The organism is Flavobacterium sp. W22_SRS_FP1 (assembly GCF_052113685.1).
Taxonomy (GTDB): Bacteria; Bacteroidota; Bacteroidia; order Flavobacteriales; family Flavobacteriaceae; genus Flavobacterium.
Window position 1 is genome coordinate 1 of sequence record NZ_JBGQOE010000027.1, and the last position, 44270, is coordinate 44270.

Genomic DNA, 44270 nt, shown 5'->3' on the forward strand with positions numbered 1-44270 from the left:
ATCTCCTGGAGATATTTACATTTTAGTTACCCTATTTGGGATCAAAACCCAATAGGGTAACCTATAGGGTAACTAAAATATGCGTTTTTATGTGGTTTTTGACGATAGTCAGAAAAAGAAAAAACCCTGTAAACACTGATGTTTAAAGGGTTTTTGAAGTTTTATGTTTCTTTTGAAACATGCTTTCCGCGGAGAAAGAGGGATTCGAACCCCCGGACCTGTAACAGTCAACAGTTTTCAAGACTGCCGCATTCGACCGCTCTGCCATTTCTCCAGTCGCACAATCATTTGCTGATTGCGAGTGCAAATATAAGTACCTTTTTCGGTTTACAAAAACAATTTTGATAAAAAGTTTGGCTATTTTTTAGTACTCTTTTTAATTGTTTCATTTCCTTCGCTTTAGAGGTAATTTATTTTTTGTAAACAAATATAAATGTACCTAGTACGTTACGTATTCTGTGATTTCTAGGCCGTATCCTATCATTCCAACACGTTTTCCTTGTTCAGTATTAGATACTAATCGAATCTTAGAAATATCTATATCATGAAGAATTTGGGCGCCTATTCCAAAGTCCTTGCTGTCTATCTTAATTTTTGGTGCTTTTATTTCTCCTGCTGCCTGTAATATTTTTAGTTCAGCTAGACGATTCAATAAGTTTACCGACAACATGTCTTGATTAATAAAGATTATAGCGCCTTTTCCTTGTGTGTTAATTACCTTAAACATATCGTCCAATTGTTTATCTGCATTATTGGTCAAAGTTCCTAATAAATCATTATTTACTTGTGAAGAATGGATTCTCGTTAAAACGGAATCGCCTAAATTCCAAGTACCCTTGGTTAAAGCAATATGAATCTGTTTGTTGGTAGTTTGTTCATAGGCTCTAAGACGGAAAGTCCCAAAACGAGTTTCTATGTCGTAATCTTCTTTTTTGACAATCAGACTGTCATGTTGCATTCTGTAAGCAACAAGAGCTTCTATAGAAACCAATTTCAAATCGAATTTCTTAGCTACTTTTGCCAACTGAGGCAAACGCGCCATGGTACCGTCTTCATTCATTATTTCTACAATGACACCTGCGGATTTAAAACCTGCCAATCGAGCAAAGTCGATCGCTGCTTCTGTATGACCTGTTCTTCTTAGGACTCCCCCTTGTTTAGCAATCAATGGGAAAACATGTCCAGGTCTTGCTAAATCATGTGGTTTAGTATCTGAATTCACCAAAGATAAAACTGTTTTAGCTCTGTCCGCAGCAGAAATTCCAGTGGTTACGCCATTACCTCTTAAGTCAACGGAAACAGTAAAAGCAGTTTCCATAGGGTCTGTATTGTTGGTTACCATTACGTGTAGTCCCAATTCTTTACAACGGCTTTCAGTCAATGGGGCACAAATTAATCCGCGTCCATGAGTAGCCATAAAGTTGATCATTTCGGGTGTTACTTTCTCGGCTGCCGCCAAAAAATCTCCTTCATTTTCACGGTCCTCGTCGTCGACAACAATGATAATTTTCCCTTGTCGAATGTCTTCTATTGCTTCTTCAATAGTGTTAAGTTGTATTTTATTTGCGACCATGCTAATTGTTTATTTTTTGGATGGAAATAATTTTTTGAATAATTTTTTGATTGGAGCTAAAATAGCGTCCATATTTATTAATCCGATGTCATTTGTTGCTCTGTAAGTCAGCAGAATGGCTAATGGAGATAAAATAAAAGAAGACATCCATGAACCCATAAAAGGAGATAAACCGTTTTCTTGAGCTATTTTTTTTCCAAAAGTGTTTATAAAATGATACGAAATAAATATTAGAACGGCAAAAATAATGGGTAATCCAAGGCCGCCTTTCCGTATAATGGCGCCTAGAGGAGCGCCTATAAAAAACATCATAAAACAAGCGAATGCGATTACGAACTTATCGTAGAATGCCAGCAAATGATTGTTGATGTTTTTCTGTTTGTTATCTAGATTGACTTTTGTTGCGTCAATAGAATAGCCTGTACTGGTAACATTACTGCTTGCTATTTTTAAGATTTCTGATTTTTGTTCATTGGTGTACAATGATAATATGTTTGAAGGAAGCTTTTTTTGAGCTTTTTTAAGTTGTTTGTTGGCATAAACATTGTTTTGTGGTATTCCGGTCCTTAAATTTATGTTTTCAGAAAATGAAATGATTTCTGTTTTGAAATTTTTATCTAATGAATCAAGAGTATATTTCAATTCATTTACGGTCAACATAGTGTTAGTGTTATCAATATTCTGATCGTCAATATCTACCTTGTTTAGTTGAGATAAGTCAATATTGATGGTGTATTTTTTGAACGCACTTTTTGCAAATGGCAATTTATTGCGGTCTTCATATTTCTTGGGAACGAGGTCTTCATAATAATTACCATCATTTAACACTAATTGCAGAATGCTTGATTCTTCACTGCTAATCAGTTCCCCGTCTTTAGCTTTGATTACGGTCTTGCTTCCGTCACCAATGTTAGACTTTTTATGAATGGTAATACCCGTTAAGATATTGCCGTTAGCGCCCGATTTTTTATTGACTTTTATGTTGTAAAGTCCCACATCGCTAAACTGGCCTTCTGTTATGGCCATCGCTGGTTTGACCTGGGCAATGTTTTTCCTAAAGTTTATAAACTTATATTCCGCAAAGGGGATTACATTATTGGCAAAAAAGAAAGCCACTATGCTTAGTAACAGTATAAATACAGTAAGACCCCTCATGGCTCTTTGTAAAGAGATTCCAGAAGACTTCATGGCCGCAAACTCATAGTTTTCGGCTAGATTCCCGAAAGTCATTATTGATGCTAACAAAATGGATAGCGGTAATACCAAGGGGATTATTCGAGGCATCGAAAATAGTAAAAACTTGATTATTAGTGACATGTCCAAGTCTTTACCGGCTAGTTCGGCTATAAACAGCCAGACAGTCTGAAGTATGAATATAAAAAACAAGATTACAAATACCGTAGTAAATGTAATCAGGAATGTTTTTAATAAGTATTTGTCGAGAATTTTCACCTAATAATTTAATCTAATTTATTGATGTAGTAATTTGGATATTTACTCTCGGTAAAGGTAAATTGATTTTTTGACAAAGGCTGATTGGTTTTAAAAGAATTAACTGTTAAAGTAGTTTTTGTTCCTTTTTTTCCCATTTCTATTAAGTTGTAGATGTGCTTGGTTTGCACGTCTATACCCAAAAGAATTTCTTTCCTTTGATCTTTGGCATTGGTTGGAATCAATTTGATGTATTGTATTTTTCTTCCTCTTACGTCTTGCAGAATATCCATTGAATATCTGTATCCGCTATTAAAAAATGTTAACATTTTTGAGGGTGTAATTGTGTTGTCGTCTTTTTCGTTTAAACTTGATATTGATATTTCTTCATCTTCCGGCACAATGGTATAGGTTTTCTTGCCATCAAAAATTTTTGTGATCCCCATAAAATTCAAGACATATTGGTCGTCTTTCATAGTAACATTTCCTTTACTGTCTTGATTGATGTTTTCCTTTGCGTTATTCAAAGAGTATTTAAAATCGATTACTATATTGTTATAGCTTCTTACTTTTGAAGTTACCTGATCTAAAAGTGCTTTTGCCTTTTTATCTTGTGCCTGTGTCGAAAAGCTAAAAAGAAGAATAAAGCTAATTAGAATTAATTTTTTCATGTTATAAATTGTTTTGTTCATTTTTAAAAAATTGATCAAGAGAACTCATGTCTTGGATGTTTACCCCACGTGCTTTGCTTCCTTCAAAAGGTCCTACAATTCCGGCTGCTTCAAGTTGGTCAATTAGGCGACCAGCTCTGTTGTAACCTAATTTTAGTTTTCTTTGTAACAATGATGCTGAACCTTGTTGTGCGTTAACTATTACCTCGGCTGCTTCTCTAAACAAAGTATCTCTTTCGGATATATCTGTATCAAGAGTAGTGCCACTTTCTTCTCCCACAAACTCGGGAAGCACGTAAGCAGTTTCATATGCTTTTTGAGAACCGATGAAATCAGTAATTTTTTCAACTTCTGGAGTATCTATAAAAGCACATTGTACACGCACTACATCATTACCATTAGTATATAGCATATCGCCGCGTCCTATTAATTGGTCGGCGCCTGCGGTATCCAAAATAGTTCGAGAATCAATTTTTGAGGTTACCCTAAAGGCTATTCTAGCAGGGAAGTTGGCTTTGATTAAACCCGTAATGACATTTACTGAAGGTCTTTGTGTCGCAATTATCAAATGTATTCCTATGGCACGGGCCAATTGGGCTAAGCGCGCAATGGGAACTTCCACCTCTTTACCAGCGGTCATAATCAAATCTGCAAACTCATCAACCACTAATACTATATAAGGCAAGAACCGGTGCCCATTGTCCGGATTCAGTTTTCGAGCCTTAAACTTGTCGTTGTATTCTTTTATGTTTCGCACCATCGCATCTTTTAACAACGAGTAACGGTTGTCCATTTCTACGCATAACGAATTCAAGGTATTTACTACCTTGGCATTATCAGTAAGAATCGCATCCTCTGTATCAGGAAGTTTGGCTAAATAATGTCTTTCAATTTTATTGAAAAGTGTCAGTTCTACCTTTTTAGGATCAACCAGAACAAATTTAACCTCTGCAGGGTGTTTCTTGTAAAGTAAAGAAGTTAAAACCGCGTTTAGACCAACAGATTTCCCCTGACCGGTAGCTCCAGCCATCAACAAATGGGGCATTTTAGCTAAATCGACAACAAAGGTTTCATTCGAAATTGTTTTTCCCAAAGCGATCGGCAATTCCATTTCAGCTTCTTGAAACTTGGCTGATCCGATAACACTTTTCATAGAAACCATAGAAGGGTTTTTATTGGGAACTTCTATTCCGATTGTTCCTTTCCCTGGAATAGGGGCGATGATACGGATTCCTAATGCAGAAAGCGAAAGTGCTATATCATCCTCAAGATTCTTGATTTTAGAAATGCGTATTCCCGCTTCAGGGACAATTTCATATAAGGTTACCGATGGTCCAACGGTCGCTTTTATTTGGGCAATTTCAATTTTATAGTTGCGAAGGGTATCAACAATCCTATTTTTGTTTTCTTCGAGTTCTTCTTGGTTGATAGTAATTCCGCCGGTAGAATAGTCTTTCAGTAAATCAATTGTGGGGTATTTGTAATTGGATAAATCCAAAGTAGGATCAAATAGTCCAAAATCAGCAACGAGTCTTGATGCTAAATTTTCTTCAATAATCTCTTCTTCTGGCGCAGTTTCAATCACAAAATTATCGTCAGCATTAGAGTTATTATCCTCAGCAGCAACTTCCATAGCTGTTGGCTTGGGGTTTGGAGTCAAGTTGATTTCGGATGATTTTGAGATGGTGGGCTTCAGTGATTCCCTGTCTACTTCAAATTGAGAAGATTTTGGTTTTAAAGGACTATCTTCAAGCTCCTTTTCTTCGCTTATCGCGAATTCCTCTAAATTGTAGGAAGCTGCGCTTTTTACGCTTCTATTTGAATTCAAATCTGATTTGATTTCATTTTTGGTATTTTCGAAAAAAGATTGGATTCTTTCTGGAGATAGTTTTATTTTAAACATTACATAAACAATAAGTCCAAAAAACAGTACTAATAAAGTTCCGGTTTTTCCGATATAATCCTGCAAGAACAAATTTAGTTCATAACCTACAGTACCACCTAATTCAGGTAATGAGGTAGCAAAAAATCCGAATAAAACAGATATGATTATTAAAGCGAATAAATCCCAGAACCAGATGCCTTTTAGTTTTTTTGAAGAAATGCCCAGAATCATAAACATTCCCGTCAGGAAAAACAATCGCACGAAAAGGAAAGAAGCCAGTCCAAAGCCTTTGTAAACTATTATGTCCGCCAGAAAGGCCCCAAACTTACCTAACCAGTTTTGAACGGTTTCGGTTCTATCGGTCAATTCGGCTACGGCACTTTGATCTGCTTGTCCGTGAATGTAAAAGGATATAAATGCAACCAATAAAGCGACGGAAAATAAGATAAGTAGACTCCCCAAAACAATTTTATGCTGTTTTGTTATTTCCCAAGATGTTCCTACTTTAGTTTTAGAATTTGTTTTCTTGTCTAAAGGTTCCTTTTTTGTTGTTTTCGCCATTCTTGATTGTGCTAATTACCTATGAAAATTTTGGAATGTAAATGATTAAGCCTATAATTACTGCAGTTATAGCGGCGAAAAGAACTGCTCCGGCGGCAATATCTTTTATAAAGCCAATTTTTTCATCGTAATTGGGATGAATAAAATCGGCTATTTTTTCTACAGCGGTGTTCAGTCCTTCAATGCTCATTACTAATCCGATAGCCATCGTTTGAAAAAGCCACTCGGTTTTAGTAATTCCAAAATAAAAACCAGCAATGGTCAACAAAATTCCAATTGAAAATTGCACCATAATACTGTGTTCAGTAGTGATTAATTTTACAGCTCCTTTAAAAGCAAAGGATACACTTTTTAATCTCCCCGTAAAAAAAGCATTGTCTTTTTGAAATCCCATTAATTTGTTGTTATAATGCAGCTAATGCAGCTTCATAATTTGGTTCATCTGCAATTTCTGGCACCTGTTCTACGTAGGTAATTATTCCATTTGCATCTGCTACAATAAGGACTCTTGAATGTAATCCGGCTAAGGGACCATCAACGATTTCCAAACCATTTTTTTTTCCAAAGTCTCCTTCTTGAAAATCAGATAGGTTAACTACGTTTTCAAGTCCTTCAGCGCCGCAAAAGCGTTTTTGTGCAAAAGGTAAATCTCTTGAAATGCATAATACTGCAGTGTTATCCAAATTCCCCGCACTTTCATTAAATTTTCTGACTGATGCGGCACAAGTTCCAGTGTCAACACTTGGAAATATATTTAAGATCAATTTCTTACCCGAAAAATTGCTTAATGACGCAACGGAAAGGTCGTTTTGTATTAATTTGAAGTCCGCTAGTTGCGAGCCTACTTTTGGTAATTCACCTGAAGTGTTTATTGGATTTCCGCCTAATGTTATTGAAGCCATTTTTTTTTGTTTTTTGTTAAGGTTCAAAAGTATGAAAATTATTTAAGATTCACTCCTGAAAGTTCTGTATAAGTTGGATACTTTAGAACCGGCCTCGAACCGTTGCAAACCAATTCTTTTTTAATGAATCTGCTTTAGACGCAAAAAAAAAACGCAGCTATTTCTAAGTGCGTTTATTCTAGAACTGTAATAAAATTTAGTTTTTACTTGTCGATGGAACCCAAAACACGTTTCATAAAACTATTTAAAGCTTCCTTTTTATCCGTTCCGTTTTTGACCATTTTATGTACCTCCAATGCACCATACATATTTGAGATCAATTCTCCGATAACATCTAATTCTTCATCTTTTAAAGAAGGAATTTCAGTCATCGCTTCCAGAACATCTATTGTTTCAATGATGTAATCCTGGTCGTTTTCTTCTATGAATTGCGTTAAGTGTTTAATTACCGGTAATTTCATATTTTTTACTTTAAAGTTTTAAAAGTTTAAGGTTTTTAACTGCTTGAGAATTCTGCTTTTAGTTTAAAATTAAAATTGTTGGTAAAGCCAGTCTACTTTAAACTTTAAATAAGAAAAATTAAATAATTTCATTCACTAATTCAACTAGCACTTCTTGCTTATTTGTTTGCGTCTCATTTACCAACTTTCCATTCACGAAAGTGGCAAAAGTAGGAAGGTTACTCACATTAGCTAGTTTTCTCGATTCAGGAGAGTTTTCAGCATCAATAAGTACAAAAGCAATTGCTTCGTTCTCTGAAGCTAATCTTTTAAATTTTGGTTTCATTATTCTACAATTCCCGCACCAAGATGCTGAAAATTGAACAACGACCTTATCATTCTGTGATATTAAATCGCCTAAAGTATCTTCGGTTAAATCTATTAACATTTGTTTTTATTTTTTTGGTTGCAATGGTTCAGAGGAACAAAATTGCAAAGGTTTTTAAAAAGAGTCAAAGAGATAAAGTTGCAAAGGCATTGGTAAAAAAGACTAATCGTTAAAAGCCAAGCCTTTCTATCTACAGACCTCTGCAACTTTGACCTCATAAGAAATTAGTTTAAGCTCAAGTACTCAGCGGTACTTTGTCTGTCGGCACTCATTGCTTCTTTTCCAGCTTCCCAATTAGCAGGACAAACTTCTCCTTTTTCTTGAATATGAGTATAAGCATCCACCATACGCAAGTATTCGTTGACGTTACGGCCTAATGGCATATCGTTAACACTTTCGTGGAAAATTTTTCCAGTTTCGTCAATCAAATAAGTGGCTCTAAAAGTAACGTTAGATCCTTCAATTATAATTGAATCTGTTTCTTCGCTATATTCAGTTGAATCAATATCAAGAATTCCTAAGATGTTCGATAAGTTTCTATTGGTGTCAGCAAGGATAGGGTAAGTAACGCCTTCGATTCCACCATTGTTTTTTGCAGTATTTAACCAAGCAAAGTGAACTTCATTCGTGTCACAAGAAGCACCAATTACTATGGTATTTCTTTTTTCAAATTCTGGTAAGGCCGCTTGAAAAGCATGAAGTTCTGTAGGACAAACAAAAGTAAAGTCTTTTGGATACCAAAACAAAAGAACCTTTTTGTTGTTTTTTGTAGCTTCTTCAAAAATGTTAATCTTCATGTTATCTCCCATTTCAGAGATAGCATCAACCGCAATACTTGGGAACTTTTTTCCTACTAATGACATAATTTATATATTTAATATTGATTTTTTGAAGCTGCAAAACTAATAGATAATGCAAATGTTATTGAAGCCAATATTATTGTATATTTTTATATGATTATAGGTTTTGATTATTATTAAAAACCCTACAATCATAACTATTTTTAAGTCATGGTTTTAGGGTTTATTTTAGATCGCTAATGTCTTTTATGTACTATTTTTTATCTGCTAATTGTCTTATTTTAATGTTGAACGCCGCGAAGATTAACGTCATAAACGGACTCATAAGATTAAAAAAAGCGTAAGGTAAATAATCAAGTGTTGAAACTCCTAACGTGCCCGACTGATAGGCGCCACAAGTGTTCCATGGAATCAATACTGAGGTTACTGTTCCAGCATCTTCTAATGTTCTACTTAAATTTTCTGGAGCAAGGCCTTTGTCTTCGTAGGCTTTTGCAAACATCTTACCTGGAACTACAATGGCTAAGTATTGATCTGAAGCGGTAATGTTTAAGGCCAGACAACTTCCCACTGTTGAAGCAAACAATCCAAAGGTAGTATGTGCCATCTTTAGAAGAGTCTGACTTATTCTGGATAAAGCGCCAATTGCATCCATAATTCCACCAAAAACCATCGCGCATATAATCAGCCAAATTGTTCCTAACATTTTTTGCATTCCGCCAGATGTGAATAGATCGGCGAGCGTTTTATTGTTGGTCGGTATCGCCACTTTGCCAGTAATTGCATCCATGACTCCTTTGTAACCTGATTCAAATGTCATTTGGTCGACACCAGCAATTTGATTGATGATATGGGGTTGAAAGAGGATCGCAAAAATAGCGGCTAATAATGTACCGATTAAAAGTGCAATTAAGGGTTCCGTTTTTTTAATGATTAAACCTATTACGATTACTGGCACCAGGAATAACCAGGGCGAAATCGTGAATGAAGCTTCAATATCAGATAAAAGACTAGCAATATCAACATTTCCATTTATTTCAACGGACAACCCTAAAAATATGAAGATAATCAAAGTGAAAAGGTAAGTTGGTATCGTCGTTAGGGTCATGTATCTGATGTGTGTAAACAAATCGGTACCGGCCATAGCAGGTGCAAGATTGGTTGTGTCCGACATTGGAGATAATTTATCTCCAAAATAGGCTCCAGAAATAACTGCTCCGGCTACCATTCCTAGATCAAAACCTAATGCTCCTCCAACACCTATTAAGGCTATCCCGACGGTGGCACTCGTTGTCCAAGAACTCCCTGTGGCGATAGAAATTATCGAACAGATAATCAAAGTGGCTGGTAAAAATATGGCTGGACTTAAAATCTGTAATCCGTAATATATCATCGAAGGAATTATTCCGCTCACTAACCAAGTTCCAGCTAAGGCGCCAACCATAAGTAATATAAGGATTGCACCAACTGTTGATTTTATGTTGTCAGCTACTTCTTCCATCATTTTTTCAAAGCTAACTTTATTGAAAAATCCCACGATAGCTGCAACGGACGCACCCAACAAAAGTACAAATTGGTTACTCCCACTCAAAGCTTCATCTCCATAAACTGCCACGTTGTAACCTAACATGGCTATAAGTGCCACGACGGGAATCAAAGCTTCCGTTATCGATAATTCTTTGTTTCTCTTTATATTGGTATCCATGCTATATCGTTTGAGTTTGCAATATAGATAAAAAACTGGGTAAAAGCCTAAAGTGATTTTTAGAGACAAATTATTTTGGAGCTCTATTTTGAGAAGAAAAACTGCTTTACAAAGCCAACTTTTGCAAGCTTATGAATTGATATTGAGATGGTTTTAATTTGGGGTTTTATTATTTTTACTACCATAAAATAAATATTAAACAGCAATAGTTGAAAGTATTTATTTTTAATACTTCTAAATTCCTTTGATATGTACCGGTAAAGTTCCCTTACAGAGAGAATTACTTAGTAATTGTATTGCAGCATTTTCTTGAAATTCAATAAAATCCTGATAGATTTGAACAATTCCGTCAGCTAACTCTAAATTAGGTATGATCTGTAATGCATATGGGGTTCCAAAAACATAAAGCACACATTTTTTTGATTTTAGTAAACGGTCTAATATTTCTAAAACTTCGGGCGCTAGTTCAAAATTATTCGTAGGTTTTGCTTTTGGAACGTACAAAGCAATTAATACGGTATCAAATAGCCTAAGATTTTGTTCCATATTAGTTACGGTTTGTTCCGCTATTTCGTCAACTGAAAATAATGTTGCGTTTAGTTCTGGGATCAGAGAATTAAAAAAGGGATTGTCGACACCTTTGTGAAGGCTCAGTAAGGCTAACTTTTCGTTTTTAGAAGCTTCAAGAATCAGGGAGGTACTGCCGTTGTCTTTTATTTTAGTGATGCTACTTCGTGCTATTTTGCGATTCAGAAGGGATGCTGTTTCAAAATCCAGTTTTACGATCTCATCCTGTTGGCCTTCGAGAATTCCTACTTTCTGTTTGCACTTCATCAAACGGGAATAACTGGCTTCAATGCGCTGTGGAGTGGCGTTTTTTAAAATTTCCTGAATGCCTTCGCGCACATTTTCCGCAAAGCACAACACGTCATTTCCAGCATTGAAAGCTTCCCACTCCAACTCTCCTCTTTTGTCGTAAAGTTTGGAAACGCTATGCATATTCAGCGCATCTGAAATCACCAATCCGTTATATCCCAATCGCTTTCGCAAAAGCTCTTCAATAATGGATTTCGATAAGCTGGCGGAGGTATCTTTTCCTTCATTTAAAGCGGGAACAGCAAGATGTCCAATCATAATGGAGTCGACATTGTTTTCAATTCCTTTGATGAAGGGATATAATTCGTTTTCTAATAGTTGTTCTAGGTTTTCCTCTAAAACGGGCAAACCCAAATGGGAGTCCACATTAGTATTCCCGTGACCAGGAAAATGTTTTAAGCAGCCCAAAACTCCCACATCACTCATTCCTCTTAAATATTCGAGGGCAAAACGGGCTACTTTTTCCTTGTTTTCACCAAAAGAACGATATCCGATAACGGGATTATTTGGATTGTTGTTGATGTCCGCCAGTGGTGCCAAATTATAATTAATCCCTGCCGATTTTAGGTCTAAGCCTATTTGTTTTCCTAGTTCATAAACCAAATGGGATTCACTCTCTGGCAGAGCCCCTAGGGTGATGGCATATGGATATTGGGGTGTTTTTTCGACACGCATTGCCAATCCCCACTCGGCATCAATACTCATCAACAAAGGAATAGAGGCACAGCTTTGGTAACGTACAATCAGTCCTTTCAGACGCTGATAACTGTCATCGTTGAAAACAATTTTTTTTTTGGTTTCGTAATTCGTCGCGGCGCTGGCTCTGCTGTGAAAAAAAGTGAGCCCGCCTATGTTATGTCGCCTGATCAATTCTTCTGTCGCCTGAATGTTTTCTTCAGTGTCTTTTATAAAAACGGCTGGAAAAAAGAATTGCCCTATTTTTTGTTCTAATGTCATAAGTTTTATTTTTACCCGTGTAAGAAAAACTAGTAACTTTTCATGAAACTTACATGTTAATCAGTCTTTTTACCGAAAGCAGCTGGGTATATTAAGAAACGAGATAGTATCAATCCAGGAATTGTCGCTAGGAAAACCCAGATAAAGAAGTTTACATACCCTAAGTATTCTTGAATAAAGCCACTTAACATTCCTGGTAGCATCATCCCTAAAGCCATAAAACCGGTTGCAATGGAGTAGTGGGAGGTTTTTGATTCGCCTTCGGCCACGTAAATTAAATACATCATGAATGCTGCGAAACCAAAACCATAACCAAATTGTTCTGCAATTACGGTAATATATATAAAGTAAATGGAAACAGGATGAAAATGGGCTAGCAATATAAACCCAATTATAGGTAAATGCATCGTTAAAATCATGGGTAACATCCATTTACCAAGCCCATCACGAGAAATAGCAATGCCGCCAATGATTCCTCCAATTGTCAATGAAATTAGACCAACAGTCCCATAAACTATTCCGATTTGCTGGGTAGTTAAACCCATACCACCGAGTCCTTTTTCATCAAGAAGAAAGGGGGTTAGCATTTTTAGTAATTGTGATTCCCCCAATCTAAATAATAAGATGAATGCTAAAACAATTCCAATTTGCTTTTTTTGGAAAAAACTGGAAAAAACTGCTCCAAAATTTACTTTTGGTGTTATTGCTGTATCGGTGTTTTTTGCTTCAACTTTTGGAGTAGAAAAATAGTTGTAAAGTGTAATTATTGACATAATTAAACCCACAATAATCATGGTGTAAGACCAAGCTTTCTGTTTGTCTCCATATTCCTGCTCTAGAAAGCCAGCAATAAATACGATTAATCCATTTCCAGTAAGCATGGAAAGTCGGTAGAATGTGCTCCGTATTCCCAGAAAAAAAGATTGTTGTTCTTTCTCCAAAGCCAACATATAAAAACCGTCACTCGCAACATCATTGGATGCTGATGCAAAAGCGGCAATCCAAAAGACAGCCAAACTTATAACGAAAAAATTATTCATCGGAAGGGTCAAACCGACCAATAAAAAAGCAATTGAAATAACTAATTGCATGGCTAAAAACCACTTTCTTTTTGTTGAATAGAGATCAATAAAAGGACTCCACAATGGTTTTATGACCCAAGGAAGATACAATAAACTGGTGTAAATACCAATGTCCTCATTATTGATTCCTAGGCTTTTGTACATTATTACCGAAACTGAAATAATAATAGCGTAAGGTAGTCCGGAGGCAAAGTTTAAAAATGGTATCCAATACCAGGGTCTATTGTCTGTTTTCATTATTTAGAGAACTTTTGATTGTTTTAGTTTCAGTTGGTGTTTCTAATAAAGCAGCTGCACTTTCATTGCCGTAGAAATCAATAAATGAAAGGGCGTAGTTTGTGTTTTTGTCTGAATTGTTTTTTTTGATAGCTATAGATATGCTGTCTTTTTTTTCCTTGAAAGCGATCTTGTCCATAATTTGACTTGGGTCGTTCACGTTGATTTTTTCGGAGTTCTTAGCGGCATAAACCAAAACGTAACGTATTTTGCTTTTCAGTGGATAGTTAACGGTATAGGTTGTAGAATCATTGTTATCAGTGACTTTGCAAACGGTAGGTACATCCATTACTATTTTCCTAGAATTTGGAACCACATAGGGAAGTGCCGGGTATTTGTATTGATTATCCATAAGCAATTGAGTAACAGCTTTGTTTCTGTTAATGAATGATTTGGCACTAAAAAAGGCATTTCCACCGATATTTTTGTAGGAGCGGGTTATGTCGATCTGGGTTGGTATTTCAGAAGGAATGTTCCATCTTTTGTCGGAATCGGTATTGATTTTATAACTGCCGTTTCCGATGTAGACTGCCGTATTTATTGAATTTTCAGCCCACCATTTTAATAGCTTTGTGTACGAAGCAGTGCGATGATCCATACTCCAGTACAATTGCGGCAGAATATAGTCAACCCAACTATTTTCCATCCATGCCATCGGATCGGCAAATAAATCATCGTAATTTGTTTGCCCAGAATTGGTATCTGAGCCTTTTGGATCAACTGATTTGTTACGCCAAACTCCAAAAGGGCTTATTCCAAATTGAACCCACGGCTTAATTTTTTTTATGGAATAGGAACAGTATTTGACGAAGTTATTGACGTTGTAACGTCTCCAATCAGCTAAACTCATACCAGCACCATATTTCTTGAAGGATTCGGAATCGTTAAACTCTTCTCCCTTTACCTTATAAGGATAAAAATAATCATCAAAATGAATGGCATCAATATCATAATTTTTCACCACCTCGTCAACAACAACAATCAAATGGGTCTGTACGTCAGGTAAAGCAGGGTTATAGTAGTATTTTCCACCATATTTAATCATCCATTCTGGGTGTTCGTAGAAATCGTGCGTTGGACTTAAAACGGCCGTGTTCAAATCCATGGTCGCACGATAAGGGTTTAACCAAGCATGGAATTCAAAACCTCTAGCATGAGTTTCTGTAATCATCCATTCTAATGGATCATAATAAGGGCTTGGCGCCTGACCTTCTTTTCCAGTTAAATACTTAGACCAAGGAGCTAATTTAGAAGGATAGAACGCATCACCTACACTCCTGATTTGGACAATCACGGCATTATAGTTTAGTTTTTTGTAAGTATCTAAAATTTCAATAAAATCTGCTTTTTGCTTTTCAATAAGATCAGTACCCGTTTTTGGCCAGTCAATATTCACAACCGTGGCTATCCAGACTGCTCTGAATTCACTTTTTGGATGCGTAGGGCTTTCTTGCGATGTCACCTGCGAAAACGACAATAGAAAAATTGAAATCAGCAGTACTATGGAGTTGTTTCGGTTCATTATTGATACGTTTTTATAGAGTTCAAAAATAGTTTTTTTAGCGAAGTTTAAAAGACAAAACAGTATTAAAATTCTTCTACGCTTTATAATTAAAATTTCTTTGCAAAATATTTCTAGAAAAGTTTTGACTAAAATTCAAAGGCGATAAAAAGCCTCTGCTCTTTTCGTGATACTTTCTTGCTTCAATTATTAAATAGTGATGTACTATATAATTATATTTGTCAAATTATACTGTAAGCCAGTTTTTCTAAATACACTCAATAATATTTTATTGCCCATGCCCAACTCTGATCAATTAAAGCAGTTATCCGAATCATTAGAAGGAACACTTTTATACGATGATCTTCATAAAACGCTCTATGCTACCGATGCTTCTGCATATCGGATAATGCCCGTCGCTGTGGCTTTGCCTAAAACGAATGAAGATATAGTCAAGTTGATCCGTTTTGCTGAAAAGCATAAAATTTCGCTGACCCCAAGAACAGCAGGGACTTCCTTGGCGGGGCAAACTGTGGGGGATGGCATCATAGTCGATGTGTCTAAACATTTTACAAATATTGTCTCATTCGATAGCGAAAAAAAAACAATAACGGTTCAGCCTGGTGTAATACGGGATGAATTGAATTTGTATTTAAAACCGTATAGTTTGTTTTTTGGTCCCAATACTTCCACCTCGAGCCGCTGCATGATAGGAGGAATGGTAGGAAATAATTCATCTGGAACTACTTCAATACGTTACGGGGTAACCCGTGATAAAATTGTCGAGATTAAAGCCGTTTTGAGTGATGGCACTCAACTGGTTTTTGGGGAATTGACTTCGGCTGAATTTATTGAAAAGACAAAAGGGAACAGCCTTGAAAACAGCATTTATAGAAAGTTATTCGAAGAACTGTCCGTCTCTGTGACACAGGAAGAAATTAAAAAGGAATTCCCTAAACCCGAAATCCATCGAAGAAATACAGGTTATGCAGTTGATATTTTATTAAAATCGGATTTGTTTTCAGGAAATGAACCTACAATAAATGTGGGGAAATTACTTTGCGGAAGTGAAGGTACTCTAGCTTTTACGACTGAAGTTACTCTGAAGGTGGATGATTTACCGCCCACAAATAATGTGATGGTAGTAGCCCATTTTCATAGTATCCAAGAAAGTTTGGAAGCGGTAGTGACCGCAATGAAACATCATTTGTACACTTGTGAAATGATGGATGATACCATTTTGAATTGTACAAAAACCAACAGAGAACAAGCTAAAAACCGATTCTTTATTCAAGGAGACCCGAAGGCTGTGATTATGATGGAAGTCGCGTCATACCTGAGCATGGAAGATGCCGAGCAGCAAGCGAATGCTTTGATAGCAGATCTTGAAAACAATAACTTTGGGTACGCATTACCTAAAATTTATGGTGCTGATATCGATAAAATAAACGAATTGCGCAAAGCGGGTCTTGGTCTTTTAGGAAGTATTGTTGGCGATGATAAAGCAGCCGATTCGATTGAAGATACGGCGGTTGAACTGAGTGATTTGCCGAATTATATTGCCGACTTTTCTGCCATGATGAAAAAACACGGTCAGGATGCTATTTATTATGCGCATGCAGGAGCAGGAGAAATCCATCTGCGTCCTATATTAAACTTAAAAACAAAAGATGGACTGTATCAGTTTAGAGCGATCGCAACAGAAGTAGCTATTTTAGTCAAAAAATATAGAGGTTCATTGAGCGGGGAACATGGGGACGGAATCGTTCGAGGGGAGTTTTTGCCGTTTATGATTGGCGATAAAAACTACGAGTTGTTAAAACGCATCAAATTGGCTTTCGACCCTAATTCGGTTTTGAATATAGGGAAAATTGTCAATGCCTTAAAAATGGATGAAAACCTGCGTTTTGAAGCTGGAAGAATTGAGCCAGAGATCAAAACCATTCAGGATTTTTCGGATAGTTTGGGAATTTTACGTGCAGCCGAAAAATGCAACGGTTCCGGTGATTGTAGAAAACCAACTTCGGCCGGTGGTACAATGTGTCCTAGTTACAAAGCCACTCGAAACGAGAAAGATACTACTCGAGCTCGCGCCAATGCGCTAAGAGAATATTTGACCCACTCTGAAAAAGAGAATAAATTCAACCACAAAGAACTCTATGAAGTTTTTGAATTGTGCATTAGTTGTAAAGCCTGCGCAAGTGAATGTCCCAGCAATGTAGATGTGGCATCATTAAAATCAGAGTTTTTATACCAATATCAAAAAGCAAATGGTTTTTCGATCCGAAATAAAATCTTTGCTCATAATGCCAAACTGAATAAACTGGGAAGTATAGTTCCAGAAATTACAAATTTTATTGTAAACCAATCTTTTGTCAAGAAAGCAATGGGTATAGCTTCAAAACGAGAAGTCCCTTTATTAGCTGCCAAGTCATTTAGAAAATGGTATGAAGCGAATAAGCCCCAATCTGAAAAACGAGGCTTCCCCAATGGAAAAGTATATTTGTTTTGTGACGAGTTTACAAATTATTATGATGTTCAGGTGGGGATCGATGCTTTCGAATTGTTGACAAAATTGGGTTATGAAGTTTTAGTTGTTGATCATGAAGAAAGTGGAAGGGCCTATATTTCTAAGGGTTTTCTTGAAGAAGCTAAGGCTATTGCTAATAAAAACGTTTCGATTTTTGCTGCTATTGTATCTGGCGATATTCCATTGATTGGAATAGAGCCCTCAGCAATCTTGACTTTTAGGGATGAATACATTAGGTTGGCGGATGATAAAGAAAGTGCCGAAGAATTGGCCAAAAATGTCTTTACGGTTGAAGAATTTTTCAAAAATGAAATTGCCAGGAACAAGATCCATTCGGGACAATTTTCGAATGCCGAAATGCAAATAAAAATCCACGGACATTGTCATCAAAAATCATTGAGTTCTGTTGAGGCGACCTTTGCGATGCTAAATCTACCTACAAATAATAAAGTGACTATCTATAATTCGGGTTGTTGCGGAATGGCAGGCTCTTTTGGTTATGAAACGGAACATTACGAAATCAGTATGCAAATGGGCGAGGATACTCTATTTCCAAAAATTAGGACAACAGATGAAGCTGCATTTATCGCAGCAGCAGGGACAAGCTGTCGCCATCAAATTTTTGATGGTACAAGCAGAAAAGCACAACATCCAGTAACTATTTTGAGAAAGTGTTTGAAATAGGGAGTTTGAAAGCCTAAGTTCAATATTAATACTATTTTTTTTGGGTGGAATTTTAATTATGATTTTTTACTACATAACTAGTTTTTCAGTTTCTTTGGGTCCAATTTCGAGAGGATCAATCTCTGTTTTTTGAACTATAGATTTTCATTGATTCTTATGTTTTTTTATGTGTTTAAACTTGTTTAATGCGTGATTAGTTTTAGTACTAGCTATTCCGCGCTATTCACGCTAGTCCAATTTCAATATTTAATTTTTAAATAACTTAAAGTCAATGATTTGACTTTAAAAGGTAAATTAATAAAAATTCAGCAGCTCATATCTATAAATTAAAATTCTTTTATACATTTGATTTTGATAATTGGACGCCTTTTGCACCTAACGGTGTCAGCGGAGTTTTAAAGGGCGTATCAGCTGTGTTCTTTGCTTATATTGGTTTTGATGCCATTTCGACCACCGCTGAGGAATGCGAGAACCCACAAATAGATTTACCAAGGGGAATGATATGGGCCATTATCATTTGTACCGTTTTGTACATTATCATAGCTTTGGTTCTTACAGGAATGGTTAATTATTCTGATTTGAATGTGGGCGATCCATTACTTTATGTATTTGAAAAATTAGACTTAAAAATCATGTCAGCTATAATTGGTGTTAGCGCCGTAATCGCTATGGCCAGTGTTTTATTAGTTTTCCAAATGGGACAACCACGGATCTGGATGAGTATGAGTCGCGACGGTTTGTTGCCGAAAAAGTTCTCAAGAGTGCATCCAAAATACAAAACACCCTCCTACGCTACGGTTGTTACTGGTTTTGTCGTTGCAATTCCCGCATTATTTTTGAACCTAACCATGGTAACTGATTTATGCAGTATAGGCACTTTATTTGCTTTCGTATTAGTTTGTGCAGGAGTATTAGTATTGCAAAACAAGAAGGATATTCCCAGAGGGAAATTCAAAACCCCTTATGTAAACTCAAAATACGTTATTCCGTTCATGTTGGCCGCAGGTTTGTTTTATGCTTTCAATTATAACAATAAAGGATCAATGGATTTTATTACTAATGCGACTCAAATAAATAATGCGACAGATATTATTACTTCCTTAAATAAGGAAGAATCAAAAAAAGCATTCGATTATTTAGTTGGCATTGATGCGAAAAACAAGACAAAAGAGACTCCTGATTTAGAGAATTTATTGGGCCAATACCAGAAGGATGATGCAAAATACGCATCGGTTGTAGCTGGATTACCAATTGATAACAGTCTTAAATACGAAAGTGGTTTAGGCCTTTTCAAACACAAAATACCCATGTGGATTTTTCTGATCTCGTTGATTGCATTGACTATTTGGTCATTTCGCGACAACCTTTCCTTAATTCCGTTGTTGGGACTGGTGAGTTGTTTGTATATGATGGCGGAACTCAGTGTTTGGAACTGGATTTATTTTACTGCTTGGTTGCTAATCGGACTTACGATTTACTTTGGCTTCAGCCGAAAAAACAGTAAGTTGAGTCATCTATAGACTTCCACAAGTTATATAATTTTTTAAAACCGTTTTGATTCAATTCAAAACGGTTTTTTATTTTATCGAATATAAGAAAAATAGGATATTGAAGTAAGTTGTCTATATTTGATGCAATAGTTGTTTGCAATTATTTAGCGAAAATTTAGAAACAAATAATATCTTAATTCAAAATGAATATTTCAACAATAAAGGAACTTGAAGGCTGGATGGCTGAAAACTGTTTGAAAAACAAAATTACGCCAGGGAATAGATATGAAACTGACGACGGAATTGGTTTAGAGAAATATGGAGACTTGTATATTTGGTATTATAGCGAACGTGGTGAAAAAGAAAATCTAAACTATTTCGACACAGAAAAAGAGGCAGCTGAATTTGTTTATGAATATGTAAAAAAGGACAAATATGCAAATAGTCATTTAGTAGCAAGTCTTAATAGCCAAAATTTGAAGAACGAATTAATAACGGAACTTAAAAATAGAAATATAAAATATTGGAATGATGAGATAAGTTATTCACCCAATGAAAAAATCATGCAGGTTTTTGTTTATCGTTGTGACATAAAAAAAGTAATAGATTTAAAAGGCAAATATACAATTGAGGAATAATTAGTACGACAAGTGCTTTTTTCCAAATTATTGTTTTTAGTAAATTTTAGAGTGATTTTTGGCCCCGAATCTATGAGCAAGACGATTTAAATAAGCGCTTTATCGGATATATTGGTTTGTCGTAAAAACAATTGTGAATGGCATCAAGTAGATGGTGATTATTTTTTTCTGTTGTTAACAAAAAATCCGCTCAAGATTACTCTCAAACGGATTTTAACCACATTAAAAACTAAAAAAAAAGTTATAGAATTGAAAGCTCTTGCATGCAAGCTTTCATCATTTCGTATGTTCTCTTGATATCGTTATCCAGTCCTATTGAAAAACGAATTAAACCATCCGTTAATCCCATTTCGGCTTGTTCTTCTGCAGGAATTTCACTAGAAGTAGAAGTTCCCGGGGCACTAAACAAAGTCTTGTAAAATCCTAAACTTACTGCCAAGTATCCCAAATTACGGGACTGCATCAGCTCCATTAGTGCATTGGCTTTTGCCAAAGAACCCACATCTACCGTCATCATTCCGCCAAAACCATATTCTGGGTTGACCATAGAGGCAAACAATTCGTGGCTTGGGTGGCTTGCTAATCCTGGATAAACTGTTTTTAAACCATCTTTCTCGAAATGCTCTGCAAGATAAGCGGCATTATGACTGTGTTGTTTTATTCTTAGATGTAAAGTACGTAGGTTTTTCATCACACTAGCAGAGCGCATACTATCCATCGTCGGTCCTAGTAACATACTAGCGCCACTGTTGACATCCTTCAATTGATTGATGAATTCTTGCGAAGCGCAAGTCACACCACCTACGGTATCGCTGCTTCCATTGATGTATTTGGTCAAACTATGAATCACAATATCCGCTCCAAATTTTACCGGAGAAACAGACAAAGGAGAGAAGGTATTGTCAACGACCAATGTCAAATTGTGTTTTTTCGCAATGCGGGATAATCCAGCTATATCTGCCACTTCCAGTAATGGGTTGCTCACCGTTTCACAATACAAAACTTTAGTGTCAGCAGTAATAGCAGCTTCTACAATTTCCAGTTTAGTGATGTCCACAAAAGCTGTTTTTATGCCAAATCGTGGCGCAAAGTTCTTCAGGAACGCATAAGTCCCACCATATATCGTTCTACTGGAAACAATATGATCCCCAGCGCCGCACAATTGCAATAATGTAGGAGTGATGGCTCCCATTCCTGATGCCGATACGTTGGCGGTTTCTGTTCCTTCCATCGCCGCCAAGGCTTTGTCTAAATACAAATTACTAGGCGAGGAGTGACGGGAGTATAAATAGCAGCCTTCTATGTTGCCTTCAAAAGTATCAAACATGGTCTTTGCCGATAAAAAGGTGTACGTCGAAGAATCAGAAATCGATGGATTTACTCCACCAAATTCGCCAAAATACTGTAAGTCCTGAATGTTGTCTGCGGGATTGAAATTGTTCATTTTTATATCTTTAAATTGGTTTAGAAGCTATTTCCAGCTATCCACTTTATCTTTATTTTTTTAAAGAAAAAAAATAAAGGATATCGCTGCTATCTGGGCTAGGAGATTTGAATAATCAAGAAACCTACTTCAAAATAACTTGTTTTTAGATTAATTATCAACCATATATCTATAATATAGATTTATTAACTATTAATGTTTAATTTTACAAGCATATTTTCTGTTTTATTTTAAATAATAGGTTTTTCATAGATTATTTTTCAATTTACAAATACGTTAGCTAAATGACATTAGATCCCACCGATAAAAAACTACTCTTATTATTGCAAACTGATAGTAAAAGAACCACTAAGGAATTGTCCTTAAAGCTCAATCTTTCTGTAACTGCAGTCTATGAGCGAATCAAAAAACTAGAACGTGAAAAGATTATAGATAAGTATGTGATTCTACTAAATAAATCAAAAGTAGATAAGGGATTTGTCGTTTTTTGTCACTTGAAACTTATTCAGCACTCTCAGGAATTTTTGACTAAGTTTGAAACAGAAGTAGTCAAACTTTCGGAAGTATTAGAATGTTTTCACGTAAGTGGCGATTATGATTATATTCTAAAGGTAGTCGTGAAGGACATGCAGGCATACAGAGAGTTTCTAGTTAGTAAATTAACGACCTTGCAACACATAGGAAGTACACAAAGCACCTTTATGATAAGCGAAGTAAAAAACACGACGGTTCTTGCCGTTTAGTTTACTTGTTAGCGTTGTGGTTTTAATAATACCTGAATTTGAAATCAATTAATTTACTTTCATCTTTATAGGATGTATTGGAGCTTGTTTTAATAATTAGCGGTAATTAAATTCCATTTGTGATCAACTACTATATTTAGAAGGACATAGTAATTGTCCATTCTGTTTTTCATTCTTCGAGAAATGACACAAAAAAAAGCCAAAAAATAAGTATTAATTAACGAATATTCACCGAATTCGCATTTTAAATTATTATTTTTGCAAGAGAAAATTTTTGTTTGTGTTTTTTAAAAAAATTGCAAGCAACAAACTATAAACACATAAAAAAAAATATATTATGAGTTCATTTGACGTAGTCATTATTGGATCAGGACCAGGAGGATATGTAGCAGCGATTCGTTGTGCACAATTGGGTTTCAAAACAGCAATTATCGAAAAATATCCAGCGCTAGGCGGAACCTGCCTTAATGTAGGATGTATTCCTTCAAAAGCATTGTTGGCATCTTCACACAATTACGCTGATATAGCTCATTTTGCAGATCATGGAATTGAAGTTTCAGGTGAAGTAAAAATCAACTTAGAAAAAATGATTGCTCGTAAACAAGCAATCGTAGATCAAACTTCAGGTGGTGTAAAATATTTGATGGACAAAAATAAAATTACGGTTCTAGAAGGTTTAGGCTCTTTTGTCGATGCGACTCATGTTGCTGTTGCAAAAGCAGATGGAACTTCTGAAACTGTAGAAGCAAAAAACATTATCATTGCTACAGGTTCTAAACCATCATCTTTGCCTTTTATCAAAATTGATAAAGAAAGAATAATTACTTCTACCGAGGCATTAAAATTAAAAGAAGTACCTAAACATCTTGTCATCATTGGTGGTGGTGTAATTGGAATTGAGTTAGGACAAGTGTATTTACGTCTTGGTGCTCAAGTTTCTGTTGTAGAATATATGGACAGAATCATTCCAGGAATGGATGCTTCCTTGTCTAAAGAATTGACAAAAGTTTTAAAGAAACAAGGAATGAAGTTCTACGTTTCTCATAAAGTGCAATCTGTTGAAAGAAATGGTGATGCAGTTACCGTTCAAGCAGAAAATGCAAAAGGAGAAACCATAACGCTAGAAGGGGATTATTCTCTAGTTTCAGTAGGTCGTCGTCCTTATACCGATGGATTGAATGCAGACAAAGCAGGTGTAAAAATTTCAGATAGAGGACAGGTTGAAGTAAATGATCATTTACAAACTAATGTTTCTAACATTTACGCCATTGGTGATGTAGTTCGTGGAGCAATGTTAGCGCACAAAGCAGAAGAAGAAGGAAGCATGGTAGCCGAAATCATAGCAGGACAAAAACCACATATTAATTACAACCTGATTCCAGGTGTTGTTTATACTTGGCCAGAAGTGGCTGCTGTAGGGCAAACAGAAGAGCAATTAAAAGCTTCTGGTATTGAATATAAAGTAGGAAGTTTTCCTTTCAAAGCATTAGGTCGCGCTAGAGCAAGTGGAGATTTAGATGGTTTTGTTAAAATACTTGCTGATAAAAAAACAGATGAGGTTCTTGGAGTTCATATGATTGGAGCTAGAACAGCTGATTTAATTGCAGAAGCTGTTGTGGCAATGGAATACAAATCATCTGCAGAAGATATTGCTAGAATGTCTCATGCACATCCTACTTTCGCAGAAGCAATAAAAGAAGCTGCATTAGCAGCAACTGAAAACAGAGCGCTACACGTGTAATACAAGTGTAAAAATTATATCAAAAAGAAACCCGCTCAATTAGCGGGTTTCTTTTTGATATAATTTTTGAATCTTACTTAATTAACTTTAAATAATCCTTTATAATTTTCCCAGTGGGCAAATATTAAAAAGATGTTGCCTAGGAATACAAAAATCGCTAAAGGCAAGTTATCTGGTGTCAAAAAATAGTTGATTAATAGAATGTTTAAGGTTACGGGAAATATAACTAGGTTCGCTAAAGTGGTGAATTTTCCAGTAACAAAGGACAATCCGCATAGGAATTCTACTGATTTTGCCAAGGGAAATAAATAAGTGGAGGCTACTAATCCAAGTTGAAAGGCTTTGAATTCTCCTGTAGAAGCGGGTTCTGGGGAAAGATTAAAAAAGTATTTAGAAGAAGTATAAAGAAACAATAGGCCAAGTATAGTCCGGACAATAATGGTTGCGATTTTCATAGTATTTAGGTTTTATCGGTTACAATTTTGTAAAATGCTGCCACTCTTTCATTCCTAATATGTTATTCCCCATTAGTGACCGTCTTAATCATCAAAATTGTGTTTTTGATTCAATTAGCGTAAGCGTTTTATAGTCACCTTGTTACTGTAAATTTACGAAAAAAATCGGCTGATTATTACTATAATCATATATTAAAGGTTTTTTTTTGTCGTAATTTTGAATTTTAAAAAGTATATATCTTTGAGAGCATCAATTCACAAGCAGATTTCAGACCCAAAATTGTTGAAAAATCAACTTTTAAATTGGTCACAACAGTTCCGTGAAGTTGTTTTCATGGATAGTAATAAGTACCCCCAACGGTATTCTAATTATGATTGTTTGCTTGCTGTAGATGCTTTTACTTCATTAAAAACAGATTCTCATAATGCTTTTGAAAGTCTAAAACAATACCAGCAAACAGCAAAAGATTGGGTTTTTGGTTACTTATCCTATGATCTTAAAAACGATATTGAGCCATTGCAATCTAGTAATTTTGATGGTTTGGAATTTCCAGATTTATTTTTCTTTCAGCCTAAAAAAATATTTTTATTGAAAGACAACCAACTTGAAATGCATTATCTTAGTCTTTGTGATGATGAGTTTGAAATAGACTACAATGAAATTGTAAAAACTCAAAAATCTAAATATCAAGTAGTTGATAAAATAAAGATTCGTCAGCGAATTCCAGAAAACAGTTATATTCAAAAAGTGTCAAAAATGCTTAGCCATATACACTTGGGTGATTTATATGAGGCGAATTTTTGCATGGAATTTTATGCCGAAAACACGAGTATAGATCCATTGGAAAAATTTCAAAAACTAAACGAAATTTCGCAACCTCCATTTGCGGTTTTTTTTAAAAACAACAAGCATTTTTTGCTTTCCGCATCTCCAGAACGCTATTTGAAAAAGGAAAGAGATTTACTTATTTCACAACCGATAAAAGGAACTGCGAAAAGATTTTTGGATCCTTTTGAGGATGAAAAATCGAAAGTTCAATTGATTTCAGACCCAAAAGAACGTGCAGAAAACATTATGATTACTGATTTAGTACGCAATGATTTATCCCATACGGCACAAAAAAGTTCCGTCCAGGTCACGGAATTATGCGGCATTTATTCATTTATGCAAGTGCATCAGATGATTTCGACGGTTACCTCAAAACTAGATCCTCAATACAGTGTTATTGATGCTTTAAGGACAACTTTCCCGATGGGAAGCATGACTGGTGCACCCAAAATTTCAGCGATGAAAATCATTGATCAACTGGAAGAGAGTAAACGTGGTTTATACAGTGGAGCGGTTGGATACTTTACCCCAAACGGAGATTTCGATTTCAATGTTGTTATTCGTAGTATTTTGTACAATCAAGAAAAAAACTACGTATCGTTTTCAGTGGGTAGCGCCATAACATCATTATCCTCTCCTGAAAAAGAATATGAAGAATGTTTGCTTAAAGCAAAAGCAATGAGAGAAGTTTTAGAATAAGTTAAATTCATAAATCTGTTTCAGATTTTAATCTTTATTTTTGAAGAATGTTAGATAGATTAAAAAATCATATTGCTCATAACTTCCCTTTTCTACAAAATAAAAAGCTGTTACTGGCCAGCAGTGGTGGTTTAGACAGTATGGTTATGGCTCATTTATTTCATAAATTGGAATATGAAGTTGCCCTTGTTCATTGTAATTTTCAGTTGAGAGGTATGGAAAGCTTTGGCGATCAAAACTTTGTCCAAGAGTACGCCGAAGCAAATGAAATTCCAATTTTTGTAACGCAGTTCGATACACAGGCTTTTGCCAAAGATTACAAGCTCTCTACCCAAGTGGCAGCACGAGATTTACGTTACAATTGGTTTTACGAACTTTTAGAGACTGAAAATTATGACTATATTCTAACTGGCCATCATGCCGATGATAATATAGAAACTTTTCTGATAAATTTAAGTCGGGGGACAGGACTGGAAGGCTTAGTTGGGATTCCCGGACAGAATGATAAAATTATCCGACCGCTGTTGCCTTTTTCGCGCCAAGAAATTGCTAAGTATGCACATGAGAATGAGATTCTGTGGAGGGAAGACAGCAGCAATGCATCCGATAAATATTTGAGAAATAAAATCCGTCATGATTTGGTTCCTTTATTTAAAGAGCTCAATCCACAATTCATTGCATCTTTTCAAAAAACACAATCTTTTCTACAAGAATCACAGCAAATGGTCGAAGATGCTTCTATTATGGTCTATCAGCAAGTGGCAAAGCAGGAGGAGGATGAAATACATTTCGATTTAAACCAATTGAAAAAATTACCCAATTATAGATCGTATTTGTATCAATGGTTGCATGAATTTGGCTTTTTGGCTTGGGAAGATGTATATGATTCAGTAGATGCACAATCCGGGAAGCAGGTTTTTTCGACCAACTTTCGATTATTGAAAGACAGAGATTCCCTAATCTTATATCCAATAACTACTGAAATTGAGGTACAGGAGTATTTTATTGAAGAGGATACTAAGAAAGTTAATATTCCCTTAAATCTTACGTTTTGTAAAGTGTCTGACATTTCAGTTGGTTCAAATACCGCTATATTTGTCGATCAAAACAAGCTAGAATTTCCTTTGGTTTTGCGACGCTGGGGACAAGGTGACTGTTTTCAACCTTTTGGTATGGAAGGTAAATCTAAAAAAGTAAGTAAGCTTTTTAAAGATGAAAAATTATCATTGATCGAAAAAGAAAGCGTTTGGATTTTATGGTCTGGCAAAACAATAGTTTGGGTTGTAGGACTCAGACAAGATGAACGATTTAGAATAAGCGATACCACACAAAACATAATAAAAATACAATTGGAATAATGAGAAAAATTATTTTTTTAGTACTTGCATTCTTGGCATTCGCCAATGTAAATTCTCAAATATTGGATCCCGTAAAATGGACCACTAAAATCGAAAAGAAATCAGAGAACACGTATATTCTTACATTTGCCGGAGTTATTGAAAAAGATTGGCATCTGTATTCGCAATTTACTCCTGATGGGGGTCCACTAGCTCTGGAAGTTATTTTTAAAAATCAAAAAGGCAATTTTGATCTTGTTGGCAAGGCCAAAGAGAGCAAAACAACAACAGCCTACAATGATATTTTTGAAGTAGATGAAACTTATTTTCAGAATAACGCGCAAATTCAGCAGATCGTGCATGTTAGAAGCTCGAATACGACAAAAATTGTAGCTGAATTGAATTATCAGGTTTGCAAAGACGTTTGCATAAATTTAGAGAAAAAGTTTACTTTTTCAATTCCTCAAACTGCTGTTGGTATTACCGCAACAACGATAGACAAACCTATAGTAGTAGAAGGAGATTCAATAAAAGCTGATTCTCTGATTCCAAGTCTTGGAGCTAGTAATCATATAGAAGCTTCCTCTGAAATTGGAGTAGTGACAGCACCAAAAGTAGATTCTAAAAGAGGATTGTGGTCCATCTTTTTTATAGCTTTCCTCTCGGGTTTTGCAGCGCTTCTTACGCCTTGTGTGTTTCCCATGATTCCTATGACGGTAAGTTTTTTTACTAAACGAAGTAAAAGCAGAGCTAAGGGTATTAGAAATGCAATTATATACGGAATTTCAATTATTGTGATTTATGTCGTTCTTGGATTTGTCGTTACCTGGGTTTTTGGTGCCGATGCTTTGAATGCGTTATCTACTAATGTTTGGTTTAATATACTTTTCTTCGTTTTATTAGTGGTTTTTGCGGCGTCATTTCTGGGAGCCTTTGAAATTATGTTGCCTAATTCTTGGGCAAATAAAGTTGACAATCAAGCGGATCGAGGTGGTATTATTGGAATATTATTTATGGCTTTAGCACTAGCGATAGTTTCCTTTTCTTGTACGGGCCCGATAGTAGGTACCTTACTAGTAGAAGCAGCTTCAAAGGGTGGAGTAGCCCCTATAATAGGAATGTTTGGTTTTTCATTGGCTTTGGCCTTACCATTTATGCTATTTGCTATGTTTCCAGGGTGGCTTAATTCTTTGCCAAAATCTGGTGGATGGTTGAATACAGTTAAAGTGGTACTAGGTTTCCTTGAATTGGCCTTGGCATTCAAATTTTTATCGAATGCTGATTTAGTATTGCAATTGCATTTATTGGAACGCGAGGTTTTCTTGGCAATCTGGATTGCTATTTTTGGGACATTAGCCTTTTATTTATTCGGTAAGATCACTTTGCCTCATGATAGTCCATTAACACATATTTCAGTAGGAAGATTATTATTTGGACTACTGGTTTTGACCTTTACTATTTATTTAATCCCAGGACTTTGGGGAGCGCCTTTAAAATTAATTAATGCTTTTCCACCTTCTGTTGAGTATAGCGAAAGTCCTTTTGGAGTTGGTAGTTCTCGAGGGAATGCATCGACAACAGTTTTACCAGACGGTGCTAAAAGTGGACCTCATGGAATTGTGGTTTTTGAAGACTATGATAAAGGCTTGGCTTATGCCAAATCAGTAAATAAACCCATCATGCTAGATTTTACTGGTTACGCTTGTGTGAATTGTAGAAAAATGGAGAATAATGTGTGGTCTGACCCCAAGATATTGCCAATTTTAAACAATGAAGTAGTTCTTATTTCTTTGTATGTGGATGATAAACGGGATTTACCTAAAGACCAACAATTTATTTCTAAAACAACGGGGTCAGAGATTGAAACGATGGGCGATAAGTGGACTGACTTTATGATATCTAAATATAAAACAAATACACAGCCTCTATATGTTTTAACAGATGTAGATGGAAATAGTTTAAATATAGCTACTCCAACTGTAAGTTATGTTTCTCTTGAAGAATATCAAACTTGGTTAAAAACGGGTATTTCTAACTTCAAAAAATAGTAAAAAGAAAATCCCATTTGCATTGGCAAATGGGATTTTTTTTTTTGAGCTCGTAGGTAGAGAATTAATTGAAATCTACAAGAACTCCCCGTGCTGAGAGATGTCCAAACCTAATATTTCTCTGTCTTCACTTACTCTAAGTGGAGTAATCTTATTCACGATAAAGAAAAGGAAATAAGACATTGAAAATGCAAAAATAGACACCATTACCAGAGCGGTCAATTGATTAAGGAAAAGAGTGGTTTCACCAAAAATAAGACCTTGATCTGTAACAGCAGAGTTTACTGCTTTAGAGGCAAATACACCGGTCAATAACATACCGGTCATACCACCGACACCGTGACAAGCGAAAACATCCAAAGCATCATCAATTTTACCTTTATGGAATATGCGAACTACGAAGTTACTTACTATACTACTAAATACCCCTATAAAAATCGCACTAGGAATACTTACAAATCCAGCAGCAGGAGTTATAGCCACGAGACCAACTACAGTCCCAATACAGGCGCCCATTGCAGAGACTTTATGTCCTAATATTTTATCGAAGAATACCCATGCCATACCTGCCGCTGCTGCTGCAACAGTAGTTGTACCTAAAGCTTGAACTGCTATCCCACTTGCACCAAGAGCAGAACCCGAATTAAAACCAAACCATCCAAACCATAATAATCCAGTTCCTAATAGTACATATGTGATGCGAGCGGGGTTTGATTTTTGACCATTTCTTTTTCCTAAAAACATAGCTCCTGCCAAAGCTGCCCAGCCTGCACTCATGTGAACTACAGTTCCACCAGCAAAATCGAGAACTCCCATCTTAAAGAAAAGTCCTTCAGGATGCCAAGTCATGTGGCATAAAGGGGCATAAACGAAAATTATAAATAATACCATGAACAACAGATAGGCCCAAAAACGGATTCTTTCGGCAAAGGCACCCGTAATCAATGCAGGAGTAATTATCGCAAATTTTGCTTGAAATAATGCAAACAGCATAAACGGAATAGTTGGCGCTAAACTCCAAGCCGTATTAGTGCCGACCCCTTGAAACAACAAATAGGGTCTGGGATCACCAATTAAACCGCCGATAGATGGACCAAATGACAACCCGAAACCAATTAAAACCCATAAGACGGTAACAATTATCATGGCCATAAAACTCTGAAGCATAGTACTAATTACATTCTTTTTACCTACCATACCACCGTAGAAAAAACCTAGACCGGGTGTCATTATTAATACTAATGCGGTAGCAACTATCATCCAGGCTGTATCACCGGTGTCAAATGTAATAAGCTCTGTTGGAACTGGCTGATCAGATAATATAAAAGTTGAAAATAGGGTAAGGATTAAAATGGTGATTAGGATCACACTTAAAATTACTTTTCGCATGGTTTTTAGGTTTAAATTTTCGTAAAAATATAAAATGATTCGATACCCCTATAAAAAATAAGTAGGCATCTATTATTTTTACATTTTTTATACTTTAACCCCATTTTTTTTGCGGCTGTCTTTGATTAATAAGTTTATATTAAGGATTCGTTAATGCTTAGCTTATTATTTCGTGTGTAATTTTGACCTTCTTGATGAGATTGCAAAAAAAAAAGACAGAATACTGTTAGGCAGACTGTCTTATTTTTTTAATTCATTATAATTAATTGTATGACTGCTACTTTTGATTGTATTTTTTCTTGTAAATAGTATTTAGTTTAGATTGATGATTTTCTAAATTTATCAATTTACCTTGTATAAAAGCTTGAGTCAACTTGTTAGTGCGCATATCTAGTGCATCTCCTTCTGAAACAAATAATGTTGCTTGTTTTCCTTCTTCCAGGGTTCCACAGATCGTATCTATCGATAATAATTTAGCTGTATTTGAGGTAATTAATTGTAATGCTTGCTCCTTATCTAAGCCATAAGCTGCACATGTTCCCGCAAGGAAAGGTAAATTTCGTGTATTCATACGCTCCATTTTTCCGCTATTTTCAAGGCCAACTATAACTCCTTTGTCGACTAATATTTTTGCCATTTTATAAGGCAAATTTACATCTTGGTCATCATTTTCAGGCATGTCGTGAACTCGTCGTAGTAAGACACCAATATTATTTTTCTTAAGTAAATCTGCTGCCTTATAAGCTTCGAATCCACCCACTATAACTATTTTTTTTATTCCGTTGTCTAAAGCCAACTTAATGGATTCAATTATTTGCAGCTCTTTATCTGCATTTATAAAAAGTGTTTGCGAACCATCAAATAATCCTTTAACTGATTCAAAGATTAAGTTTCTTTTAATTTGATTTCCAGCTAAATAGGATTTTGCATTGCTAAAAAACGTACTGATTTCATTTACTTGCTTTGAATAGTCCTTGTTTAATGAATCTGCAGCCGGTTCTGCCCACCATCCATTTCGTTTAAATGCCGAAGGAAAGTTTAAATGAATTCCGTCATTCTCTTTCATCAATGCATCTTGCCAACCCCATGAATCGAGCTGGACAATAGATGAAGTTCCTGAAATCCTTCCGCCACGTGGCGTAATTTGAGCAATTAGCACTCCGTTTGGGCGAACTGTTTCAATAACTTTTGACTCTGCATTGTAAGCAATGATACTGCGTACATTTGCATTGAAACTCCCTATTTCGCTTTCGTCATCCGAGGATTGGACGGCGTCTATTTCAACAAGTCCTAGTGTGGAGTTAGGTGCTATAAATCCTGGATAAACCTGTTTGCCAGATGCATCAATGGTTTCATCATATGCATTGTTAGCTAATCGGATTGTAGAGGCATCCGCAACTAATGTTATGATCCCGTCTTTAAATCCAATAGCGCTATTTTCTATAACTTGTCCATTTCCTAAATGGGCGGTACCGTTAAGAATAAGTATTGATTTGGTTTGCTTATCTGCAGGAGCATGCTGCGCTGTCATTGCTAAACTCATTAGAAATAATAGCGGGTAAATATTTTTTATCTTCATTTTATTTTTCTTTCAATTAATGAATTTTTTTTATTGTTCTAAAGTGTCGCAATGATATTCTTTTTTTATTCTTTTTTTAGGCTCTTGCGTATTTAAGCCTTTGCTTTTTGCCGCTATCATTTGGCCTATAATCTCATTTCTCTCTTTAGCGATAGCTTTTATTTTATCATCCTCCTTATTCACGTCATAGTATACGGTACCTTCAATAATTGTTTTCTCGGCTCTCGCATAGATTGATAATGGATTATCGCTCCACAAAACAAGATCTGCATCTTTACCGACTTTAATACTTCCTACTTTGTTGTCAATATGCAACATTTTAGCAGGATTCAAAGTCACAAATTTCCAAGCTTCTTCTTCTGATACGTTTCCGTATTTTACCGCTTTTGCTGCCTCTTGATTTAACCTGCGCGACATTTCAGCATCGTCAGAATTATACGCAACTAGCACTCCAGCATTATGCATTATAGCTCCATTATAAGGAATCGCATCATTTACTTCAAATTTGTAAGCCCACCAATCTGCAAAAGTTGAGGCCGCAACGCCATGCTGCTTCATTTTATCTGCTACCTTATATCCTTCGAGTATATGAGTAAATGTATTTACCTTGAAATTAAATTTATCAGCCACATCCATTAACATCAAAATTTCTGACTGAATATAGGAATGGCAAGTTATAAATCGTTCTTTGTTTAGTATCTCAGCTAGTGTTTGTAATTCGATATCTATTCTTGGAGCTTTAATCGTATTCTTTTTTGGATTAGAGTTGTATTTTTTCCAAGCTTCGTCATATTCCTTCGCACGTTGAAAGTAATCGATAAATACTTGTTCAACTCCCATCCTTGTTTGAGGAAAACGAGTTGGATTATCATAGCCGCGATTGGCCTGTTTTACATTTTCTCCCAAAGCAAATTTGATGAATTTAGGTTGCTCTTTGTAAAGCATTTCATCTGCTGTTGCTCCCCATTTCCATTTTACGATCGCTGATCTACCGCCGATAGGATTTGCAGAACCATGCAGTAACTGGGAAGTGGTTACACCTCCTGCTAATTCTCTATATATATTGATGTCTTCTGAGTTGACAACATCTTCAACGGTTACTTCGGCACTTGAGTTATGCCCGCTTTCATTTACGCCATTGGATATTGCAATATGAGAATGTTCATCAATTATTCCGCTAGTAAGGTGCTTTCCTTTAGCGTCAATAATTTTAGCTGTAGAATCTGCAAGGCCACTACCTATAGAAACGATTTTACCGTTTTTTACTAATACATCTGTTTCTTTTAAAATACCCGCTTCTTCATTGGTCCAAACCGTAGCATTTTTAAACAATAAGCTTTCTTGTTTTAATTTATCTACATTACCAAAAGCAAGATTCGGGAAAGTGACAGGAACGATATGATTATTTTTGTCTGTTTTCGACGAATCTTTTTCTTTAGAATATGCTGCTGTTTTTATAGCTGACCAGCTAGATTCTTTTCCGTTAAATAAAATAGCTTTACCTGAAATGTTTTTGTCTTTTTCAATGTATGCTGTAAGTCTGTCAAAATTTGTTTTTACAGAATCTTTTGTTTTGATATTTAATGTTAGCCAGTTGTTTGTTATTTCAAGTTTTGAGTTAACTTTTGTAGAATCTGCTTTTTTTATCTCAGAGATTGGTTTAGTCAACTCGCCTTTAATAACCCATTTATAATTCTCGTTGTCAATTGTTAGGTCATAATTTCCGCGAATATCTTTGGCGTCAATATCACTGATGATGTATTTGCTTCCTTGAATCCAGTTTTCGTAAATAGTGGTTTCTTTATCAAAAATTTCTCCAGACGTGATCAAAAAGTTAGCCAAGCTGCCTTCTTTTAAACTTCCTAAATCCTTACTTCTTCCTAGCAGCGAAGCCGGTACAGTTGTTAAGGCTTCTAAAGCTTTGGTTTTGTCAAAGCCATATTCTATTGCTTTTAAAAGATTAGTTCTAAAATCTTCTATTTTTTTTAATTTATCAGTAGTTAGTGCAAATACGACTCCATTATCAGAAAGTACTTTTAAGTTACTTGGAGCTTGATTCCACATTCGCAAATCAGCAAAATCCAATTGACTCGCGATATATGGGTTCGACACGTCATATGCATCTGGAAAATTGATAGGAATGATATAGGAAGCATTCGTTTTCTTTATTTCTTCAATTAGTTCAAATTCATTACCGCTTCCTTTTAAAATGTAATTTAAACTAAAATCTTTTGCTATTTTTGAGGCTCTTAGACTGTTCAGTTTATCTTCGGAGGTAAAAATTTGAATTAACTTTTCATTATTTATCAGGGCTTCCAATGATAAATCTTCAGTAGATGCATTTCCCTTTTTATACCAATCTAAGTCTAAATACATTTGTCTTAGTAAAGCAATTGATCCCATTAAGGAACTTGGGTAAGCTTGGTTAGAAGTGGCACTTTTTGTAAAACTGAAATGATTGGTAATTTTATCAGCAATTAGTCTTTTGCTGGGGCTTTCATCATTTAAAGTAATTAGGCTTCCACTACCTTGCGCTATGCCATCAAACACGTGAGTACCAACAACACCAAAGCCAGCTTTATGCATTTTTTCAGCTTTTTTAGTATCGTATTTAAAACTGTCAAATGCGTCTGTTTCTGGTTTTATATGCTCGTTCCAATAGTACCCCTGTCTTTTTGTATCGTAGGTTGGACCCTGTGATCTTCCACTATTTCTTTTTGGGTCTTCAACTCCAAAATTGGTATACATATCTATGAAGGAAGGATAAACCGACTTGCCTTCTAAATTAACAACAACTGTATTTTTAGGAATTTTAACAGAATTACCTACGGCAATAACTTTTCCGTTTTGGATTAGTAATGTTCCGTTTTCAATTATTTGATTTGGGGTAACATAAATCTTAGCATTTATAAATGCATTGTAATTATTGTTTTCACTGTGAATACTTTCGTTATTAGGGAAATATTCTTGGCCGTGAATTTTCGGTATGTTAATAAATAAAAAGAGGAGGTAAAGAATTTTTTTCATGTGGTTAGTTTTAGTTCGGATAAAACTAATGAAAAAAACTCAGCTATTCTTCACGATACAGTATATTTAACAAATTTCGACCTACAAAAAAGGACGATTAAAAATACTTTATCGTCCTTATGATCGCCCTGTAATAATATTTTGCCCAGATTTACCCCATTGTTTTTCCGATATAATCGGAATTTAAAAGATAAAGAGCTCCCATATATTGTATTTTGAAGGAGACTAGGTCACCTACCTTATATGGCTCTTTAGAACTAGATATATCAATGACTAACATGTCTGAACTCGCGTCTATAATCGTGATATCACTGTCTTCAGCTTCTATATATTGCGGCTGCATATCCAATAACCCAATATCCAAGATTGCTCTTAAAGAAGTGATTCCTAAATCATCTGAATCGCTAGGTATATAAGAAGTTCCAACTCCGCTTTCTCCTAATTCTCCAATAGGTGTATCGGGCTTTTCGGTAATTTCAATGATTTCAGCATATAATTTTAGAACATCATTGTGCATTCCTTCCATGGTATCTCCTGTAAAGAGATCTTTACCGAAGAATAGGGCTTCACCAATTCTAAAATGATTGACCGCCATAGGACGAGCATTTTTTAGAATCAAAGGTATTGCAACTGAGGTTCCTCCTGAAACTAGTGGTATTTTAATATTAAATTTGGCCTCAATCAACTGTTTGTATAAGCTTAATTGAATAAGCTTATCTTGAGTAGGCATAATTCCGCTTAAACAGTTTAAGTTAGTTCCTATACCAACGATTTCGATATTGGGTAGTTTTAAAATATTACCATAAAACTCAACTAATTCTTCACCCATTACTCCTTCACGCAAATCACCCATCTCAATCATGATGATGATTTTATGAGTTTTGTTTTGCTTAATAGCCTCTTTAGAAAGCGTTTGAATGGTGTAAATTTCAGTGTTAAAGCTAATGTCAGCATATTTTACGATATCTGGAATACTTCGCTTTGCAGGTGGTTTTATGTATACAGTAATACTGTTTGGGTCTAGTTCTTTTATTTTTCTTAAATTACTTACCCTTGAGTCGTGAATTTCTTTGACGCCCAATGCAATAATTTCTTTTAGGTATAATTCATTACCGCATAATAATTTAGAAACCACTCCCCATTTAATATTTCGCGACTTAAAAGTACGGTCTAGGAAAGCATAGTTCTCTTGAAGTTTTTTCCTATTTAATTTTATAAATGCCATTAATTAATGATTTTATGAGGAATTGTTTTAGATATTCGGGTTAATAATTCATAATTTAGTTGATTACTAAAATCACTAAAGGAGGCTACAGAAACAGAAAGCTCATTTTGTGAGCCTATTAATACCACTTCATCATCTTTTTTCACTGTTTCAATGTTCGTAACATCTATAGTCATCATATTCATATTTACTGACCCTACGACGATGCAGCGGTGTCCATTTATTAACACCCTTCCCTGATTGCTTAATGAACGGCTATAGCCATGCGAATAACCGATTGGTACAGTGGCAATTTTCATTTTTCTTTCTGCTAGAAAGCTAGTTCCGTAACCAATAAACTCACCAATGGCCACTTTCTTGACACTCATGACCTTACTCTTCCAAGTAATTACCCGATGTAGTGGATCTATTTTATTTTTTTTAGTGTTCAAATAATTCACAAATACTTCTGGGCTTGACCACAAACCATATTGCATAATCCCTATACGCACCATATCCATTCTAGTTTCAGGAAACATTATAGATGCTGCCGAACATGCGGAATGCCTTATTTCAGGCTTAAGATCGTTTTGACAAAGGTACTGATAAATATCGTCAAAACGTTTGATTTGCTTGTCCACCCTGTAATAGTTAGCTATGCTTTCCGCACCAGCATAATGGGTACAAAGTCCTTTAAAAACGACATGTTCTTTTTCTTTTTTAAGGAAAGCGACGACTTTGTTCATTTCGTTTTTCTCAAAACCCGTTCGATTCATTCCAGTTTCAACTTCAATATGCAGAATTGCTTTTTTGTTCAGTTTTTTTGCCATCTTTCCGGCCTTTGTCAATCTGCCTGTTTCAAAAACAAAGAATTCTACGTCATTACTGATGACCCATTCTAAATCCTCATCCTGAACTAATCCCATTATCATTATTGTCACTTTGTCTGATAGTTCTTCCTTTACGGCTTTAGCTTCTCCTACATCAAAAACCGAAAAATGAGTGATTCCGTTTTCGTAGGCCATGCTGACAATTTCTTTCACACCATGCCCATAAGCATTACCTTTTACTACAGATGAAATTTTAACTTTTTTCCCAAAGGTAGTCTTCAGAAACATCATGTTTTTTTGGTAAGCTGCGCGATTGAGTTCTATAATTGAATTAGTGTGCATTTGTAATTTGTTTGCTGATTTTGTGAAAGACGGAAATTCCTGTACTGATAATATCATCAGGGAAATCGTAATCTGGATTGTGAAGGGCTGGCGTATTTATTCCTGAGCCAAGACCAAACATAGCGCCTGGATATTGCTGGGTAAACAAGCCAAAGTCTTCCCCCCAAGTAAAAGGAGTTTCTTTTTCAAATAATTCAAAATTATTGGTTTTTGCAGCATTTCTAATGAGATCTGCTGCTTCTTTATTGTTTTCATTTGCTTGAAAACTTTCTGTCCAAGTAATGTTACATTCTAATTGATATTCTTTCGCTATTGATTGTGCTAATTTTTCGAGCTTAGTTTCGACTTTTTTCATTTTAGAATTGCCACTACTTCTAACTGTAAAATGGACTTCTCCCGATCCCGCAGAAACTCCGTATGCCTTTTTTCCCATTTCAGTGTAAATGGGTGTAATTAGGCAATAATCCTCTTTTGAAATATCGGATTGAATAACAGTGTCAAATTGGTTGATAATCGCAGCAATAGCGAGTGCCGGATTAATTCCTTTCTGTGGTTCCCCAGCGTGAGCAGTCACACCGTTGAGCTTTATAATGATACTATTAACGGCGCAAGTGAAGGTGTCATCTTTAAGTACAATTTGATTTTTTGGAAATCCTGGCAAGTTGTGCAAAGCAAAAACGTAATCAGGTTTAAGCAAGGCAAATTGTGGATCAGAAAACACCTTTTGTGCTCCGCTGCCATCTTCTTCAGCCGGCTGAAACAATAAAATTACAGTGCCGGTTTCAGGTTTGTTGTGGTACAATTCATCGGCTAGACCACATAATATGGCCATGTGACCATCATGTCCACATTTGTGAGAAACCCCTTTGACGAGTGAGCGATGTTCAAATGTATTTATTTCTTCAATAGGTAACGCATCTAGCTCACATCTAAACAGTACAGTTTTGCCTGCTTTTTTAGATTTGTAAACTGCGGCAATTCCCGCACCTCCTATTTCTGTGATGATTTCGTCAGGCAGCTTTTTTTCTAGAAAAGCGACAATTCTTTTAGCAGTTTCGAACTCTTTACCCGAGACCTCAGGGTTTCTATGCAATTCCTTACGCAACAGAATTAAAGCTTCTCTGCGTTGGTGTAAATTTTCCATTTTGGACTATTTAATGAGACGCATTTCTAGGTATTTGTTAGTAAAACCTAATTTTTCGTATAGTATTTTTGCAGGATTGTCTGGCTCCACATGGAGTGCAATGTTTCCCTCTGCGATCGATATAGCTTTTTGCATTAATTGTTTTCCAAATCCTTTACCACGCTGGCTATTGTCAACAGCAATATATACCAAGATATTTTCAGGTATAAAATCTTTCATATTGGTATTGTTCAATATGGTAACCCCTACGATTTTATCTTCGTCTAAACCAAGAACTATATTTCCTCCCTTGTCGGCATCCATAACATAAGCAGTACATTTTAGAATGTCTTCAATTTTATCGCCATATTCTTCTAAATGGGTATATAGAAACTGGGCAATTATTTGATTAGTATATGTTTTGTGTTCTCCTGAATTTGCGTTAATTATTTTGAATTCCATTTTGTCTTTCTTTTTTGTTATTATGATAAATTGATATTGTAACGAATAAAAGTAGTGAAATACTTATCCCGTAAAGATTAGCATCCAGATGCTCGGGTAATTCTATTCCTAAAGGTAATTTATTTTCGGTAATAATTAGTAAAATTGTTGTTCCTCCTCCAAAGAGCATGCTCCAAAAAGCAGCTATGGGATGGCTTTTTTTCCAAAATAAAGCGCCAATGACGGGAATGAATAATCCAGATACCATAAAGGCATAGGAGTAAAGCATGAGTTCTAGTACATTTTGCATTTTGGACGCCAGTAATATGGCAAAAACACCAATCAATAGCGTGACTATTTGTGAAAGCTGAAGCTCTTTTTTATGGGTTAATTCTTTTTTGGAAAATTTGGAGAGAATATCGGTAACAATATTCCCTGAGGCAGCCATTAGGCAGCTATCAGCGGTGGAAAGTATAGCCGAAAAATAGGAGGAAAGCATCAATCCCATTAGTCCAACGGGAAGGATGGTCGCCAATAAAATAGGCAATCCCATTTCGCTATCCATCGATGAGGCGTCAGTAATTCCTTCAAACATTCCGTTTGTCGCAGCTACTTTGGCAAGCATTCCTAATATCACACCCATAAAAGCCATTATGGGCCACTCGAATACACCGGCAATTAACCAAGCCTTTTTTGCTTCTTTTTCTCCTTTACTGGCATAAATTCTCTGGTATAATGTCATTCCAACAAACCAGATCGGAATGATGGTGATGGACCAGTTTAAAATCTGATACCATGTCACATTGGTTATCGATAAATATTCGGGAGCTAAAGTTGCTTTGATGACATCATAACCACCTACAGCGTGATAGGCGATGGGGATTCCGATGAAAACCAATCCGCCAATCAATATTAACCATTGGATGGTGTCAGTGTATATAACTGCTTTTAGTCCTCCGATTGTAGTATAGACTACCGCGATAGTCCCCATGACGATTAGTGCGGTTTGTATGCTTAACCCATCAACGGTTGCCGAAGCTAATTTGGCTCCAGCCAAAACTTGCGAACTCGTAAATCCGATATATCCAATGGCAGAAATAATTCCAGCCAAAAGAGCTACACGTCCGTCATAGAAATGACCAAAAATTTGTGGGAAAGTAAAAAATTTATATTTGTGACCCAGATGGCTCACCTTTGGAATAAGGTAAACAGCGCTCAACCAAGCGCCAAGAAGCCCCGTGAATAGCATCCATGAACCAGAGATTCCCATGGTAAAACCAAGTCCGCCTAATCCAATTGAAAACCCACCACCAACATCAGTAGCGACAACAGATAAACCAATATGCCAGCTGCTCATACTCCGTCCACTTACGTAAAAATCTTCAGCGGTTTTGTTTTTTTTGAAAAAATATAGTCCAACACCTAACATGGCTACCATGTAGATAACGAAGATAATATAATCTATTGTATGCATGTTTATTCGGATTATTTTAATGCCTGTAAATGGAATTTTTCCAAATGGCAAAAGATGCAGTAAACCGCACAAAAAGATGATTTTTCAGGATGATTTCAGGGATGTGAAATCGTAGAAAGGATTGTTATTTATATTTGCAATAAACCGATGTTTCAACCCAGAAATTAAATATTTCTTCACAAATATAAGGAAATATATCCAAAAAGCCGCTTAAAATGCAAGTAGCGGCTCTTTGGATATTAATGATATGGTATTTTTTGGTGTAAAAACTGAAGTGAAATATTGAGAAATTTAGAAAGAGTATTTCTATTTTATAGTAAATATTTCTCCTATTTGTTATTTGACAGAATCATTTTGATTGGTTGAATTCCAAGGCGTTTAAATCTAAATTATTCCCCTGGATGGTAAGTTCGTTCGGCATTTTTTTCGACAGCTTCTTTGTAAAACAAAACATCTTTAAACTCTCCCTTTCGATACATTTCTACTTGATCATTAAAGTGTTTCGATTTTGGATCGCTACTGTTACCCCCTGCAAGCAGTGACTTCGCTTTAATTTTGGGGCCAAATTCAACCGCACAAACAAAACTATTCCCATTATAACCGTATCTTTTTTTTGTTTCTTTTTGATAATTACTTTTAAAAGCAGGCAAAGAACCCCAAAGTGCAGGTCCAAAGCCTATGGGTGTGCTCTGTAAGTTATCATCATATTTGAGATTAATATCCCCGGATAATCGTTGAAAGCGATTAATATCACCCCAAGGAATTTCCCATTTACCAAATTTGTTTTTTAAATCTTCTACGACACTCAGTAATTGTGGTACTAATTGATCAACACCAGCGTTTTTAGCAAAAAGGGAAGTGTTTGTAACTTGATCTATTTGTCCTTGCTCAACGTATGCTCTTTGTATTATAGGATCTAATTTTATTACCCATTCTAAGGCTAAAGTTGTGGCGATCGATTTTTCATTAGAGTAGTAGTCCCAGTTTTTCAGAACATTTATAGGTTCTATTAAATCCTTGTATAATGCGTCTTTTGCTAAGTTATTCTTTTCAAAACTTGAAATTAAAGCAGGAATGAGGATTTCAAAAGCAGTTAGTTTTGTATCATTGCCGTCAGCTATTATTTTGTCCAACGTATAATTTTCTCCCTTGCTGAGAAGACGAACTGCATTCAAGGCTCTGAAATTTTCTCCGTCAGGAGCCATATAAGGAAGGTAGTTTTCTTTTTTTGGACTTCGATTTCCTGCGGCTGAGAAAGGAGTCGAATTGCAGTTTTGTAGCCAGCCATTTGTAGGATTGTAAGAATGTACAGTTTCCGATACTTCATGTAATCCTTTCCATTCTGTGGCCGAAGTTGTTCCGTCAACTACTTTCGACCAGTTAATTTTTGGGTCTCTAATAGGTACAAAATTTCCATGCCAGTAGGCGATATTTCCTTTCGAATCTGCATAAACCGTATTGTTAGAAGTGTTCGCTTTTATATCCATTGCCGCTTTATAATCTTCAAAATTTTTAGACTTGGTTCTTAACCAACTTTCTTCTAAGCTTTTTATGGAACGATTGAATGATTTTAAGCTAATCCATTTGCCTTCTCTTTGGGCCATTATGGGACCATGATTGGTAAAATAGGTTTTAAACTCTTTGTTTTTTAATTTACCGTTTTCCAAATATTTAATAGTGATTTCTTTTTCAATAATTGGTAGTAATTTACCGTCATATTCATAAAAAAGCTTTTCGTTTTTAGTCACTATTTTTTCGGCATACATATCAGACACATCTACATTTGAAGAGGTATGCATCCAACCGCAATTTTCGTTAAATCCTTGGTAAATAAAAAACTGTCCCCAAGTAACTGCTCCATAAGCATTTAACCCTTCTTCACTACTTATTTGTACTTCGGGTCTAAAATAAAAACTAGTGTGAGGATTGATATATAAAATAGCATTTCCGGAGGCTGTTTTTGACGGTGCCAAAGCAAACCCGTTCGATCCCGTTTGGATATTTTTTTCTCTTTCTATATAAGATACTTTATCAGCATTACCAGAATAAAACGCTTTTAATTCGCCGGTATTTAGATCTCCCGTACTAATGGCACCGATACTTCCATCTGTCCAAAGCAGCGGATACCAGGGTTCGAAATATTTTAATAAGGCTGGTTGTACAGCGGAATTTTTGTAGAGAAAATAATTGATTCCGTCCGCATATGCGTTTAGTAATTTTTTTAACCAAGGTTTGGCATTTTCATAATCGGTTTTGGCTTCTTCCTCGGAGATTATTAACCTTGTTTCCAAATCATTATATAAGACGGATTCTCCTTTGATTTCGGATAAGCGTCCCAGTTTTTCGATATAATTCATTTCAATGCGAACGAAATCATCTTCACATTGGGCATACAATAAACCAAAGACTGCATCCGCATCGGTTTTTCCATAGACGTGTGGAATGCCCCAATTGTCTCTTATAATAGTTACCTGTTTTGCTGCTTTTTCTAGTCTTTGATTTTCTTTCGTGCTGGTGTTTTGAGAGTAAACTTGGAAATTTACAAAAAGAAAAAGGAAGACGAATTTTAGAACGTTTTTATAATTTGTCATTACTATTATATTTTAAATTTTTGACCACTATTTTAAATACTCATTTCAAGACTTTCTATGGAGATGATATTGTTTATTTCAGATTTTTGAATCCCTTTTGCATGTTTTGCCTTGTTCGTATAGAAAAAGCTAAGTAACGAGATTATAAAACATAACTTGCTCTGAAGTAATAATGTATTCACAGTAGATTTTTTTAATAAATTTTCTTTTATCTCAAGATAGCGACAAAAAAATACTCTGTTACTTAACGATCTAAAATTACATAAAAAAAACATCTCGTCAACGACGGATAGTTTTTTTAATACGATAAAAACTATAAATTAATTTATTGGTATTCATTTCTCTTAACGGTATAGGGAAGACCAATTTGTCGGAATTGTATAAATAAACTCAGTTCGATCAGCGTTAATGTCTATCGAGCGCTTTGTTCTTTTAAGGTCATGAATAAAGAAACCTTCCATTTCTAGTTCTAATTCTCGTCCTTTTAAGATTGTGCTTAAATTAAGAGGCTGAATTCAAGTTACTAATGCAACTTTTTGGTTAAACATATAATTTGGTGTTTCAAAATTAAATCTTTTTCTCGG

The 44270-nt window shown here is 35.6% G+C and carries 31 protein-coding genes, 1 tRNA gene and 1 pseudogene; 8 read left to right on the plus strand and 25 right to left on the minus strand.

From position 1 onward, the window contains the following. Window positions 1–189: 189 nt before the first annotated feature. The 14 genes from ACEN2H_RS12975 to ACEN2H_RS13040 all read right to left on the minus strand — a co-directional run bounded on the left by ACEN2H_RS12975 (window position 190) and on the right by ACEN2H_RS13040 (window position 15069). A tRNA-Ser gene (locus ACEN2H_RS12975) sits at window positions 190–274 on the minus strand. 165 nt (window positions 275–439) lie between these two features. Continuing rightward, window positions 440–1573: a 3,4-dihydroxy-2-butanone-4-phosphate synthase gene (gene ribB / locus ACEN2H_RS12980; protein WP_441733025.1), complete on the minus strand. Its 1134-nt coding sequence runs from the start codon at window positions 1571–1573 to the stop codon at window positions 440–442. 9 nt (window positions 1574–1582) lie between these two features. Beyond that, entirely contained in the window at window positions 1583–3025 is a 1443-nt protein-coding gene (locus ACEN2H_RS12985) for an LptF/LptG family permease (RefSeq protein ID WP_441733027.1), read from the minus strand. An 8-nt stretch (window positions 3026–3033) separates the two neighbouring features. Beyond that, window positions 3034–3675, minus strand: coding sequence for a LolA family protein (locus ACEN2H_RS12990; RefSeq protein WP_441733029.1), 642 nt, complete (start codon window positions 3673–3675; stop codon window positions 3034–3036). A 1-nt stretch (window position 3676) separates the two neighbouring features. After that, complete coding sequence (locus tag ACEN2H_RS12995; RefSeq protein WP_441733031.1) at window positions 3677–6121, minus strand: DNA translocase FtsK; 2445 nt, start codon at window positions 6119–6121, stop codon at window positions 3677–3679. Window positions 6122–6140: 19 nt separating this feature from the next. Then, a complete protein-coding gene (locus ACEN2H_RS13000) occupies window positions 6141–6515 on the minus strand; it encodes a diacylglycerol kinase family protein (protein WP_441733033.1) in 375 nt (124 codons plus the stop codon). Between the two features lie 10 nt (window positions 6516–6525). Further along, window positions 6526–7023 (minus strand): thiol peroxidase, encoded by a 498-nt coding sequence (gene tpx / locus ACEN2H_RS13005; protein ID WP_441733035.1) that lies wholly within the window; start codon window positions 7021–7023, stop codon window positions 6526–6528. A gap of 203 nt (window positions 7024–7226) precedes the next feature. After that, entirely contained in the window at window positions 7227–7484 is a 258-nt protein-coding gene (locus ACEN2H_RS13010; RefSeq protein WP_441733037.1) for a DUF6952 family protein, read from the minus strand. A 118-nt stretch (window positions 7485–7602) separates the two neighbouring features. Beyond that, window positions 7603–7911: a thioredoxin family protein gene (locus ACEN2H_RS13015; RefSeq protein ID WP_441733039.1), complete on the minus strand. Its 309-nt coding sequence runs from the start codon at window positions 7909–7911 to the stop codon at window positions 7603–7605. A 164-nt stretch (window positions 7912–8075) separates the two neighbouring features. Next, a complete protein-coding gene (locus ACEN2H_RS13020; protein ID WP_441733041.1) occupies window positions 8076–8714 on the minus strand; it encodes a peroxiredoxin in 639 nt (212 codons plus the stop codon). A gap of 190 nt (window positions 8715–8904) precedes the next feature. Beyond that, complete coding sequence (gene nhaC / locus ACEN2H_RS13025) at window positions 8905–10356, minus strand: Na+/H+ antiporter NhaC (RefSeq protein WP_441733043.1); 1452 nt, start codon at window positions 10354–10356, stop codon at window positions 8905–8907. Between the two features lie 234 nt (window positions 10357–10590). Continuing rightward, window positions 10591–12189, minus strand: coding sequence for a glycoside hydrolase family 3 protein (locus ACEN2H_RS13030; protein WP_441733045.1), 1599 nt, complete (start codon window positions 12187–12189; stop codon window positions 10591–10593). A 56-nt stretch (window positions 12190–12245) separates the two neighbouring features. Then, window positions 12246–13508: an MFS transporter gene (locus ACEN2H_RS13035; RefSeq protein ID WP_441733047.1), complete on the minus strand. Its 1263-nt coding sequence runs from the start codon at window positions 13506–13508 to the stop codon at window positions 12246–12248. Continuing rightward, the gene (locus ACEN2H_RS13040; protein WP_441733048.1) at window positions 13492–15069 is read right to left on the minus strand and encodes a glycoside hydrolase family 10 protein; all 1578 of its coding nucleotides are present in this window, start codon (window positions 15067–15069) and stop codon (window positions 13492–13494) included. Before ACEN2H_RS13040 ends, ACEN2H_RS13035 begins: the two co-directional genes overlap by 17 nt. A gap of 277 nt (window positions 15070–15346) precedes the next feature. Between ACEN2H_RS13040 and ACEN2H_RS13045 the strand changes: the two genes are divergently transcribed. The 3 genes and pseudogenes from ACEN2H_RS13045 to ACEN2H_RS13055 all read left to right on the plus strand — a co-directional run bounded on the left by ACEN2H_RS13045 (window position 15347) and on the right by ACEN2H_RS13055 (window position 20390). Further along, window positions 15347–18262, plus strand: a complete 2916-nt coding sequence (locus ACEN2H_RS13045) for an FAD-binding and (Fe-S)-binding domain-containing protein (RefSeq protein ID WP_441733050.1) — start codon at window positions 15347–15349, stop codon at window positions 18260–18262. 335 nt (window positions 18263–18597) lie between these two features. After that, window positions 18598–19782 (plus strand): annotated as a pseudogene (locus ACEN2H_RS13050) (amino acid permease); the annotation flags it as partial. A 173-nt stretch (window positions 19783–19955) separates the two neighbouring features. Further along, the gene (locus ACEN2H_RS13055) at window positions 19956–20390 is read left to right on the plus strand and encodes a hypothetical protein (RefSeq protein ID WP_441733052.1); all 435 of its coding nucleotides are present in this window, start codon (window positions 19956–19958) and stop codon (window positions 20388–20390) included. Between the two features lie 241 nt (window positions 20391–20631). Here ACEN2H_RS13055 and ACEN2H_RS13060 read toward each other — a convergent pair whose 3' ends face one another. Next, complete coding sequence (locus ACEN2H_RS13060; protein WP_441733054.1) at window positions 20632–21834, minus strand: aminotransferase class I/II-fold pyridoxal phosphate-dependent enzyme; 1203 nt, start codon at window positions 21832–21834, stop codon at window positions 20632–20634. Between the two features lie 284 nt (window positions 21835–22118). Between ACEN2H_RS13060 and ACEN2H_RS13065 the strand changes: the two genes are divergently transcribed. Next, window positions 22119–22577, plus strand: a complete 459-nt coding sequence (locus tag ACEN2H_RS13065; RefSeq protein ID WP_441733056.1) for an Lrp/AsnC family transcriptional regulator — start codon at window positions 22119–22121, stop codon at window positions 22575–22577. Window positions 22578–22914: 337 nt separating this feature from the next. Continuing rightward, the gene (gene lpdA, locus ACEN2H_RS13070; protein ID WP_441733058.1) at window positions 22915–24318 is read left to right on the plus strand and encodes a dihydrolipoyl dehydrogenase; all 1404 of its coding nucleotides are present in this window, start codon (window positions 22915–22917) and stop codon (window positions 24316–24318) included. 77 nt (window positions 24319–24395) lie between these two features. Here lpdA and ACEN2H_RS13075 read toward each other — a convergent pair whose 3' ends face one another. Further along, window positions 24396–24773, minus strand: coding sequence for a DoxX family membrane protein (locus ACEN2H_RS13075; protein WP_441733059.1), 378 nt, complete (start codon window positions 24771–24773; stop codon window positions 24396–24398). 241 nt (window positions 24774–25014) lie between these two features. Between ACEN2H_RS13075 and ACEN2H_RS13080 the strand changes: the two genes are divergently transcribed. The 3 genes from ACEN2H_RS13080 to ACEN2H_RS13090 are packed head-to-tail and all read left to right on the plus strand — an operon-like array spanning window position 25015 to window position 29686. Beyond that, window positions 25015–26301 (plus strand): anthranilate synthase component I family protein, encoded by a 1287-nt coding sequence (locus ACEN2H_RS13080; protein ID WP_441733061.1) that lies wholly within the window; start codon window positions 25015–25017, stop codon window positions 26299–26301. 47 nt (window positions 26302–26348) lie between these two features. After that, the gene (tilS, locus tag ACEN2H_RS13085; RefSeq protein WP_441733063.1) at window positions 26349–27659 is read left to right on the plus strand and encodes a tRNA lysidine(34) synthetase TilS; all 1311 of its coding nucleotides are present in this window, start codon (window positions 26349–26351) and stop codon (window positions 27657–27659) included. Beyond that, window positions 27659–29686, plus strand: a complete 2028-nt coding sequence (locus ACEN2H_RS13090) for a cytochrome c biogenesis protein CcdA (RefSeq protein WP_441733065.1) — start codon at window positions 27659–27661, stop codon at window positions 29684–29686. The genes tilS and ACEN2H_RS13090 overlap by 1 nt, the downstream gene beginning before the upstream one ends. A 75-nt stretch (window positions 29687–29761) precedes the next feature. Here ACEN2H_RS13090 and ACEN2H_RS13095 read toward each other — a convergent pair whose 3' ends face one another. The 9 genes from ACEN2H_RS13095 to ACEN2H_RS13135 form a co-directional block, all read right to left on the minus strand. Next, on the minus strand, window positions 29762–31075 hold the full coding sequence (locus tag ACEN2H_RS13095; protein WP_441733067.1) for an ammonium transporter: 1314 nt from the start codon (window positions 31073–31075) through the stop codon (window positions 29762–29764). A gap of 277 nt (window positions 31076–31352) precedes the next feature. Next, window positions 31353–32654, minus strand: coding sequence for an amidohydrolase family protein (locus ACEN2H_RS13100; RefSeq protein WP_441733068.1), 1302 nt, complete (start codon window positions 32652–32654; stop codon window positions 31353–31355). A gap of 30 nt (window positions 32655–32684) precedes the next feature. Further along, window positions 32685–35681, minus strand: a complete 2997-nt coding sequence (locus ACEN2H_RS13105) for an amidohydrolase family protein (RefSeq protein WP_441733070.1) — start codon at window positions 35679–35681, stop codon at window positions 32685–32687. Between the two features lie 151 nt (window positions 35682–35832). Next, window positions 35833–36906 carry an alanine racemase gene (locus ACEN2H_RS13110; protein ID WP_441733072.1) on the minus strand — a complete coding sequence of 358 codons (1074 nt, stop codon included), beginning with the start codon at window positions 36904–36906 and terminating at the stop codon, window positions 35833–35835. Next, window positions 36906–38057 carry an alanine racemase gene (alr, locus tag ACEN2H_RS13115; RefSeq protein ID WP_441733074.1) on the minus strand — a complete coding sequence of 384 codons (1152 nt, stop codon included), beginning with the start codon at window positions 38055–38057 and terminating at the stop codon, window positions 36906–36908. Before alr ends, ACEN2H_RS13110 begins: the two co-directional genes overlap by 1 nt. Then, a complete protein-coding gene (locus ACEN2H_RS13120; protein WP_441733075.1) occupies window positions 38047–39201 on the minus strand; it encodes an amidohydrolase in 1155 nt (384 codons plus the stop codon). The genes alr and ACEN2H_RS13120 overlap by 11 nt, the downstream gene beginning before the upstream one ends. A gap of 6 nt (window positions 39202–39207) precedes the next feature. After that, the gene (locus ACEN2H_RS13125) at window positions 39208–39642 is read right to left on the minus strand and encodes a GNAT family N-acetyltransferase (protein ID WP_441733077.1); all 435 of its coding nucleotides are present in this window, start codon (window positions 39640–39642) and stop codon (window positions 39208–39210) included. After that, the gene (locus ACEN2H_RS13130) at window positions 39623–41095 is read right to left on the minus strand and encodes a sodium:solute symporter family protein (RefSeq protein ID WP_441733079.1); all 1473 of its coding nucleotides are present in this window, start codon (window positions 41093–41095) and stop codon (window positions 39623–39625) included. The genes ACEN2H_RS13125 and ACEN2H_RS13130 overlap by 20 nt, the downstream gene beginning before the upstream one ends. Window positions 41096–41484: 389 nt before the next feature. Beyond that, the gene (locus ACEN2H_RS13135; protein WP_441733081.1) at window positions 41485–43686 is read right to left on the minus strand and encodes a penicillin acylase family protein; all 2202 of its coding nucleotides are present in this window, start codon (window positions 43684–43686) and stop codon (window positions 41485–41487) included. Between the last annotated feature and the right edge of the window lie 584 nt (window positions 43687–44270).

Excerpts from the sequence above, each read along its gene's own strand:
- ACEN2H_RS13055 (WP_441733052.1), top strand. The coding sequence starts at position 19,956 with ATGAATATTTCAACAATAAAGGAACTTGAAGGCTGGATGGCTGAAAAC.
- ACEN2H_RS12995 (WP_441733031.1), bottom strand. The coding sequence starts at position 6,121 with ATGGCGAAAACAACAAAAAAGGAACCTTTAGACAAGAAAACAAATTCT.
- tpx (WP_441733035.1), bottom strand. The coding sequence starts at position 7,023 with ATGGCTTCAATAACATTAGGCGGAAATCCAATAAACACTTCAGGTGAA.
- ACEN2H_RS13110 (WP_441733072.1), bottom strand. The coding sequence starts at position 36,906 with ATGGCATTTATAAAATTAAATAGGAAAAAACTTCAAGAGAACTATGCT.
- ACEN2H_RS13075 (WP_441733059.1), bottom strand. The coding sequence starts at position 24,773 with ATGAAAATCGCAACCATTATTGTCCGGACTATACTTGGCCTATTGTTT.
- ACEN2H_RS13130 (WP_441733079.1), bottom strand. The coding sequence starts at position 41,095 with ATGCATACAATAGATTATATTATCTTCGTTATCTACATGGTAGCCATG.
- ACEN2H_RS13065 (WP_441733056.1), top strand. The coding sequence starts at position 22,119 with ATGACATTAGATCCCACCGATAAAAAACTACTCTTATTATTGCAAACT.
- alr (WP_441733074.1), bottom strand. The coding sequence starts at position 38,057 with ATGCACACTAATTCAATTATAGAACTCAATCGCGCAGCTTACCAAAAA.
- ACEN2H_RS13100 (WP_441733068.1), bottom strand. The coding sequence starts at position 32,654 with ATGAAGATAAAAAATATTTACCCGCTATTATTTCTAATGAGTTTAGCA.
- tilS (WP_441733063.1), top strand. The coding sequence starts at position 26,349 with ATGTTAGATAGATTAAAAAATCATATTGCTCATAACTTCCCTTTTCTA.
- ACEN2H_RS13030 (WP_441733045.1), bottom strand. The coding sequence starts at position 12,189 with ATGACATTAGAACAAAAAATAGGGCAATTCTTTTTTCCAGCCGTTTTT.
- ACEN2H_RS13010 (WP_441733037.1), bottom strand. The coding sequence starts at position 7,484 with ATGAAATTACCGGTAATTAAACACTTAACGCAATTCATAGAAGAAAAC.
- ACEN2H_RS13000 (WP_441733033.1), bottom strand. The coding sequence starts at position 6,515 with ATGGGATTTCAAAAAGACAATGCTTTTTTTACGGGGAGATTAAAAAGT.
- ACEN2H_RS13125 (WP_441733077.1), bottom strand. The coding sequence starts at position 39,642 with ATGGAATTCAAAATAATTAACGCAAATTCAGGAGAACACAAAACATAT.
- nhaC (WP_441733043.1), bottom strand. The coding sequence starts at position 10,356 with ATGGATACCAATATAAAGAGAAACAAAGAATTATCGATAACGGAAGCT.
- ACEN2H_RS13045 (WP_441733050.1), top strand. The coding sequence starts at position 15,347 with ATGCCCAACTCTGATCAATTAAAGCAGTTATCCGAATCATTAGAAGGA.
- ACEN2H_RS13035 (WP_441733047.1), bottom strand. The coding sequence starts at position 13,508 with ATGAAAACAGACAATAGACCCTGGTATTGGATACCATTTTTAAACTTT.
- ACEN2H_RS13020 (WP_441733041.1), bottom strand. The coding sequence starts at position 8,714 with ATGTCATTAGTAGGAAAAAAGTTCCCAAGTATTGCGGTTGATGCTATC.
- ACEN2H_RS13120 (WP_441733075.1), bottom strand. The coding sequence starts at position 39,201 with ATGGAAAATTTACACCAACGCAGAGAAGCTTTAATTCTGTTGCGTAAG.
- ACEN2H_RS12990 (WP_441733029.1), bottom strand. The coding sequence starts at position 3,675 with ATGAAAAAATTAATTCTAATTAGCTTTATTCTTCTTTTTAGCTTTTCG.
- lpdA (WP_441733058.1), top strand. The coding sequence starts at position 22,915 with ATGAGTTCATTTGACGTAGTCATTATTGGATCAGGACCAGGAGGATAT.
- ACEN2H_RS13095 (WP_441733067.1), bottom strand. The coding sequence starts at position 31,075 with ATGCGAAAAGTAATTTTAAGTGTGATCCTAATCACCATTTTAATCCTT.
- ACEN2H_RS13060 (WP_441733054.1), bottom strand. The coding sequence starts at position 21,834 with ATGAACAATTTCAATCCCGCAGACAACATTCAGGACTTACAGTATTTT.
- ribB (WP_441733025.1), bottom strand. The coding sequence starts at position 1,573 with ATGGTCGCAAATAAAATACAACTTAACACTATTGAAGAAGCAATAGAA.
- ACEN2H_RS13015 (WP_441733039.1), bottom strand. The coding sequence starts at position 7,911 with ATGTTAATAGATTTAACCGAAGATACTTTAGGCGATTTAATATCACAG.
- ACEN2H_RS13105 (WP_441733070.1), bottom strand. The coding sequence starts at position 35,681 with ATGAAAAAAATTCTTTACCTCCTCTTTTTATTTATTAACATACCGAAA.
- ACEN2H_RS13040 (WP_441733048.1), bottom strand. The coding sequence starts at position 15,069 with ATGAACCGAAACAACTCCATAGTACTGCTGATTTCAATTTTTCTATTG.
- ACEN2H_RS13090 (WP_441733065.1), top strand. The coding sequence starts at position 27,659 with ATGAGAAAAATTATTTTTTTAGTACTTGCATTCTTGGCATTCGCCAAT.
- ACEN2H_RS13135 (WP_441733081.1), bottom strand. The coding sequence starts at position 43,686 with ATGACAAATTATAAAAACGTTCTAAAATTCGTCTTCCTTTTTCTTTTT.